General features: G+C 70.9%; 37 protein-coding genes and 4 pseudogenes (2 of these 41 cut by a window edge). 19 read left to right on the plus strand and 22 right to left on the minus strand.

Annotation, left to right across the window (positions count from 1 at the left end; genetic code table 11):
• From H4687_RS32185 to H4687_RS32205, 5 genes are all read right to left on the minus strand, one after another.
• A protein-coding gene (locus H4687_RS32185; protein ID WP_046919770.1) for a carbohydrate ABC transporter permease crosses the window boundary here: on the minus strand, positions 1-435 show its 5' portion. It extends 417 nt beyond the left edge of the window; only the first 435 of its 852 coding nucleotides appear in the window; it begins with the start codon at positions 433-435; its stop codon lies off the left edge, out of view.
• A 5-nt stretch (positions 436-440) separates the two neighbouring features.
• Positions 441-1334 (minus strand): carbohydrate ABC transporter permease, encoded by an 894-nt coding sequence (locus H4687_RS32190; protein WP_046919771.1) that lies wholly within the window; start codon positions 1332-1334, stop codon positions 441-443.
• A gap of 10 nt (positions 1335-1344) precedes the next feature.
• Positions 1345-2757, minus strand: a complete 1413-nt coding sequence (locus tag H4687_RS32195; RefSeq protein WP_373560616.1) for an extracellular solute-binding protein — start codon at positions 2755-2757, stop codon at positions 1345-1347.
• Between the two features lie 126 nt (positions 2758-2883).
• A complete protein-coding gene (locus H4687_RS32200) occupies positions 2884-3567 on the minus strand; it encodes a response regulator (RefSeq protein ID WP_046709879.1) in 684 nt (227 codons plus the stop codon).
• Positions 3564-5282, minus strand: a complete 1719-nt coding sequence (locus H4687_RS32205) for an ATP-binding protein (RefSeq protein WP_046920154.1) — start codon at positions 5280-5282, stop codon at positions 3564-3566. Before H4687_RS32205 ends, H4687_RS32200 begins: the two co-directional genes overlap by 4 nt.
• Positions 5283-5775: 493 nt before the next feature.
• Between H4687_RS32205 and H4687_RS32210 the strand changes: the two genes are divergently transcribed.
• The 5 genes from H4687_RS32210 to H4687_RS32230 all read left to right on the plus strand — a co-directional run bounded on the left by H4687_RS32210 (position 5776) and on the right by H4687_RS32230 (position 12152).
• The gene (locus H4687_RS32210; protein ID WP_046919035.1) at positions 5776-7152 is read left to right on the plus strand and encodes a cation:dicarboxylate symporter family transporter; all 1377 of its coding nucleotides are present in this window, start codon (positions 5776-5778) and stop codon (positions 7150-7152) included.
• A 215-nt stretch (positions 7153-7367) separates the two neighbouring features.
• Positions 7368-7796, plus strand: a complete 429-nt coding sequence (locus H4687_RS32215) for a MerR family transcriptional regulator (RefSeq protein WP_046919036.1) — start codon at positions 7368-7370, stop codon at positions 7794-7796.
• A 14-nt stretch (positions 7797-7810) separates the two neighbouring features.
• Positions 7811-8125, plus strand: a complete 315-nt coding sequence (locus tag H4687_RS32220) for a thioredoxin family protein (protein WP_046919038.1) — start codon at positions 7811-7813, stop codon at positions 8123-8125.
• A 168-nt stretch (positions 8126-8293) separates the two neighbouring features.
• Positions 8294-10537 carry a HelD family protein gene (locus tag H4687_RS32225; protein WP_046919037.1) on the plus strand — a complete coding sequence of 748 codons (2244 nt, stop codon included), beginning with the start codon at positions 8294-8296 and terminating at the stop codon, positions 10535-10537.
• A gap of 145 nt (positions 10538-10682) precedes the next feature.
• The gene (locus H4687_RS32230; RefSeq protein WP_050399651.1) at positions 10683-12152 is read left to right on the plus strand and encodes a cytochrome P450 family protein; all 1470 of its coding nucleotides are present in this window, start codon (positions 10683-10685) and stop codon (positions 12150-12152) included.
• 134 nt (positions 12153-12286) lie between these two features.
• Here H4687_RS32230 and glgB read toward each other — a convergent pair whose 3' ends face one another.
• From glgB to H4687_RS32255, 5 genes are all read right to left on the minus strand, one after another.
• On the minus strand, positions 12287-15613 hold the full coding sequence (glgB, locus tag H4687_RS32235) for a 1,4-alpha-glucan branching enzyme (RefSeq protein WP_078907641.1): 3327 nt from the start codon (positions 15611-15613) through the stop codon (positions 12287-12289).
• Positions 15614-15649: 36 nt separating this feature from the next.
• Positions 15650-17101 carry a maltokinase N-terminal cap-like domain-containing protein gene (locus H4687_RS32240; protein ID WP_050399652.1) on the minus strand — a complete coding sequence of 484 codons (1452 nt, stop codon included), beginning with the start codon at positions 17099-17101 and terminating at the stop codon, positions 15650-15652.
• Between the two features lie 93 nt (positions 17102-17194).
• Positions 17195-18913, minus strand: a complete 1719-nt coding sequence (treS, locus tag H4687_RS32245) for a maltose alpha-D-glucosyltransferase (protein WP_097249339.1) — start codon at positions 18911-18913, stop codon at positions 17195-17197.
• Complete coding sequence (locus H4687_RS32250) at positions 18910-21048, minus strand: alpha-1,4-glucan--maltose-1-phosphate maltosyltransferase (RefSeq protein ID WP_192781744.1); 2139 nt, start codon at positions 21046-21048, stop codon at positions 18910-18912. Before H4687_RS32250 ends, treS begins: the two co-directional genes overlap by 4 nt.
• Before the next feature lie 228 nt (positions 21049-21276).
• Positions 21277-22503, minus strand: a complete 1227-nt coding sequence (locus tag H4687_RS32255) for a S8 family peptidase (protein ID WP_046915598.1) — start codon at positions 22501-22503, stop codon at positions 21277-21279.
• A gap of 351 nt (positions 22504-22854) precedes the next feature.
• Between H4687_RS32255 and H4687_RS32260 the strand changes: the two genes are divergently transcribed.
• From H4687_RS32260 to H4687_RS48735, 4 genes and pseudogenes are all read left to right on the plus strand, one after another.
• Positions 22855-25503 carry a glycosyltransferase family 1 protein gene (locus H4687_RS32260; RefSeq protein WP_046915597.1) on the plus strand — a complete coding sequence of 883 codons (2649 nt, stop codon included), beginning with the start codon at positions 22855-22857 and terminating at the stop codon, positions 25501-25503.
• A gap of 1029 nt (positions 25504-26532) precedes the next feature.
• Positions 26533-29448 (plus strand): RHS repeat domain-containing protein, encoded by a 2916-nt coding sequence (locus tag H4687_RS32265; protein WP_318787718.1) that lies wholly within the window; start codon positions 26533-26535, stop codon positions 29446-29448.
• 50 nt (positions 29449-29498) lie between these two features.
• Complete coding sequence (locus tag H4687_RS32270; protein WP_143685379.1) at positions 29499-29951, plus strand: hypothetical protein; 453 nt, start codon at positions 29499-29501, stop codon at positions 29949-29951.
• Positions 29952-30050: 99 nt separating this feature from the next.
• Positions 30051-30264 (plus strand): annotated as a pseudogene (locus tag H4687_RS48735) (helix-turn-helix domain-containing protein); the annotation flags it as partial.
• Between the two features lie 20 nt (positions 30265-30284).
• Here H4687_RS48735 and H4687_RS48740 read toward each other — a convergent pair.
• The 9 genes and pseudogenes from H4687_RS48740 to H4687_RS32315 all read right to left on the minus strand — a co-directional run.
• Positions 30285-31084, minus strand: a pseudogene (locus H4687_RS48740) (winged helix-turn-helix domain-containing protein); the annotation flags it as partial.
• A 99-nt stretch (positions 31085-31183) separates the two neighbouring features.
• Entirely contained in the window at positions 31184-31717 is a 534-nt protein-coding gene (locus tag H4687_RS32280) for a DUF1990 family protein (protein WP_046915596.1), read from the minus strand.
• Between the two features lie 83 nt (positions 31718-31800).
• Entirely contained in the window at positions 31801-33462 is a 1662-nt protein-coding gene (locus H4687_RS32285; RefSeq protein WP_046915595.1) for a M4 family metallopeptidase, read from the minus strand.
• A gap of 325 nt (positions 33463-33787) precedes the next feature.
• A complete protein-coding gene (locus H4687_RS32290; RefSeq protein ID WP_107082344.1) occupies positions 33788-35872 on the minus strand; it encodes a M4 family metallopeptidase in 2085 nt (694 codons plus the stop codon).
• 259 nt (positions 35873-36131) lie between these two features.
• Positions 36132-36353 (minus strand): hypothetical protein, encoded by a 222-nt coding sequence (locus H4687_RS32295; RefSeq protein WP_046915593.1) that lies wholly within the window; start codon positions 36351-36353, stop codon positions 36132-36134.
• Positions 36354-36418: 65 nt separating this feature from the next.
• Positions 36419-38191: an ABC transporter ATP-binding protein gene (locus H4687_RS32300; RefSeq protein WP_046915592.1), complete on the minus strand. Its 1773-nt coding sequence runs from the start codon at positions 38189-38191 to the stop codon at positions 36419-36421.
• A complete protein-coding gene (locus H4687_RS32305; protein ID WP_046915591.1) occupies positions 38188-39927 on the minus strand; it encodes an ABC transporter transmembrane domain-containing protein in 1740 nt (579 codons plus the stop codon). Before H4687_RS32305 ends, H4687_RS32300 begins: the two co-directional genes overlap by 4 nt.
• Before the next feature lie 54 nt (positions 39928-39981).
• On the minus strand, positions 39982-41916 hold the full coding sequence (locus tag H4687_RS32310) for an ABC transporter ATP-binding protein (protein WP_046915590.1): 1935 nt from the start codon (positions 41914-41916) through the stop codon (positions 39982-39984).
• Complete coding sequence (locus H4687_RS32315) at positions 41913-44069, minus strand: ABC transporter ATP-binding protein (RefSeq protein WP_046915589.1); 2157 nt, start codon at positions 44067-44069, stop codon at positions 41913-41915. Before H4687_RS32315 ends, H4687_RS32310 begins: the two co-directional genes overlap by 4 nt.
• A 212-nt stretch (positions 44070-44281) precedes the next feature.
• Between H4687_RS32315 and H4687_RS32320 the strand changes: the two are divergent.
• A pseudogene (locus H4687_RS32320) lies at positions 44282-44431 on the plus strand (ATP-binding cassette domain-containing protein); the annotation flags it as partial.
• A gap of 59 nt (positions 44432-44490) precedes the next feature.
• Here the strand turns inward: H4687_RS32320 and glgX are convergent.
• Complete coding sequence (gene glgX / locus H4687_RS32325; RefSeq protein ID WP_046915588.1) at positions 44491-46767, minus strand: glycogen debranching protein GlgX; 2277 nt, start codon at positions 46765-46767, stop codon at positions 44491-44493.
• 149 nt (positions 46768-46916) lie between these two features.
• On the opposite strand from glgX, the gene H4687_RS32330 reads away from it, so the two are divergent.
• From H4687_RS32330 to H4687_RS32355, 6 genes are all read left to right on the plus strand, one after another.
• Positions 46917-48143, plus strand: a complete 1227-nt coding sequence (locus tag H4687_RS32330; RefSeq protein ID WP_046915587.1) for a L,D-transpeptidase — start codon at positions 46917-46919, stop codon at positions 48141-48143.
• 171 nt (positions 48144-48314) lie between these two features.
• Positions 48315-49571, plus strand: coding sequence for a L,D-transpeptidase (locus H4687_RS32335; RefSeq protein ID WP_179860009.1), 1257 nt, complete (start codon positions 48315-48317; stop codon positions 49569-49571).
• Positions 49572-49666: 95 nt separating this feature from the next.
• Positions 49667-50434: an enoyl-CoA hydratase/isomerase family protein gene (locus tag H4687_RS32340; RefSeq protein WP_050398013.1), complete on the plus strand. Its 768-nt coding sequence runs from the start codon at positions 49667-49669 to the stop codon at positions 50432-50434.
• Positions 50435-50802: 368 nt separating this feature from the next.
• Positions 50803-51306: an ATP-binding protein gene (locus tag H4687_RS32345; RefSeq protein ID WP_050398014.1), complete on the plus strand. Its 504-nt coding sequence runs from the start codon at positions 50803-50805 to the stop codon at positions 51304-51306.
• A 100-nt stretch (positions 51307-51406) separates the two neighbouring features.
• The gene (locus H4687_RS32350; RefSeq protein ID WP_373560615.1) at positions 51407-52648 is read left to right on the plus strand and encodes a YVTN family beta-propeller repeat protein; all 1242 of its coding nucleotides are present in this window, start codon (positions 51407-51409) and stop codon (positions 52646-52648) included.
• Between the two features lie 126 nt (positions 52649-52774).
• Positions 52775-53398: an ADP-ribosyltransferase gene (locus H4687_RS32355; RefSeq protein ID WP_050398017.1), complete on the plus strand. Its 624-nt coding sequence runs from the start codon at positions 52775-52777 to the stop codon at positions 53396-53398.
• Positions 53399-53436: 38 nt separating this feature from the next.
• Here H4687_RS32355 and H4687_RS32360 read toward each other — a convergent pair whose 3' ends face one another.
• Positions 53437-54072, minus strand: coding sequence for a GNAT family N-acetyltransferase (locus H4687_RS32360; protein WP_050398015.1), 636 nt, complete (start codon positions 54070-54072; stop codon positions 53437-53439).
• 59 nt (positions 54073-54131) lie between these two features.
• On the opposite strand from H4687_RS32360, the pseudogene H4687_RS32365 reads away from it, so the two are divergent.
• The 3 genes and pseudogenes from H4687_RS32365 (at position 54132) to H4687_RS32375 (ending at position 56215) form a co-directional block, all read left to right on the plus strand.
• Positions 54132-55041: pseudogene (locus H4687_RS32365) on the plus strand (helix-turn-helix domain-containing protein).
• A gap of 71 nt (positions 55042-55112) precedes the next feature.
• Positions 55113-55325 carry an EF-hand domain-containing protein gene (locus tag H4687_RS32370; RefSeq protein WP_045563253.1) on the plus strand — a complete coding sequence of 71 codons (213 nt, stop codon included), beginning with the start codon at positions 55113-55115 and terminating at the stop codon, positions 55323-55325.
• Positions 55326-55552: 227 nt separating this feature from the next.
• Positions 55553-56215, plus strand: coding sequence for an NADPH-dependent F420 reductase (locus H4687_RS32375; RefSeq protein ID WP_046916459.1), 663 nt, complete (start codon positions 55553-55555; stop codon positions 56213-56215).
• A gap of 65 nt (positions 56216-56280) precedes the next feature.
• Here the strand turns inward: H4687_RS32375 and H4687_RS32380 are convergent, their stop codons facing one another.
• A protein-coding gene (locus H4687_RS32380) for an NADase-type glycan-binding domain-containing protein (RefSeq protein WP_050398016.1) crosses the window boundary here: on the minus strand, positions 56281-57671 show its 3' portion. It continues 58 nt past the right edge of the window; 1391 of the gene's 1449 nt are visible here — the last part of the coding sequence; its start codon lies off the right edge, out of view; it ends in the stop codon at positions 56281-56283.

Here is a 57671-nt window from a genome sequence, read left to right on the forward strand (position 1 = left end):
GCCCTGCATGGTGTCGATCAGGTTCACCTGGACGAACAGCGCGTACACCGGGACCATGATCGCCGTGATCGGCAGGCTCGTCGCGAAGAGGATCGTCAGAAGGAAGGGGCGGTTCAGACGGGAGCGGAAGCGGGAGAGCGGGTAGGCCGCCAGGGCCGCGCACACCACGGTCAGCGCCGTGCCTCCGCCGCACAGGAGCAGGCTGTTGAGCAGCGGCGTGAAGGTGATGTCCGGGGTCAGGACGGCGTCGAAGTTGTCGAGGGTCACGCCGTCGGGGACCTTCACCGTCAGGTCCGCACGCGGATCCACGGAGGAGAGGACCACCCAGGCCAGCGGGAGCACGAAGGCCGCGGCGACGACGAGGAGGCCGCCGTCGGCGGCCAGCCGGTGGCGGACCGCGCGGCGGGAGAGAGGGGCCCGGGTCTTCGGGGCCACGGGACTCACACCTCCGTCCGCAGCAGGCGCAGATAGAGCACCGAGAACAACGAGCCCACCACCAGCAGCAACAGGGCCACCGCGGTGCCGTAGCCGATCATGCTCTTCTGGAACGCCTCCTCGTACATGAACAGGGGCAGGGTCTGGCTCCGGCCGCCCGGGCCGCCTCGCGTCATCACCCAGATCAGGCCGAACACGGACAGCGTCTGCAGGGTGATGAGCATCAGGTTGGTGCCGATGGAGCGGCGGATCATCGGGAGCGTGATGTGCCACATGCGGCGCATGCCGCTCGCGCCGTCGACCTCCGCCGCCTCCGTGATCTCCTTGGGGATCTCGTTCAGGGCCGCCGAGTACACCAGCATCGAGAACGCAGTGCCCCGCCAGACGTTCGCGAACGACACGGCCAGGATCGGCAGCGTGTAGAGCCAGTTCTGGGACGGGAGGCGGAGCCAGTCCAGGAGCGCGTTCAGCGTCCCCTCGCGGCGGAAGAACGCGTAGAGGAGGAAGCCGGCCACGACCTCCGGCAGGACCCAGGCGGTGACGACGACGCCACCGACCAGCGTGCGCACGGGTTTCGAGGCGCGCCGCATCAGGGCGGCCAGGACCAGGCCGAGGGTGTTCTGGCCGAGCAGCGCCGAGACCACCGTGAAGACCAGGGTGAGCCGGACCGCGTTGAGGAACGCCTCGTCCCCGAACGCCGTACGGAAGTTCTCCAAGCCGACGAAGGAGTCCTCGGCCTGACCGGTGAGCTGGAGGTCGGTGAAGGCGATGTACGCGCAGTAGCCGATGGGGCCGGCGAGGAAGAGGAGCAGGAGGACGGTGGCGGGGGTGAGGGGGAGGGCCCGGGCGAACGCCCGGAACGCGGGGCGGGGCGGTCCCTCCGCGGCCGGCCCCTTCATACGCGGGGGCTCATTCCTCGATCACCTGGTCGTCCGTGGCCGCCCGCAGCTCCTCGTCGTAGTTCTCGGCCGCCTCGGACACGGACGCGTCGCCCGTCGTCACGGATTCCATCGCTTCCTGGATGGCCGTGGAGACCTTGGGATAGGCCGGGTACGCCGGCCGGTAGTGCGTGCTCGACACCAGGTCCGTGAAGAACTCGATGCCGGGCTGGGCCTTGGCGTACGCCGGATCCTCGGCCACGTCCTTGCGGACCGCGATCCCCGAGTTGGCGATGTACCACTTCCGGGCGTTGGCCTTCGACTGCATGGTCTTGACGAACGCGAAGGCGAGATCGGGGTTCCCGGCCTTGTCGGGGATCGCCCAGGTCCAGCCGCCGGACATGCTCACCTTGCCGGGGGACTGGCCGTGCTGGGTGGGCATGGGGGCGAGGCCGAGCCTCTCCGACCACTCGGGCCATGCGTGGCCGCTGCCGGGCAGCCAGTCCTGGGGGAGCCAGGAGCCGTCGAGGTTGATGCCGAGCCTGCCCTCGGGGAGGAGTTCACCGCGCACCCGGGTCGCGATGTTGGGGTCGAGGGCGTCGGAGACCTCCGGTCCGAGCTTCTCCTTGAAGACCGTCTCCACGAAGCCGAGGGCGTCCTCGAAACCCTGGGTGCCGGCCTTCCACTTCTTCGACTTCTCGTCGTACAGCGGGTCACCTGCCCCGGCGGCGGTGGCGCCCTGCGTGCCGTAGAGGAGCATCTCGAAGCCCTGCATGGTCGCCGCCTCGCCCGCCGGCTTCCCCGTGTAGACGTTCAGGGGGATGACGCCGGGGACCTTCCGCTTGATCGTGCGGGCCGCGTCCAGGACGTCGGCCCAGGTCTTCGGCCGCCAGTCCGCCGGCAGGCCCGCCTTGGCGAAGACCGCCTTGTCGAACCACAGCCCGCGGGTGTCCGTGCCGTCCGGGATGCCGTACGTCTTCCCGTCCTCGGCCTTCGCCGCCGCCTTGGCCGTGTCGATGAACTGGTCCCAGTCCTTCCAGTCGGCCAGATAGCCGTCCAGGGGCCGCAGATAACCGCTCGTGATGTCCGAGTTGATGAGGAAGGTGTCCTCGTAGACCAGGTCCGGTGCCGTCTTCGGCGACCGCAGCATCTGCTGGACCTTGGTGTAGTACTCCGAGTCCGGGGCCTTGATCGGGACGAGCTTCACCCTCTTGCCCGGATTCGCCTTCTCGAACTGCTTCTTGACGTCGGCGAGGAAGGTGTCCATCACCCGGACCTGGTTGTCCGTGGACTGTTTGTAGGAGACCTCCACGGTGTCCGGGTCACCGCCGGAACCGCCGCCGCAGGCCGTGAGGACGCCGGGAGCGGTGATCGCCAGAGCGGCGGTGAGGAGGAGACGGAGGGGGGATCGGTGGGGGCGGGGTGCGGTGGGGCGCACGGGCACGACCTCCTGCTGGCTACGTCGTTGTGGCCTTGGGTGGTGCCCGGTGACGGTACGAGGAATGGTCTAGTCAGGTCAATGCGTCTGCACCGATCCCCGGCAGGGTCGCGGAGATCCGCCGGAAGGGCCCTACCCCTTCACCCACCGGTACTGCAGCTCGGGCCGCCCCACCTGCCCGTACTGCGGACTCCGCGCCGCCCGCCCCGCGTCCACCAGGTGTTCCAGGTACCGGCGGGCCGTGATCCGGGAGATGCCGACCGCCTCCGCGACGCCGGCCGCCGTCAGCCCCTCGCCCGCGTCGCGCAGGGTCACCGTCACCCGCTCCAGGGTCGGCGCGCTCAGCCCCTTCGGCAGGGCCGCCGGGCCGGGGGCCCGCAGGGTCGCCAGGGCGCGGTCCACCTCGTCCTGCCCGCTCGCCTCGCCGGCCGCCGCGTGGAACTCGGCGTAGCGGATCAGACGGTCGCGCAGGGTCGCGAACGTGAAGGGTTTGAGGACGTACTGGACCACGCCCAGCGACACGCCCTCGCGCACCACCGTCAGGTCCCGGGCCGACGTCACCGCTATCACGTCCGCGTGATGGCCGGCCGCGCGCAGGGAGCGGGCCAGCTGCAGACCGTGCACGTCCGGGAGATGGAGGTCCAGCAGCAGCAGGTCCACCGGCATACGGTCCAGCGCGCGCCGGGCCTCCGCGCCCGTGTGCGCCTTGCCGACCGCCGTGAAGCCGGGGACACGGCCGACGTACATCATGTGCGCGTCGGCGGCCACGGGGTCGTCCTCGACGACCAGGACTCTGATGGGATCGGCACCGGTCATACGTCGTCGCCTCCAGCCACAGTGGCCCGAGGGGCCTGGACAGCCTTGTCCCGCACGGCCGGGACCGTCCGGTCGCCGCCGCCCGCGCCCAGCGGCAGCCGCACCTCGAACCGGGCCCCGCCCCCGGCCGCCTCCGACACGGTCAGCGTTCCGCCGTGCCGGCGCGCGGTCTGCCGTACGAGGGCCAGACCCAGCCCCCGGCCGCCGGGGCCCGCGGGCTTCGTCGAGAAGCCGCGCTCGAACACCGCCTCCGCGTGGGCCGGGCTGATGCCGCTGCCGGTGTCCGACACCCGCAGCACCAGCACGGGGTCGTCCACCGGTCCGTCCGCGCCGTCCGGCGGGCCCGTCTCGTCCGTGTACGCCGTCACCGTCACCCTCGCCCCCACCGAACCCTGCGCCGCGTCCACCGCGTTGTCGATCAGGTTGCCCAGGACCGTCACCAGGTCACGCGCTGGCAGCGACTGCGGGAGCAGGCCGTCGTCGATGCGGCTGTCCTCGGACACCACCAGCTCCACGCCCCGCTCGTTCGCCTGGGCCGCCTTGCCCAGCAGCAGGGCCGCCAGCACCGGTTCGCTCACCGCCGCGACGACCTTGTCCGTGAGGGCCAGCGCCAGTTCCAGTTCCGCCGTCGCGAAGTCGATCGCCTCGTCCGAGCGGCCCAGTTCGATGAGCGACACGACCGTGTGGAGACGGTTCGCGGCCTCGTGCGCCTGCGAGCGCAGCGCCTCGGTGAAACCGCGCTCGGAGTTCAGCTCGCCCGTGAGGGACTGCAGTTCCGTCACGTCCCGCAGCGTGACCACCGTGCCCCGGCGCTGGCCTCCCGACACCAGGGAGGTGTTCACCACGAGCACCCGTTCGGCGGTGAGGAGCACCTCGTCCACCCGGGGCTCGGAGGACAGCAGGGCGCCCGTCAACGGGGCCGGCAGCTTCAGGTCCGCCACCGAGCGGCCGACCACGTCGTCCGTCACCCCCAGCAGCTCCCGGGCCCCGTCGTTGATGAGCGCCACCCGGTACTGCCCGTCGAGCATCAGCAGGCCCTCGCGCACGGCGTGCAGGGCGGCCTGGTGGTAGTCGTGCATGTTGCTCAGCTCGGCGGCGTTCATGTTGTGCGTGTGGCGGCGCAGGCGGGCGTTGACGACGTAGGTGCCCATGCCGCCGAGGGCCAGCGCGCCGAAGGCGACGCCCATGAGGGCCGTGAGCTGTTCCTGGACCCGGTCGCTGATCGCCTGGACCCGGATACCGGCGCTGACCAGGCCGATGACCTTGCCGTCCTCCATGATCGGGGTGACCGCGCGGACCGACGGGCCGAGGGTGCCCGTATAGGTCTCGGTGATCGAACCGCCCTGCCGCGCCTTCTCTATGTGGCCGAGGAAGTGCTCACCGATCCGGTCGGGGTCCGGGTGCGTCCAGCGGATGCCGTCGGGGGTCATGATCGTCACGAAGTCGACTCCGGCGTGCCGCTGCACCTCGGTGGCGTACGGCTGGAGCCGCGCGGTGGGATCGGCGGTGTGGATCGCGGCCCGGACCGAGGGGGCGTCGGCGACGGTGGCCGCGACGGCGAGGGCCTGGCGGGTTCCCGCCTCCTCCGCCTGCGAGCGGTCGCTGACGTAGGTGAACAGCGCGTATCCGGCCAGGAGGGCGGCGATGAGCACCGCCTGCACGGCGAAGAGCTGGCCGGCCAGGCTGCGGGGGCGGAGGCGGTGCGGGACGCGCATGGCAACAGTCTGCACGCACGGGTTGGCGTGAACTAAATGAACGGAAGGGTGACCGCCCTCACAGGGCGGGGGATAGTCAGCGCATCGGCTCGTCCAGCACATGGACACCGACAGGGAGTACGACTCCCGCACCGGGACCTCTACCCCGAGCCGCCGGGAGCCCGTCTCCCACCCCAGGGAGGCACCTCTCCCACCCCCGGGAGCCCCCCAGCTCCCAACCGCCGGAAGCCCCCCAGCCTCCGGCCCGGAAGCCCGCCGGCTTCCACCGCCGGGAGCCCCGGCTCCCACACCCCCCGGGAGCCCCGCTCCCACCGCCGCCGGAAGTCCCCCAGCTGCCGGCTCCGGGAGCCCGCCGGCTCCCGACCCCGGGAGCCGGTCTCCCACCCGGGAACCCGCCGGTTCCCACCCTGGGAGACCGTCTCCCGAATTCCCCCGGTCGTGAGCCGCACGCCGGAACAGCGAGCCGACGACGTCGTCGACGAGGAGGGCAGCCGTGGCCAGCAGCACCCATACGGCACCTACCGCTCCCGCCAAGCGGGACCGCACCCACTACCTGTACATCGCCGTGATCGTGGCTGTGGCCATCGGCATCGCCGTGGGCCTCATCGCCCCGGACTTCGCCGTCGAGCTGAAGCCCATCGGCACCGGCTTCGTGAACCTGATCAAGATGATGATCTCGCCGATCATCTTCTGCACGATCGTGCTGGGCATCGGCTCCGTACGGAAGGCCGCGAAGGTCGGCGCCGTCGGCGGTATCGCCCTCGCCTACTTCACGGTGATGTCGCTGGTCGCCCTCGGCATCGGCCTGGTCGTCGGCAACATCGTCGAGCCGGGCACCGGCCTCGCGGTCACCGACGCGATCAAGGAGACCGGCCAGGCGCAGGTGTCGGCCGAGGCCAAGGACACCACCGAGTTCCTGCTCGGCATCATCCCGACGACGATCGTCTCCGCCTTCACCGGCGGCGAGGTCCTCCAGACGCTGCTCGTCGCGCTGCTCGCCGGTTTCGCGCTCCAGGCCATGGGTGACTCCGGTCAGCCGGTCCTGCGCGGTGTCGAGCACATCCAGCGCCTGGTCTTCCGCATCCTCGCCATGGTGATGTGGGCCGCCCCGATCGGTGCCTTCGGCGCCATGGCGGCCGTCGTCGGTTCCGCCGGTCTGGACGCGCTCAAGAGCCTCGCCGTCCTGATGCTCGGGTTCTACGCCACCTGCTTCCTCTTCGTCTTCATCGTTCTCGCCGCGCTGCTGCGGATCGTCGCCGGCATGAACATCCTCTCGCTGTTCAAGTACCTGGGCCGTGAGTTCCTGCTGATCCTGTCCACCTCCTCCTCCGAGTCGGCGCTGCCGCGCCTCATCGCGAAGATGGAGCACCTGGGTGTCAGCAAGCCCGTCGTCGGTATCACCGTCCCGACCGGCTACTCCTTCAACCTCGACGGCACCATGATCTACATGACCATGGCGTCCCTGTTCATCGCCGACGCCATGGGTACGCCGATGTCGGTCGGGGAGCAGATCCCGCTGCTGCTCTTCCTGCTGGTGGCCTCCAAGGGCGCGGCCGGTGTCACCGGCGCGGGTCTGGCCACCCTCGCGGGCGGTCTGCAGTCCCACAAGCCGGCCCTGGTGGACGGTATCGGCCTCATCGTCGGCATCGACCGCTTCATGAGCGAGGCCCGCGCCCTCACCAACTTCGCGGGCAACGCGGTCGCCACGGTTCTCATCGGTACCTGGACCAAGGAGATCGACAGGGAGCGCGTGGACCAGGTCCTCGCCGGTCAGCTGCCCTTCGACGAGAAGACGCTGCTGGACGACGGGCACGGTGCCGCGGCGCCCGCGGCCGAGCCCGACGGCGAGAAGGAACTCGCCAAGGCGTGACGCGCCCCGGAGGGGCCCAGGGCCCCCCGAGAACCCCGTACGGCCGGGTCCTCCCCCCGTAGACCCGGCCGTACGGTTCCAGGACACACAACTGAAGAGCTTCCCAGAACACCGAGCGGCCAGGTCCTCCCCCTATAGACCTGGCCGCTCGGCTTTTTGCCGTCGTGGGTGCGCGGGCTTTCCCTGACGTCGGCGTCAAGGAATACCGTCCTCGTATGCGCATCGGGGAGCTGGCGGAACGCGCCGGGACGACGACACGGGCCCTGCGGTACTACGAGGCGCGGGGGCTGTTGCCCGCGCGGCGGGCGGGGAACGGCTACCGGACGTACGACGAGGCGGACCTGAGGCTGCTGCGGCAGATCCGGACGCTGCAGGACTTCGGGTTCGACCTGGAGGAGACGCGGCCGTTCGTGGAGTGTCTGCGGGCGGGACATCCGGAGGGCGACTCGTGCCCGGCGTCGCTGGCGGTGTACCGGCGGAAGCTGGACGAACTCGACGCGCTGATCGGTGAGTTGGCGGCTGTGCGGGCGTCGGTCGGCGAGCAGCTGGCGCGGGCCGAGCGGGCGCGGGAGCGGCTGGCGGCCGAGGCGGAGGTTCCGGGAGGCCCGGAGCCGGAGTGTGAACTGGGAGGCGGACAGCTGTGATCAGGGCGGCCGGCGTGGCAGAGGTGACGGACGCGGACTTCGAGGCGGAGGTGATCGGGGCGGAGCTGCCGGTACTGGTGGAGTTCACGGCCGACTGGTGTCCGCCCTGCCGGCAGATGGGGCCGGTGCTCAGCGCCCTCGCCGCCGAGGAGGGCGGGCGGCTGAAGGTGGTGCAGCTGGACGTGGACACCAGTCCGGAGACCACCAACGCGTACCGGGTGATGTCGATGCCGACGTTCATGGTGTTCAAGGGCGGTGAGCCACTGAAGTCCATGGTCGGCGCGCGGCCGAAGCGGCGGCTGCTGGAGGAAATCGCCGACGTGCTCTGAGACCCTGACGCATACAGAAAATCCCCCGAGCAATTGCGCTCGGGGGATTTTCTTGCGTATATTTGATGGTTCGCGACTTCAATCCTGTTGAGTCGCAAAGAAGTTCAGTGAGCACAGTATATCCGGGCGGGAGTGGAATTGTCAAACACCGGCTATTCGCACGATGAATTGCGGCGCGAGCAGGAATTCATCGACGGGGTGTATGCCCGGGTGGACGCCCTGCGCGGTGAGACCGAGGGCTCGGTCACGGACGCGCTCGCCCAGGGCAACACGCCCATGCAGGCCCGCCTGGAGCGGGACATCCTCGTCGCCGAGCGCTCGGGGCTGCTGGCCGCGCTGAACGCCGTCGACGGTTCGCTCTGCTTCGGCCGGCTCGACCTCGCCGACGGGGGCGTCCACCACATCGGCCGCATCGGGCTGCGGGAGGACGACACCGAGCGCACGCCGATCCTCATCGACTGGCGCGCCGACGTCGCCCGCCCCTTCTACCTCGCCACCGGCCACACCCCGATGGGGCTGCGCCGCCGCCGGCACCTGACCACCGAGGGCCGCCGGGTGACCGCCCTGCACGACGAGATCCTCGACCTCGGCGACGCCACCCGCACCGGCTACGAGGACCCCACCGGCGACGCCGTCCTGCTCGCCGCCCTCGACTCCGCCCGCACCGGCCGCATGGGCGACATCGTGCAGACCATCCAGGCCGAGCAGGATCGCATCATCCGCGCCCCGCACCAGGGCGTGATGGTCGTCGAGGGCGGCCCCGGCACGGGCAAGACCGCCGTCGCCCTGCACCGGGCCGCCTTCCTCCTCTACGAGCAGCGCGAACTCCTCGCCAAGCGCGCCGTCCTCGTCGTCGGCCCCAACCCCGCCTTCCTCGGCTACATCGGCGAGGTGCTCCCCTCGCTGGGCGAGACGGGCGTCCTGCTGTCCACCGTCGGCGAACTGTTCCCCGGCGTGCGGGCGACCGCGGCCGACACCCCCCGGGCGGCCCGGGTGAAGGGGAGCGCCGCCATGGCGGAGGTGCTCGCGGCCGTCGTACGGGACCGGCAGACCCTGCCCGACCCGGTCGTCGCCATCGAGCACGACCGGGAGATCCTCATGCTCGACGACGACCTCGTCCGGGTCGCCCGCGAGCGCACCCGCGAGGCGAAACTCCCGCACAACGCCGCCCGTGAGTACTTCGAGGGCCACATCCTCAACACCCTCACGGAGATGGTCGCCGAACGCATCGGCACCGACCCCTACGACGGCTCCAACCTCCTGGACGCCAGTGACATCACCCAGATCCGCGACGAGCTGGCCGAGAACCCCGAGGTGTGGGCCGCCATCGGCCGGCTGTGGCCCCGGATCACCCCGCGCCGCCTGATCGCCGACTTCCTCGCCGAGCCGGACGCGTACCTCTCCCCGGAGGACGCCGACGCCGTACGCCGTCCCGTCACCCGGGCATGGACCGTCGCCGACGTGCCCCTGCTCGACGAGGCCGCCGAACTGCTCGGCGAGGACGACCGGCTGGCGCGGGCGCGAGCCGAGCGCGAGCGGGAGACACAGATCGCGTACGCGCAGGGCGTGCTGGAGGTGTCGTACGCCTCCCGGACGTACGAGTTCGAGGACAAGGAGGACAGCGACCCCGACGGCTCGGAGGTGCTGTCCGCGCACGACATCATCGACGCCGAGCGGTTCGCCGAGCGGCACGAGGAGGACGACCACCGCAGCGCCGCCGAGCGGGCGGCGGCCGACCGGACCTGGGCGTTCGGGCACATCATCGTCGACGAGGCGCAGGAGTTGTCGCCGATGGCCTGGCGGCTGCTGATGCGGCGCTCCCCGACCCGCTCGATGACCCTCGTCGGCGACCCGGCCCAGACCGCGGAGGCCGCGGGCGTCGGCTCCTGGGCCGACATCCTCGCCCCGTACGTCCAGGACCGCTGGGAGCACACCCGGCTCGGCGTCAACTATCGCACCCCCGCCGAGATCATGGCCGTCGCGGCCGCGGTCGTCCGCGCCGAGCGGCCGGACTTCGAGCCGCCCAGCTCCGTACGGTCCACGGGCGTACGGCCCTGGGCGCGACGTGCGGCGGCGCGGGAGCTGCCCGCCGAGGTGGCCGAGGTGGTGGCCGAACTGACCCCGGCCGAGGGGCGGCTCGCCGTCATCGCGCCACGCGAACTGCACCGGGCGCTCGCGGCCCGGCTGGACGGGGTGACGGCGGGTGCGGAACCCGACCTGACCAATACCGTCGTCCTCCTCGACCCCCGGCAGGCCAAGGGCCTGGAGTTCGACTCCGTCCTCGTCGTCGAGCCGGGGCGCCTCGGCACCAGCGACCTGTACGTCGCGCTGACCCGGGCGACCCAGGCGCTCGCCGTCGTCCACGCGGAGGACCTGCCCCGGGCGCTCGGGGAGGAACTGACGCCGGCGTGAAGCCGACGGCGGGAGCCGTCTGCCTGCTAGCGGGCAGACGGTGTTCCCGTCACCGTCACCACAGGTGCATCGGGGATCACCAACCCGTAACAGTTCTGGTCGTCGTCACTGCGCGTGCACGGTTCATGCGGTATGCGTGTCGGTCATGGAAACACATCCGTTCGCGGCCGCTCCCGCCGGTGGGCCCGGCCTGGAATCGCTGCGCGTGGAGCCGTTGCTGACCTCGGAGTTCGACGCGGACCCGGGCGGCGTCTACGAGCGACTGCGGAGCACGTACGGTCCCGTGGCACCGGTGGGGCTGCTGGGGGTTCCGGCGTGGCTGGTTCTCGACTACCGCGAGGTGCTGGAGGTCCTGCGCAACGACACCGTCTGGCGGCGCGACGTGCGGCACTGGCGGGCGCGGGCGGAGGGGCGGCTGCCGAAGGGCTGGCCGCTCCTCGCCGGGTACGAGGTCCGGCAGACCATGTTCTTCGACGACGAGGAACACCGGCGTGCCCGGCTGAGCCACCACTCGGCGCTGCGGCCCTTCCAGGACGGCCACTCGCCCGAGGGCTGGGAACTGCGGGCGGCCGTCGCACGGTACGCCGACGAGCTGATCGCCGTGCTCGCGGCCGAGTCCGGGACCACCGGGTTCGCCGATCTCGCGGCGCAGTACACCCGGCCGCTGCTCCTCATGGTGACGACCAAGCTGTTCGGGTGCCCCGTCGAACTCGGCGACGAGATGGTCATGGACCTGTGGCGGATGCTGGACGGCGGGCCGGACGCGGGGCCGGCCACCGAACGGTCGCTGGGCGCGATGATCCGGCTGGCGGCTCATCGGCGCTCGCGCCCCGGGGAGGACCTGACCTCCTACATGCTGCTGTCCGACCCCTCGCTGAGCGACGAACAGCTGGGCCGGGAGCTGTTCATGAACGCGGTCTATCTGAACGACATCACCGGGAACATGGTCTGCAACACGCTGCTGGAGGTGCTGCGGGGCAACGCCACGGTCCGCCGCAGCCTGTCCGACGGGCAGCTGGGGGAGACCGTGAACCGGGCGGCGCTGGCGAATCCGCCCACGGCCAATCTCTGCTTCCGCTTCGCGGCGCGTGATGTGCGGCTGGGCAACTACCTGATCCGGGCCGGTGACATCGTGTCGCCGTCGGTGGCGGCCGCGCACCTGGACCTGCTCGCGGTCGGCTCCTCCCACATCGTCGACTCCACGATCAGTACGCGGGCCCATCTGGCGTGGGGGGCGGGACAGCACCAGTGCCCCAGCGCCGCACGGGAGTTGGCGGGGACGATCGTGACGACCGCGGTCGGGCGGATCTTCGACCACTTCGCGCGGGCGGAGCTGACCCTGCCGCCGGACCAGCTGCCGTGGCGGTCGGGGCCGGTGGTGCGGGGACTGCGGTTGCTGCCGGTGCGGTACGAACTCGCGGTGCACAGCGCGGCTCGGGGCGCGGTGGGGCGGCGGGGGCCGGACGCGGGCGGGGGTGTGCCGTCCGTGCCGCCGCCGGTGGCACCGTCGGCGGAGCGGGTGACTCCGTCGGTGGAGCCGGTGGGGGAGCGGGGCGGGAGTGGGTTGCTGGGGGCGTTGCGGCGGATGATGTTCGGGGGGCGAAGGGGTGGGTGACCCGTCGCCCGGGGCATGCGTCTGCCGCTTCGGTGGGGGCTGCTCGCGCAGTTCCCCGCGCCCCTGAAAAGCAGGGGGCTGCGGCCCCACTGCTTTTCAGGCCCGCAGGGCCCCCACCGGCCCGCGGCGGGGGCTCAGGCCGGGCGGAGCCAGACCGTGGACAGGGGCGGCAGGGTGACGCGGATGCTGGCCGGGCGGGCGTGCCAGGGGTGCGGGTCGGGCTTCACCGGCGCGGAGGTCGTGGCGCCGGTCCCCCCGTAGGCCTCCGCGTCCGTGTTGAGGACCTCGCGCCAGGCCGGGACGTCCTCGGGGACACCCAGCCGGTACTCCTGCCGGACGACCGGGCTGAAGTTGGACACGGCCAGCAGGGGCGTGCCGTCCTCGGCGAACCGCAGGAACGCCAGCACGTTGTCGTCCGCGGAGTCACCCGTGATCCAGGAGAACCCGGCGGGCCGGGTGTCCTGCTGCCACAGGGCCGGGGTGTCGCGGTAGGTGGTGTTGAGGTCACGGACCAGATCACGCACCCCCCGGTGGTCGGCCTCGGCGCCGTACGCGGGATCGAGCAGCCACCAGTCGGGACCGTGCGCCTCCGACCACTCCGCGCCCTGGGCGAACTCCTGCCCCATGAAGAGGAGTTGCTTGCCGGGGTGGGCCCACATGAAGCCCAGGTACGCCCGGTGGTTCGCCCGCCGCTGCCACCAGTCGCCCGGCATCTTCGACACCAGTGAGCCCTTGCCGTGCACGACCTCGTCGTGGGAGATCGGCAGGACGTAGTTCTCGCTGTACGCGTACACCATCGAGAAGGTCATCTCGTGGTGGTGGTGCTTGCGGTGGACGGGGTCCTTGGCCATGTAGTCCAGCGAGTCGTGCATCCAGCCCATGTTCCACTTCAGGCCGAAGCCGAGACCGCCGAAGCCACCGGGGCCGGTGTGGTGGGTGGCGCGGGTGACGCCGTCCCAGGCCGTGGACTCCTCCGCGATCGTCACGACGCCCGGCACCCGCCGGTACACCGTCGCGTTCATCTCCTGGAGGAAGGCGACCGCGTCCAGGTTCTCCCGGCCGCCGTGCTCGTTCGGCGTCCACTGGCCCGGCTCGCGCGAGTAGTCGAGGTACAGCATCGACGCGACGGCATCCACCCGCAGCCCGTCGATGTGGTACTCCTCGCACCAGTAGACGGCGTTCGCCACCAGGAAGTTGCGCACCTCGCGGCGGCCGTAGTCGAACTCCAGCGTCCCCCAGTCGGGATGCGCCGCCCGCAGCGGGTCCGCGTGCTCGTACAGCGGACGCCCGTCGAACTCGGCCAAGGCCCAGTCGTCCCGCGGGAAGTGGGCCGGCACCCAGTCCATCAGCACTCCGATCCCGGCCCGGTGCAGGGCGTCGACCAGGTACTTGAAGTCGTCGGGGGTGCCGAGGCGGGCGGTCGGGGCGTAGAAGCCGGTGACCTGGTAGCCCCAGGAGCCGCCGAAGGGGTGCTCGGCGATCGGCAGCAGCTCGACATGGGTGAAGCCGAGGTCGGAGACGTACGCCGGGAGCTGCTCCGCCAGTTGCCGGTACGTCAGGCCCGGTCGCCAGGACGGCAGATGGACCTCGTAGACCGAGAACGGCGCCTCGTGCGCCGGGGTCTGCGTACGCCGCGCCAGCCACTCCTCGTCGTTCCACTCGTACCGCGAGGCGTGGATGACGGACGACGTGTTCGGCGGGACCTCCGTGCGGCGGGCCATCGGGTCGGCCCGGAGCGTCTTCGACCCGTCCGGCCGGGTGATCTCGAACTTGTACAGCTCGCCCTCGCCGATCCCGGGCACGAACAGCTCCCACACGCCCGAGGAGCCCAGCGAACGCATCGGGTACCCCGTGGCGTCCCAGAAGTTGAAGGTCCCGGCCAGGCGCACGCCGAGCGCGTTCGGCGCCCACACGGTGAAGCGGGTGCCGGTCACGCCCTGGTGGGTCATCGGCTCGGCGCCGAGTGCCTTCCACAGCTCCTCGTGCCGGCCCTCGTTGATCAGATGCTGGTCCAGCTCACCGATCGCGGGCAGGAAACGGTACGCGTCCTCCGTCTCCTGCACGGCGCCCTCGTACGACACCAGCAGCCGGTACGCCCCCGGCACCTCCCGCAACGGCAGCAGCGCCGAGAAGAAGCCGCCCCCGTCGTCGTGCAACTCCGCCCGCAGCGAGTCCACCACCACACTCACGCCGAGCGCGTAGGGCCTGAACGCCCGGAACACCACACCCCCGGGCACGGGGTGGGCCCCCAGCACGGAGTGCGGCGCGTGATGGGTCCCGGCCAGCAGCCGCTCGCGATCGGCGCCGTCCATCGCGGGGGAGACGACGGGGTGGGCGAGGGCGGGGTCGTCCTGGGGGATGCCGGGCGCCTCGGGGGTGTCCTGCCGGGGGACCGACGGCTGCGGGGCCGGCGGCTCGGCGGCGCTCTGCTCGGGGACCACCGGCTCGGCGGAGGCCTGCTGGGGCAGCACGGCCTCCGGGGCCGGTGCGTCGGCCGGCACCGGTGGGGGAGGGGCCGCCCCGGCGCCTGGCGGGACGGCCGGGACCAGTACCGGGGTCTGCGCCCTCTCCGCCTGCCGCGGCGTCCGCACGGCCCTCTTCGCGGCGGTGCGCCTGGCGGCGGCCTCGGTCGTGACGGCTTCCCCGGACGCGGGCGTCTCGACGGCTGTCTTCTTGACGGCGGCCTTCTTGACTCCCGTCTTCTTGGCGGCCGTCTTCTTCGAGCCTGTGGCTTTCGCGGCGGCCTTCGTCGACGCGTCGGGTTTCACCACGGCGGTCTTCGCGGCGGTGGCTTTCGCGACGGCGGTCCCGGCGGCGGTGGTGGCGGCGGGCTTCGCGGTGACGGCTTTCTTCCCGACGGTCTTCTTCGCCACGGCCTTGTCCGTGACGGTCTTCTTCGTCACGGCCTTCTTCGCCACGGCCCTGTCCGTCACCGCCTCCTTCGTCACGGTCTTGTTCGTGACGGCCTTCTTCGCCACGGCCTTCTTCGCCACGGCCTCGGCCTTCGTCGCCGTGGATGTCGTCGTGGTGGCCTTCTTCGCCGGTGCCTTCGCGGCCACGCCCTTGCGCGCGGCGGCCTTTCTCGGCGCGGACGTCCCGGCGGCCGGCTCGCCCTCGATCGGCGCCTTCGCCTCCGGTGCCCCCTCGCCGGCCTTCTCGGCCGCCGCCTCGATCTCGGCGGCCTTGACGCCCGCCGTCTTCCTGGGCTTCCGCGTCCCGCCGGCCGTCCGCACCGGCTGCGGTGCCTCCTCGGCGGCGGCGGTGGGCGTGCTGCCGGCAGACGGGGTCGCCGCTTTCTTCGTCGCCGCCTTTTTCGTCGCCGTCTTCTTCGCGGTCGCCTTCTTCGCCACGGCTTTCTTCGCGGCCGTCTTCTTCACGGCCGTCCTCTTCACCGGGGCGGGCCCCTCGTCGGCGGGGCCGGTGGGCTGGGTGCTGTCGTCGGACGGCGGGCGGGGTGTCACAGGTACTGCCTCCTCGGCAGGTCGGGCTGGGGCGTGTCAGGGGGTGTCGGCGTTGGGGTCCGTGGCGAGCCGGCGCACGGCGGCCAGGGGGACCGGGAGCCAGTCGGGGCGATGGCGGGCCTCGTAGAGGACCTCGTACACGGCCTTGTCGGTCTCGTAGGCGCGCAGCAGCACGGGATCCGTACGGGGGTCGGCCCCGGCGACGTCCGCGTAGCCGGAGCAGTACGCGGCCCGGCAGGCGGTCGCCCAGTCGGCGGCCGGGGGCTGGAGGGAGTGCGCGGCGTAGTCGAAGGAGCGGAGCATGCCGGCGACGTCACGGGCGACGGGCTGCGGCATCCGGCGCTCGGCCAGCGGCTTCGACGGCTCGCCCTCGAAATCTATGAGCGACCACTGCCCGGAGGGCGCGCGGAGGCACTGCCCGAGGTGGAGGTCGCCGTGTATGCGCTGGGCGGTCCACGTGCGCCCCTCGGCGGCCAGGTCGGCGAGCGCCTCGAAGGCCGTGTGCAGACCGGGGGCGTACGGCCGCAGCGCGGGTACGGCCTGCGCGGCGGACTCCAGACGGCCGGTCATCCCGTCGACCAGCGACTCCAGCTGCTGTCGGCCCAGGGTGACCGTGGGCAGGGCCCGCGCCAGCGCGGTGTGCACCTCGGCGGTCGCCCGGCCCAGCGCCCGCGCCTCGGCGGTGAAGTCCTCGCCCTTGGCCAGCATGCTCAGCGCCAGTTCCCAGCCGTCGGCCGCGCCGTGCAGGAACGGCTGGAGGACGCCCAGGACGTGGTGGCCCTCGGCGCCGGCGCCCCGGTCCAGCTCCGCCACCATCCAGGCCACCGGCGCGGGTACCCGGGGGCAGCCTTCCAGGGACAGCTCCCTCGGCAGTTCCAGGTCGGGGTTGTCGCCGGGCACGACCCGGCGGAACAGCTTCAGAATGAACGTATCGCCGTAGACGAGCGAGGAGTTGGACTGCTCCGAGGTGATCAGGCGGGGCACCAGGCCCTCGGGGATGTCGTGCCGGGTGTCCCGCCCGCAGCGCAGCTCCCCGACGTGCGCCTCGGTCCGCATCGCCTCCAGGAGGACCTCGGCGAGGCGGGGGTCGTGCAGGGCCTCGTACACCGTGCGTCCGGCCAGGGGCCCCTCGGCCACGTGCCCGATCAGCGCGGGCGCCAGCCGGGGCGGCAGCGTCTCGCGCACGCCGAGCAGCAGCTGGTAGCAGTCGCCGGGGTGGGCCGGGGCCCCCTGGGACGGCACCAGCGGCTGGTGGGCGCGGACGAGCAGGTGGAACAGCCCGGCCTTGGCGGTGCCCACCGGCAGCAGCTCGGTGGCCGCGACCAGACTGAACCCGGCGACCGGCCGGCCCTTCCCCGCGAACCAGCGCTGCCGTGGCAGCCACTCCCGCAGCAGCGGCTCCAGGGAGAGGAGCAGCCCGGGGGCGGGCTCCGTGGCGGGCGGTGGAGCAGGACTTGGCGCGGTGGGGTGCGTGGCGGCTTCCGACATGGCCTCGCGTCCTTTCCCCGGGGGCGGGGTGTTCCTGTCTGCGTGCCCCGGGCGGGCCGGGAGAAACCGGCCCGCCCGGGGTTCGGGTCGGGCTTACACGGTGTCCTTCCGCAGGCGGAACCAGTAGAAGCCGTGGCCCGCGAGGGTGAGGAGATAGGGCAGTTCGCCGATGGCGGGGAAGCGCACTCCGCCGATGAGTTCGACGGGGTGGCGTCCTTCGTAGGCGCGCAGATCGAGTTCGGTGGGCTGCGCGAAACGCGAGAAGTTGTTCACGCACAGCACCAGGTCGTCCCCGTCCCCCTCGGTCGAGGGCGCCTCCCTGAGGAAGGCGAGGACGGCCGGGTTCGACGACTGCAGCTCGGTGTAGCTGCCGAGGCCGAACGCCGGGTTCTGCTTGCGGATCTCGATCATCCGGCGGGTCCAGTGCAGCAGCGACGAGGGTGACGACATCGACGCCTCGACGTTGGTGACCTGGTAGCCGTAGACCGGGTCCATGATCGTCGGCAGCGACAGCCGTCCCGGGTCGCAGGAGGAGAAGCCGGCGTTGCGGTCCGGCGTCCACTGCATGGGGGTGCGCACGGCGTCGCGGTCGCCGAGCCAGATGTTGTCGCCCATGCCGATCTCGTCGCCGTAGTAGAGGATCGGCGAGCCGGGCAGGGAGAGCAGCAGGGCGGTGAAGAGTTCGATCTGGTTGCGGTCGTTGTCCAGGAGGGGGGCGAGGCGGCGCCGGATGCCGATGTTGGCGCGCATGCGCGGGTCCTTGGCGTACTCCGCGTACATGTAGTCGCGCTCTTCGTCGGTGACCATTTCCAGGGTCAGCTCGTCGTGGTTGCGCAGGAAGATGCCCCACTGGCAGCTCGAGGGGATCGCCGGGGTCTTGGCGAGGATCTCCGAGACCGGGTAGCGCGATTCCCTGCGTACCGCCATGAAGATCCTCGGCATCACCGGGAAGTGGAACGCCATGTGGCATTCGTCGCCGCCGCTGGGGAAATCGCCGAAGTAGTCGACGACGTCCTCCGGCCACTGGTTCGCCTCGGCCAGCAGCACGGTGTCCGGGTAGTGCGCGTCGATCTCCTTCCGCACCCGCTTCAGGAAGTGGTGGGTCGCGGGAAGGTTCTCGCAGTTGGTGCCCTCCTGCTGGTACAGGTAGGGCACGGCGTCCAGGCGGAAACCGTCGATGCCCAGGTCCAGCCAGAAGCGCAGCGCCGAGATGATCTCCTCCTGCACGGCCGGGTTCTCGTAGTTGAGGTCCGGTTGGTGGGAGAAGAAGCGGTGCCAGTAGTACTGCTTGCGGACGGGGTCGAAGGTCCAGTTGGAGGCTTCGGTGTCGACGAAGATGATGCGGGCGTCGGGGAACTGTTTGTCGTCGTCGGCCCAGACGTAGTAGTCGCCGTAGGGGCCGTCGGGGTCCTTGCGGGACTCCTGGAACCACGGGTGCTGGTCGCTGGTGTGGTTCATGACGAAGTCGATGATGACGCGCATGCCGCGTTGGTGGGCGGCGTCGACGAATTCCACGAAGTCGGCGAGGTCGCCGAATTCGGGGAGGACGGCGGTGTAGTCGGAGACGTCGTAGCCGCCGTCGCGCAGGGGGGACTTGAAGAAGGGCGGCAGCCAGATGCAGTCGATGCCGAGCCACTGCAGGTAGTCGAGTTTGGCGGTGAGGCCCTTGAGGTCGCCGACGCCGTCGCCGTTGCTGTCCTGGAAGGAGCGGACGAGCACCTCGTAGAAGACGGCGCGTTTGAACCAGTCCGGGTCCCGGTCCTTCTGCGGCGTGTCCTCGAAGGTGTCAGGAACGGGTTCGTTGACGATCATTGTGTGGGTGACCCCCCGATCTGCGGGTTGGACGGTCGCAGGACGGTCAGTACGTGGGCGGGCGAGCGTCCCGGTTCCAGTCGTACGTAGTTGTTCCTGCCCCAGGTGTAGACCTCACCGGTGAGCTCGTCTCGTACCAGCACGGACTCGTGCCAGTCGAGGCCGAGTTGCGGCATGTCCAACGAGACCGTGGCCTCCTGGGTGTGGTGGGGGTCGAGGTTGACGACCACCAGAACCGTGTTCGAGCCCGCCTGCTTCGAGTAGACGATCACCGCGTCCTGGTCGGCGTGGTGGAAGTGCAGATTGCGCAACTGGCGCAGCGCCGGGCTCCGACGCCTGATCTCGTTGAGCTTGCCGAGCAGTGGGGCGATGGTGTGTCCGTCGCGTGCGGCTGTGTCCCAGTCGCGGGGGCGGAGCTGGTACTTCTCGGAGTCGAGGTATTCCTCGCTGCCGGGTTTGAGGGGGGTGTTCTCGCAGAGTTCGTAGCCGGAGTAGATGCCCCAGGTGGGGGAGAGGGTGGCGGCGAGGACGGCGCGGAGTTCGAAGGCGGGGCGGCCGCCCTCCTGGAGGAAGGCGTGGAGGATGTCGGGGGTGTTGACGAAGAAGTTGGGCCGCATGTAGGCGGCGGCCTCACCGGCGAGTTCGGTGGCGTAGTCGGTGAGTTCGGCTTTGGTGGTGCGCCAGGTGAAGTAGGTGTAGGACTGCTGGAAGCCGGTGGCGGCCAGGGTGTGCATCATCGCGGGGCGGGTGAAGGCCTCGGCGAGGAAGATGACGTCGGGGTCGGTGGCGTTGATGTCGGCGATGACCTGTTCCCAGAACACGACCGGTTTGGTGTGGGGGTTGTCGACGCGGAAGATGCGGACCCCGTGGTCCATCCAGTGCCGCAGGATGCGGGTGGTCTCGGCGATGAGGCCGGGCATGTCCGCGTCGAAGGCGATGGGGTAGATGTCCTGGTACTTCTTCGGCGGGTTCTCCGCGTAGGCGATGGTTCCGTCGGGGCGGTGGTGGAACCACTCGGGGTGCTTGTCGACCCAGGGGTGGTCGGGGGAGCACTGCAGGGCGAAGTCCAGGGCGATCTCCAGGCCCTGGGCGCGGGCCTGGGCGACGAAGAAGTCGAAGTCCTCCAGGGTGCCGAGGTCGGGGTGGACCGCGTCGTGGCCACCTTCGGGGGAGCCGATGGCCCAGGGCACGCCGACGTCGTCGGGGGTGGGGGAGAGGGTGTTGTTGTGGCCCTTGCGGAAGGTCGTGCCGATGGGGTGGATCGGGGGGAGGTAGACGACGTCGAAGCCCATCGCGGCGATCGCGGGCAGGCGGCGGGCGGCGGTGCGGAAGGTTCCGTGGGGCTGGGCGGGGGTGCCCTCGGAGCGGGGGAAGAACTCGTACCAGGAGCCGAACAGGGCCCGTTCCCGCTCCACCAGCAGCGGCAGCGGCTCGCTGGAGGTGACCAGCTCCCGCAGGGGATGACGGGTCAGGACCTCGTCCACCTCCGGCGCCAACGCCGCCGCCAGCCGGGAGGACGCGGGCCTGGCGGTGTCCCGCAGCGCGTCCACGGCGGCACGGAGGGTGGCCCGTCCGCTCCCGCCCTCGGGGATGTCGTCGGCGGCGCGTTCGTACAGCCGCGCGCCCTCCTCCAGGACCAGCTCGGTGTCCATGCCGGCCGGGATCTTGATGCGGGCATGATGGCGCCAGGTGGTGACCGGGTCGCCCCAGCCCTCCACGGCGTACGACCAGACGCCCTCGCTCGGTACGGAGACGGTGGCGCCCCAGCGGTCCGTGCCGGGGGCGAGTTCGCGCATCGGGGTCCAGCCGGCCGGGCGGCCGTCCGGGTCCGTCAGCACGACGTTGGCGGCGACCGCGTCATGGCCCTCCCGGATGACGACGGCCGAGATCTCGAAGGCCTCGCCCACGACCGCCTTCGCCGGGCGGCGGCCGTGGTGGACGGCCGGCCGTACGTCGATGACCGGTATGCGCCCGATGGTGGGGGCGCCCGGTGTCCCGGGGGTCTTGGGAGGTGGCGTGGCCGGCGCGGGCGGACCCGTGCGCGCCGGGCGTGCGGGGCGTGCGGCGGTGCTCTGTGGTGTGGCGCTGGTGGTACTGGTCGTCGGGGGTGGTGACGAATGGTGCGTGGCGGGCATGACCGCTCCTGTCCGCGTCAACGTGGGTGGGCGGATAAGGGTGTGGGGAGGTGGGGCCAGCGGGACTACCGGTGGAGCCTTCCCACACAGTGCGGGTGGGCATTCCGGCACTTTGTTAACTACTCACGCGTATGTCTACACACAAGACCGGCCTCGTCCGAAAGGGTCGAGGCCGGTCACTGTAGTCGCTCTCGGTAAAGAGACCTTCACCTCCGGTGTTACGGACTCCTACGAACGGTCGACCTGGAGAAGCCTGTTCGGGGAGCCCGCCTTCCTGTCCTTCACTTTGCCCGAAACCGCGCGCTCAACCAGGGCTCTGCCCACCTCGGCCGGTGACGCCCCCGGACGGTCGGCCAGATACAGGGCCGCCGCGCCCGCCGCGTGCGGGGCGGCCATGGACGTACCGGAGTGGGTGGCCGTGCCGGTGTCGCTCCGGTGGGACGCGGACGGCACGGACACACCGGGGGCGAACAGGTCCAGGCGCGGGCCCCAGTTCGAGAACGCGGCGCGGACGTCCTTCCTGTCGGTGGCGCCGACGGTGATCGCCTGTTTCACACGGGCGGGTGAGGACAGGCTCGCGGCGAGCCCGTCGTTGCCCGCCGCGACCGTGTAGGTGACCCCGGACGCGATGGAGTTGCGTACGGCCGCGTCGAGCTGGGCGTTGCCCCGGCCGCCGAGACTCATGTTGGCCACGGCCGGCTTCACGGCGTGCCCGGTGACCCAGTCGATGCCCGCGATGACCTGGGCCGTCGTCCCCCCGCCCGCGTCGTCGAGCACCCGTACGGCTACGATCCGGGCCTTCTTGGCGACGCCGTGGACGGTGCCGGCGACGGTGCCCGCGACATGGGTGCCGTGGCCGTTGCCGTCCTGCGCGGTCCGGTCGTTCTGGACGAAGTCCCAGCCGTTCACGGCCCGGCCGCCGAAGTCCTTGTGCGTGACCCGTACGCCGGTGTCGATCACGTACACGGTGACGCCCTCGCCCGCCGACCGCGGCCAGGCGTAGCTCCTGTCGAGGGGCAGGTCCGGCTGGTCGACGCGGTCCAGGCCCCACGCGGACGGGTTCGGCTGCCGGTGCCCGCTCGGGGCTCGGTCGTAGGTCACCTTCGTGTCCTGGACGACCGAGGCGACGCGGGAGTCCGCCGCCAGACGCCTGGCCTCCGTCTCGCCGGCCGTCACGGCGTAACCGTTCAGCGCGGTGCCGTACATATGGCGTATTTCCGCCCCGTACTGCGCCGCTACGCCCTTTCCGGCCGTCGACGGGGCCCGGACGCCCGCCTTCAGGGTCACGATCCAACTGCCCTTGACGGAACCGGGATCACCGACCCCCTGGACGAGCCCCTCCGGGGCGGCCTGCGCGGGCAGGGTGAGGGCCGAAAGCACCACGGCGGTCAGGACCGCCGTGAGCCCTCCCGCCCGGCGGGCACGCCTGATTCTCGCCTCTCCCGGATGACCCATGTGTGAGAACCCCCTCCTCGAACCGGCACCGCCACGGGGCAGCCTCTCGTGCGGCGTGAAGTGCCACAAGGCCGCACAGAGGGGTGGAATCGGCCATATCGGCTGTGGGGCCCACGGGTGGTGCGGCCGGGTTGCCGCTGCTCACGGTCGCCCTGCGGCGAATTCAGGACTGAACGCCCGGGAAGGGACTGCCCGGCGGGGCGGCCGGGGTACGGATGCGCCGTAATCGCATACCGGGGGACGCCCCGTGGTTACCGGGCCCCCGCGCCGCTACCGTCGGGGGTGACGAACGGCGCACAGCGGAGTGCGTCCCCCCGGCCCGTACGTCCTGGCGCGAAGGTGGAACCCTCTGTGAAGGCCATCCGCAGATTCACCGTCCGACCCGTCCTCCCCCAAGTCCTGCACCCGCTCAGCGAACTGGCGCGCAATCTGCGCTGGTCCTGGCACGCGGAGACCCGCGACCTCTTCCAGTCGGTCGACCCCGAGCGCTGGGCCTCCTCCGGCGGCGACCCCGTGCGCCTGCTCGGCTCCGTCTCCACCCGGCGCCTCGCCGAACTCGCCGAGGACCGGCGTTTCCTGCGCCGGCTGACCGCCGCCGCCGACGACCTGCGTGACTACGTCACCGGGGACCGCTGGTACCAGGCGCAGACGCAGGGACAGGGGCAGGCGTCCGAACTCCCGGCCGCCATCGCGTACTTCTCGCCCGAGTTCGGCATCACGGCCGCGCTGCCCCAGTACTCCGGCGGTCTCGGCATCCTCGCCGGCGACCATCTGAAGGCGGCCAGCGACCTCGGTGTCCCGCTGATCGGCGTCGGCCTGCTCTACCGGCACGGCTACTTCCGGCAGTCCCTGTCCCGCGACGGATGGCAGCAGGAGCACTACCCGGTGCTCGACCCGCACGAACTGCCCCTGGTGCCGCTCCAGGAGGCCGACGGCTCGGCGGCCCAGGTCGGCCTGGCACTGCCCGGCGGACGCCGGCTGCACGCCCGGATCTGGCAGGCCCAGGTGGGCCGGGTGCCGCTGCTGCTCCTCGACTCGGACGTCGAGGAGAACGACCCCGGCGAACGCGGCGTGACCGACCGGCTGTACGGCGGCGGCAGCGAACACCGGCTCCTCCAGGAGATGCTGCTCGGCATAGGGGGTGTCCGGGCCGTACGCACGTACTGCCGCCTCACCGGCCACCCCGGCCCCGAGGTCTTCCACACCAACGAGGGCCACGCGGGTTTCCTCGGCCTGGAACGCATCGCCGAACTCCACGACGAGGGACTGGACTTCGACGCCGGTCTGGAGGCGGTCCGCTCCGGCACGGTCTTCACCACCCACACCCCCGTCCCCGCCGGCATCGACCGCTTCGACCGTGAGCTTCTCGCCCGCCACTTCGGCCCCGACGCGGAGCTGCCGCGCATCGACGTCGGCCGCATCCTGGGGCTCGGCATGGAGACGTACACGGGCGGCGACCCGAACGTCTTCAACATGGCGGTGATGGGGCTGCGGCTCGCCCAGCGCGCCAACGGCGTCTCCCTGCTGCACGGGCAGGTCAGCCGGCAGATGTTCTCCGGACTGTGGCCGGGCTTCGACCCGGACGAGGTGCCCATCACCTCCGTCACCAACGGCGTGCACGCCCCCACCTGGGTGGCCCCGGAGGTGTTCCGCCTCGGCGCCCGGCAGATCGGCGCCGAGCGCACCGAGGACGCCATGAGCGTCGGCGGCTCGGAGCGCTGGGACGCCGTCGGCGACATCCCCGACCAGGACATCTGGGAACTGCGCCGCGACCTGCGCGAACAACTGGTCGTCGAGGTGCGCGAGCGCCTGTCCGCCTCCTGGCGGCAGCGCGGCGCGGGCACCGCCGAACTCGGCTGGATCGACGGCGTCCTGGACCCGGACGTCCTGACCATCGGCTTCGCCCGCCGCGTCCCCTCCTACAAACGCCTCACCCTGATGCTGCGCGACCAGGACCGCCTGATGGATCTGCTGCTCCACCCGGAGCGGCCGGTGCAGATCGTGATCGCGGGCAAGGCGCATCCGGCGGACGACGGCGGAAAGCGCCTGATCCAGGAGCTGGTGCGATTCGCGGACGACCCGCGCGTGCGCCACCGGATCGTGTTCCTTCCCGACTACGGCATGGCGATGGCGCAGAAGCTGTACCCCGGCTGCGACGTCTGGTTGAACAACCCGCTGCGCCCGCTGGAGGCGTGCGGCACGTCCGGCATGAAGGCCGCGCTGAACGGCTGTCTCAATCTGTCCGTCCTGGACGGCTGGTGGGACGAATGGTTCCGGCCGGACTTCGGCTGGGCGATCCCCACGGCGGACGGCACGGCGACGAACGAGGACCAGGACCGCCGGGACGACGTGGAGGCGGCGGCCCTGTACGAGCTGCTGGAACAGCGGGTCGCCCCCCGCTTCTACGAGCGCGGGCAGGCCGGTCTGCCCGACCGCTGGATCGCGATGGTCCGCGAGACCCTGACGCATCTGGGTCCGAAGGTGCTGGCGGGCCGCATGGTCCGGGAGTACGTCGAGCGCCTGTACGCCCCGGCCGCCCGCGCGCACCGCTCGCTGGTCCCGGACGTGGCCCGGGAGCTGTCCGAGTGGAAGGCACGGGTGCGGGGGGCCTGGCACCGGGTGAGCGTGGACCATGTGGAGACCTCGGCGGCACCCGCCGGTACGGCCGCCGAGCTGGGCGCGACGCTGGTGCTGCGCGTCCGGGTGGCGCTCGGCGACCTGGGCCCGGACGACGTCGAGGTCCAGGCGGTCTCCGGCCGCGTCGACACCGACGACCGCATCACGGACGCGACGTACGTCCCGCTGAAGCCGGTGAGCGGACCCGACGAGGAGGGCCGCTGGGTCTACGAGGGCCCGCTGTCCCTCGACCGCACCGGCTCCTTCGGCTACACGGTCCGCATCCTGCCGTCCCACCGCCTGCTGGCCTCCACCGCCGAACTGGGCCTGGTGACGGTGCCTTCGCAGGAGCTGGGGGAGGGGGCGGGGGTGTTGCTGCGGTAGGGGTGGCTTCGTGGCTGCGCCCCGTACAGGAATGGCCTGTGCGGGGCGTCCGCGTATCTGCGGATCTGGCCAGCCGCTTGACCGGAACGGTGCCCTGACCCCCGCGCGTCCGATCACGACGCGTAACGGCTCGCCGAGCGCTATTGCTGCTACTTGGCCTGTTCTTGTCGTGCAGTCATCTCGCTGTGTGGAGGTGACGCCTGAAGGTTGCCGAGTTCAACGAGATGATGATTGAGCTGTCGGCTGGGCGGGCGTCTTTGCTGACGCGGATAGTGCGGATGGCGTGTTTTGCATGTTCAACGCTGAATCACATACGTAGCGTGGTCATGCCATGAATGTGCGGCATGTAGGTGGTGGCTGGCATTCGCCCACTGTCGTCGCAGGTCAGAGGCCCTCCGTCATTTTGTATTGTGATGCAGTTCACATTGACGACGGGAACTGAGGTGGCGTTAGCTCGCGGGACCTATGAAGGTTCTGTGACTGTGTGACTACGGGGTGGGGTCGTGGTGTTGAGGCGGGGGCATCGCCATGTTCGGATGCGAAGAGACCGTTGCCTCTGCCCGAGGACGCCACGTCCACGACGGCGGACTTCGGACCGACCGTCCCATCGGGACGTTCTTCCAGCGTGACGTCGATGTCCTGCCAGGTGCCGTTCTCGTCCCGCGCTCGCTGAGGCTGCGTCGACTGGGTGAGGGTGAAGGTGCCATCAGCGTTCGCGACGGTCGTCGTGTACTCGGTCCGCTCGGACGGCACTTCTACGGGTTCACCGGTCGCCGCGGCCCGCGCCGACGCCGAAGCTGACCGATCGGTCAGTGCCCCGTTCGGAGCGGCCGTAGCGTCACCGGCGGTCACAAGCGAGACAACAGGCAACAGGGACAGCAACGTCGCCGCCGCTGAGATCCCACCGACCACACGACGACACCGGTCGGCGGACGCCTGCTCTCGCTGACCCGCTACGACAGCCGCGGGCTGGCGGTCAGTGCGCAGGGCGACATCTGGGACGACACCTCCGCCCCTTCGGGCACTCCGGTGCAGACGGAGGGCGGCCAGGCGCCGATCCAGACCGACACGACGTACGACGGCGTCGGCCGTGCCATCAAGACGGTCACGAAGGCACACGGCGTGACCCGCTGGACCACCGAGGCGACGTACACAGGCGACACGGTCACGACGTCCGCCCCGCCCGGCGGCCAGGCCACCGCAGTGATCAGCAACACCCTCGGCCAGACGACCGAACGCCGCGAATACGCGGGCCCGACGCCGACAGGCACGGACTACACAACGACCACCTACACGTACACGGACGCGGGCCAACAGGAGAAGATCACCGGCCCGGACAAGAGCGTGTGGTCGTACACGTACGACCTGTTCGGCCGTCAGCTCACCGCGACGGACCCCGACAAGGGCACGGCGAAGTCGGTCTACGACAGCCTCGACCGGGTCGAGTCGTCCTTCAACATCGAGGAGGAGGGAAAGAAGCTCCTCTACGGATACGACGAGCTGAACCGCAAGACGGGCCTGTGGCAGGGCACGAAGACGGACGCGAACAAGCTCGCGGCCTGGACCTACGACTCGCTGGCCAAGGGGCAGCTGGACACCGCGGTCCGCTATGACGGCGGCTCGGCCTCCACGGGCAAGGCCTACACGAAGCAGGTCACGTCGTACGACCCCCTGTACCAGGTCAAGGAGAGCCAGCTTCTGCTCCCCGAGACGGATGCGCTGGTGGCTGCGGGTGTGCCGAAGACGTTGTCCTTCGCGACGGGTTACCGCCTGGACGGGACGATCAGTATGACGTCCCATCCGGCGGCGGGTGGCCTCCCTGCGGAGCAGGTCGGCTACGAGTACAACGCGACGGGACAGCAGATCAAGTCGGCCGGCGCGACCGGCTATCTGCAGGGCGCGGTGTTCTCCCCACAGGGTGACCTGCGTCAGCTGGCCCTGGGCAAGGACGGGGCGGACACCGCGAAGAAGGCGTACCTCAACTGGGTGTACGAGAAGGGCACGCGCCGCCTGACCCGCTCCTTCGTCACCGATGACGTGCATGGCTACATGCCGCAGGAGCTGCAGTTCACCCAGGACGACGCGGGCAACGTCACGTCGATCTTCGACGCCTCCACGCAGGGCGGCACGACCAAGCCCGATTACCAGTGCTTCACGTACGACGGCCACCGCCGCATGACCGAGTCCTGGACCCCGAAGACGGCCGACTGCGCGGCTTCGGGCCGCACGACGTCCAACCTCGACGGCGCGGCCCCGTACTGGACGTCGTACACCTACACCGGTGCCGGTCAGCGCAAGACGGAGACCAAGCACTCGGGCACGGGCGACAGCACCGCGACATACACCTACGACGACACCAGCGCGGCCGGCGACAAGAAGCCGCACACCCTGGACAACACGACGGGCGCCACGGCGGCTGCCTACGACTACGACGTGAACGGCAACACCACGTCCCGCCCTGGTCCGAAGACCACCCAGTCCCTCCTCTGGAACGGCGAGGGCAAGCTGGCCAAGACGAGTGAGGGCACGGCGGAGACGAGCTACCTCTATGACGCCGACGGGGAGTTGCTGATCCGTCGCGCCAAGGGTGACGGCGACACGATTCTGTACCTGGGCGGTACGGAGGTCCGCCTGACGGTCAAGGGCACGACGAAGACCCTGTCCGGGACGCGTTACTACACGGCCAACGGCCAGACGATCGCGGTCCGCACGGCCGTTGCCGGCGCCTCGGGCACAAAGCTGAGTTTCCTGGCATCCGACCATCACGGCACGTCCAGCCTCGCGCTCGACGCGACGACGTACGCGGTGACGAAGAGGTACACATCGCCGTTCGGGGCCTCACGGGATCTGAAGCCGGGTGTCAGCTGGCCGGACGACAAGGGGTTCTTGGGCAAGCCGGCGGATGTCGGAACGGGGCTGACGCACATCGGGGCCCGTGAGTACGACCCGAAGAACGGCCAGTTCATCAGCGTCGACCCATTGCTGGAACTCGACAAGCACGAGACCCTCAACGGCTACACGTACAGCGTCAACAACCCCGTCACCTTCTCCGATCCGACGGGACTCGGCCTGAAGTGCGGCGGTAAGAACGATCCAGCCTGCCCGAGGCGCCCTGACGGCACGCCTGGAAACGGGCGCCCCAGTGAGGCGGTCGACTACAGCAAAAGTGGTGGGACCGGAACTGCGAGCACCAATAGCTCCGGAGTTACAGGAAATTCTGGGGGTGGCGTCAGCGTCAATGGTGTTCCCATCCCGACCGAAGAAGAGCTCACCGCGCGCGGTGTGATGATTTTCGGTAAGACGTACGATCAGGCAGTCCATGAGTGGATGGTGGGAACCTGCCAGAACGTCAACGCTGGTGATACCAACTACGGGGCTTTCTGCTCTACGGCACATAAGGCTGGATTGCTTGATCCTTCGCAGAATGACCCTTTTGGTGTGCAGGCCAATATCAACTGCGCTACGGGCAAGGGGGACTGTGTTGAGGCGATCGTCTCGGACGTTCTTTGGCTCATCAGTTGGGGATTGGGTAGACTCACTGCTCAGGCAGTCGCTGCAGAAGCCGCTGCCGCAGGAAAATCAGCTAGTCGGAGTTTCAGTGTCTGGGATGATATAAAGCCTACGCAGCCGAATTATCTCGGAAGTGATCTTCCCAGGTCCTTTGAAATGCAGGCAGGGAATACGAGGGTCTGGGTGCACGGAAACGTGACTGAACATATGGCTGAGTATCTCCAAGGGAGAGCAGTCAAGGACCTAGCCGGAGCCGAACAGCTCGGCTTGGCTGCTCAGGTTCAATTGCTTAGTCTGCAGTCTGCGGTCACACAGGCCACGCGCTCTGGGGTTCCGCTCGGGCGTATGGTGAATGTGGGGGGATGGGAATTGAAGTTCAGCCAACGATCGGCGGATCCTTTGCCTGCGCTCGTGCACGGTCTGTATACCGGATAGGGGAGAAAATGCCGAACGTCAGCGGAATGATTCCCTGTCCAGGGGCTACCGTGGAGAAGGATCCCTGGATCCCCCTCAAAATTATTTGGCATGTGGATAGAGGAGTGCAGCCACTCTATCTTTTGGTCGAGGGTTCCGATGGTGGATACGTGGAACTCAAGCTGCATCCGGATACAGGTGCCTTGATGTCGCTAATTATCGTAGATCTTCCGGCTGAGAAGGGATACGACAGGAAGGATGCTGCAGATCAGGTTTTTGAATCTTTCACACCTACTTTTGATGTCATCCCTTGGGGTCCTGCAAGTGGTGTGGCGACTGAAAGGAGAGTGGTCAGAGTTGTGCGTGATCTGAGTTACTCGCAAGTGCGGGGTAGGTTTTCTATCGTTTTCCTGGAGGACTCGGCTGAATCGGTGATTAAATGCGGCCCTGTATCAATTGAAATATCGAAGGATGGCGCATTCGTGCGCTTGGTATCCAAGATTGATACTTCATCCACCGTCTGATTCCCAGTCGCGATCCTGGCATGGTTTGAGCCTCGGGGCGTTTTTGGTTGGAGTGGATCTGATGGTCCACCGGTGTGATGACCGGACGTCAGGGGCTCCTTGCTGCACCGGCACGGGTTCAGCCTCAGGTCCCGGCCCGCCGTGCGCTGGAGCGTGACGAGGAGGCCGTGACGGGCTGGGTGAAGGAGACCTGGCGCCAGGTGGAAGCACCGTGGCGGCGCTCGGAGACTGGCTGTGCTTCGAAGACGAGGCCGGGTTCTCGATGACGCCACCCACCTCACGGACCTGGGTCAGGCGCGGACACACACCCGTTGCGCCGACACCCTCGTGCCACAGATTGTCCCAGACCAGCGCCGCGGGGCCGTCGAGCTGGTCGTGAGCGGTCTGGATCAGGTCGCGGTAGTCCTTCCAGGAGAAGCTCTTGCGTCCGTCGGGACGCGCGTCGGGACAGGGCCGGTAGATCAGCCGGGAGCGTTCGCGAGGCTTGTAGCAGACCAGCGCGGCGACGGATAAGCGGCGGCGGGATCGGCCCCCGACACAGATGACGTGGGTGTGTCCGTGGCGGGACCAGGTGCGGGTGGTCGGCGGCGTCCATCGAGAATCCGGCTTCGTCCTCGATCGAAGACGAGCCAGGCGAGCGCCGCCACGATCCTTCCACCTGCGGCCGGACCTCCTTCACTCAGCCGGCCACGGCCGCCTCGTCTCGCTCGATGGCACGGCGAGCGGGGACCTGGCAGGTCCAGCCATGCCGTCTGAGCAGCGCGGCGACACCCTGGACGGTGTAGCTCTTGTGGAACCGGCGCCCGATCAGGGGCCTTGATCCGCGACAGGGTCCAGGTCTGGTCCGGCCAGCTGTGCGCGACCGGGCCCTTGAACAGTTCTGGCTTGAGCACGGCGAAGAGTTCGTCGCTTAGCCGCGGCAGCGACGCCGGCCCCTTCGAGGCCAGGGCTCTCGGCCCGCCGTGTGACCAGGCCTTGCGTCAGCGCTGTACCGACCGGACACTGACGCGCAGGTCATGCGCGATGTCCGCGTTCTCTCCGCCCTGCTGGAAACGCTCGGCCGCCTCCATCCGCAACTTCTCGCGAAAGGCACGCCGCTCGTCGGTCAGCCCGCCCCCTTGCGCGTATCCCAAACACCCGGCATACCGCAGGGATCATGGGCCGTCAGCCCACCGACATCACGCTTTGAAGGTCAGTAGACATAATCTGTCGCAGCCCAGTACTGCGTGGGTTCAGTCTTTCGGGTCCTCCACCAGCCGCCGCAGCACCACCCCGCACCGCCGCGCATAAGCGTGCTGCAACCCCCGCGTCGCCGCCCCGCCCGCCCGTGCGTACCACTTGGCGCCGCGGCTGAAGGCGGTGACCGTGAGCCAGACCGTGCCGTCTCCCGTGCGGTCGACCACGAAGGACTCCTCACCGGATTCCGGGTGGCCCGGCAGCGTGCCGTAGGCCCAGCCCTTGCGGCGGGGCTCGTCCAGTGTGTAGACGACGCGGCAGGGGGCCTTGATGACGCCGCCGAGGGTGACCGTCACGTCGACGCCGGGGGCCGCCTCGGGTGCGGAGGCGTGGATGCCGACGCCCAGGGCGCGGTGCATCTCCCAGGTGCGGACGGCGTGCGCGGCCCGCTCGAACACGTCCGTGCCCTCGCCTATGCGGGAGCGGACGTGGAGGGGGCTGAAGTCGGGCGGGCAGTGACCCTCGAGGGTCGCGCCGACCGCTTCGTAGGTGAAGGGGCCCTCGGGGAGCGGGCCGGTGGTTGCGGGCATGGCGCAAAGCCTAGGGCGGTACCCGGCGTCGCCTTCTCGCCGGGTACCGCCCCAGTCACCTATCCCTGCACCACCACGTCAGGTCAGGCGTTGACGTTGACCGCCGCCCAGGCCGCGTTCACCGCCGCGTACTCGGCGCTGGAGGCGCCGTACAGGGAGGACGCCGCGTTCAGGGTCGCCGTGCGGGCGCCCTTGTAGTTGGTCGTCGAGGTCATGTACGTGCTCAGCGCCTTGTACCAGATCTGGATGGCCTTGGCGCGGCCGATGCCGGTGATCGTGGCACCGTTGGAGGTGGGCGAGTTGTACGAGACGCCGTTGATGGTCTTGGCGCCGCTGCCCTCGCTCAGCAGGTAGAAGAAGTGGTTGGCGGGGCCCGACGAGTAGTGGACGTCCAGGCTGCCGAGGGACGAGGACCAGTAGTTGGCCGAGTCGCCGTCCTTGCTCGGCTGGTCCATGTAGCGCAGCGGGGTGCCGTTGCCGTTGATGTCGATCTTCTCGCCGATGAGGTAGTCACCGGGGTCGCTGGCGTTGGCCGCGTAGAACTCGACCGCCGTGCCGAAGATGTCGGAGGTGGCCTCGTTCAGGCCGCCGGACTCGCCCGAGTAGTTCAGGCGGGCGGTGTTGGCGGTCAGGCCGTGGCTCATCTCGTGCCCGGCCACGTCCAGCGAGGTGAGCGGCTTGGTGTTGCTCGTGCCGTCGCCGTACGTCATGCAGAAGCAGCTGTCGTCCCAGAAGGCGTTGACGTACGCGTTGCCGTAGTGGACGCGGGAGTACGCGGCGACGCCGTTGTTCTTGATGCCGTTGCGGCCGAGGACGTTCTTGTAGAAGTCCCAGGTGACCTGGGCGCCGTACTGGGCGTCCACGGCGGCGTTCTGGTCGGTCGAGGAGCTGGAGATGCTGCCGGTTCCCCAGACGTCGTCGGCGTCGGTGAAGAGCGTGCCGGTCGACGACGAGGTGGCGCGGGCCTTGTTGTACGTCTTGTGGCCGCCGCGGCCGGCGTCCGTCAGGTTGTACGTCGAGCCCGACAGGGTCGTGCCGAGGGTGACCGAGCCGTTGTACTTGCTCTTGCCGGAGCCGGTCTGGACGGCCTCCCACTCGTACAGCTTCTTGCCGGTCTCCGCGTCGGTGACCACGTGGAGCTGCTGCGGGGTGCCGTCGTGCTGGAAGCCGCCGACGACCGTCTCGTAGGCGAGCGCGGGCTTGCCGCTCGCCGCCCAGACGACCTTGCGCGGGGCCTTGTCGGCCTCGGTCTTGGTGGAGCCCTCGGCCTTGGCGGCCTTCAGGGCCTGCTTCTCGGCGGTGGCCTTGGTGACGTCCGCGGTGAGGTCGGCGACCTTCACGGTGGCCTTGGTCGCTCTGGTGACGCTCTTGATCGCGCCGGCCTTGGACTCGTGGACGACCAGGTCGCCGCCGAGGACCGGGAGGCCGCCGAAGGTGCGCTCGTAGCGCGTGTGGACCGTGCCGTCGGCGTCCTTGAGGACGTCACGGACGACCAGTTCCTCCTTGGCGCCGAGACCTATCTCGTCGGCGGTCTCGGTGGTGGCCGCGTCCGCCTTCTTGATCAGGGCCGTGCGCGCGGCGGGGGTGAGTGCGACCTGGGCACCGGCCGGCTTGGCCTTGTCCGCGACGGGCGCGGGCTGGGCGGTGGCGCCGGTGGTCAGGGCGGTGGTCAGCAGCGCACCGGCGGCGACGGCGGTCGCGATGGCCAGCGTGGTCCGCTGATGACGCGCGTAGAACGGAGTCACTCATGCTCCTTGGTGGGGGAGGCCGGACGACCTGGGGAGTCGTCCGGGTATCTGGGTTACGAGTGCGGCGGGTGGGTGAAGCGTGACACCACGGACGCGTACATGTCAGGAGGGCAAGGTGATGTTGGCCGAAAATCAACAGTCTGGAAATATTGCGGCCATGTAAAATCGCTCCGACCACGGCAAAGGCCCGTCCAAGGCGAGGCAAAGCGGCCCCCGGAGAACGGCAAAGAAGGCGCCGCCCCGGGGAGTTGGATCCCCCGGGGCGGCGCCCTCTCACGTCGTGCTCACAGCGGGCCCCGTCTGCGAAGGGCCGTGCCGAGCCTTACGGGAACGTCAGCTTCCAGCTGTTGATGTAGCCGGTGTCCTGGGCCGCGTTGTCCTGGACCCTCAACTGCCAGACACCGTTGGCGACTTCGGACGAGGCGTTCACGGTGTAGGTGGTGTTGATGTTGTCCGTGCTGCCGCCGGTGCCGTACGCCTTCAGCGTGTAGGCCGTGCCGTCGGGGGCGACCAGCTGGACCTGGAGGTCACCGATGTAGGTGTGGACGATGTCCACGGCGACCGCGAGGTTCGAGGGCGCGTTGCCGGTCCGGCCGGAGACGGTGATCGGCGAGGTGACCGCCGCGCCGTTGTCCGGAATCGATACGTCGGTCGTGCTCTCGAACGACGTACCGCCGCCCCCGCCACCGCCGGGACGCGAGCCCACGTTGATGCCGGCCCACGCGTTCTGCACCGCCGTGTACTCGGCGGACGTGGTGCCGTACAGCTCACCGGCGACCGCGAGCGTGCCGGTGCGGGCCGCCGCGTAGTTGGTCGTCGACGTGAACTTCGTGGTCAGCGCCTTGAACCAGATCTGCTCCGCCTTGGCGCGGCCGATGCCCGTCACGGGGAGGCCGTCCGAGGTGGGCGAGTCGTAGTTGACGCCGTTGATGGTCTTGGCGCCGCTGCCCTCGGAGAGGAGGTAGAAGAAGTGGTTCGCGGGGCCCGACGAGTAGTGCACGTCGATCGAGCCGATGCCCGAGTACCAGGCGTCCTTGGACGAGCCGTCCTTGCTCGGCTTGTCCATGTAACGCAACGGCGTGCCGTTGCCGTTGATGTTGATCTCCTCGCCGATGAGGTAGTCACCGACGTCGGAGGAGTTCGCCGCGTAGAACTCCACCGTGGAGCCGAAGATGTCCGAGGTGGCCTCGTTCAGACCGCCGGACTCACCGGAGTAGTTCAGCCCGGCCGTGTTGGACGTGAGGCCGTGGGTCATCTCGTGCGCGGCCACGTCGATCGACGTCAGCGGGTTGGCGTTGCCCGAGCCGTCGCCGTACGTCATGCAGAAGCAGGCGTCCTGCCAGAACGCGTTGACGTAGTTGTTGCCGTAGTGCACACGCGAGTAGGCGCCGGCGCCGTCACCGCGGATGCCGTTGCGGCCGTGCACGTTCTTGTAGTAGTCCCAGGTCAGTGCCGCGCCGTAGTGGGCGTCGGCGCCGGCCGACTCCAGGTTCGACGGCGAGCCGTTGCCCCAGACGTCGTCGGGGCCGGAGAACAGGGTCCCGGTGCCGGAGGTGCCGCGGTTGAGGTTGTACGTCTTGTGGCCGCCGCGCGCGCCGTCGGTGAGGTTGAACGTCGAACCCGACTGCGTGGTGCCGAGGGTGACCGAGCCGCTGTACACCGTGTTGCCGGTGCCGGTCTCGACCGCCTCCCACTCGTACAGCTTCGCGCCGCTGGTGGCGTCGGTGACGACGTGCAGCTCCTGCGGGGTGCCGTCGTGCTGGAAGCCGCCGACGACCGTCTCGTAGGCGAGGACGGGCTTGCCGCTCGCGGCCCAGACGACCTTGCGGGGCGCGCGGTTGACCTCGGGGCTCTTGGCCTTCTCCGCCTTCGCGGCACCGAGTGCCTGCTTCTCGGCCCTGGCCTTGGTCACGGTGGGCGTCAGCGACGACACCGCGATCTTCGCCTTGGTGGCCTTGACGATGCCCTGCGTGGCGCCGGCCTTCGAGGTCTTGACGACGAGGTCGCCGCCGAGGACCGGGAGGCCGCCGTACGTCCGCTCGTAACGCGTGTGCACGGTGCCGTCGCGGTCCTTGACCACGTCGCGGACGACGAGCTTCTCCTTGGCGCCGAGGTTCAGCTTCTCGGCCGTGGCCGCCTTCGTCGCGTTGGCCTCGCGTATCAGCTCGGCCCGCTGGGCGGGGGTGAGCTTCATGGAGAGCGCGCCCGGGTTGGCCTTGCCCGCCGCCGACGGTGCCTTCTCCGGGGCGGCGGAGGCGGCGCCCGACTGGACGGCCGCGGCCAGCAGGGCGGTGACGGCGACGAGCGCGCCGGCGGCCGCGCGCCGACGGGCACTGTGGCCGAAAGTGTTACCGGTGTGGGAGGTGCGTCTGTGGGACTGGCGTCTCAACACTGACTCCTTCTGCATGGCCGCGGTTCGCGCGGCCAGGGGAGACCGGACGGCTGGTGACCGACCGGGCAGAACAAGGTGAGAACTGGTGAACGCTTAAACCACATGCGTGGGGGGTGCCGCGCGGCACGGCGGACCTGCTTGTGAGGTTGCTGTGTCGCGGTTGTGGGCAGAGTGGCAGGAGACCGAGGGTCCTGTCAGGAGCGCGTCAAGAAGTTGGCCGGAAATCGTCCGTTGCCCGGTTGGTCATGTTCGCTATACGGATGTTCGCGGTGTGTTATCCGAGACGCTCCAGCGCCTCGGTGGCCGTGAACTCTTTCAGCCGCTCGGCGAGGGGCGCGTGTGCGTCGCAGAACCAGACCGCGTTCTCCGGGTGCCCGACCCAGCCCTCGTCGTACGCGGGGGCCGCCCGGGTCGCGCGGAAGTACACCAGGGTGAACCTCCCGAACGGAGCGGTGCCGTGCGGGTCGGGAGGGCAGACGGCACACATCGGCGGCATCACGGGACGGGAACTCCAAGTCGTCGTAGGGGTGTTCGGCATTCTCGTACGGGTCCCCCGGCCGGTCAGGACTCCCCCTCCCCGTGCCACCGCCGCCACAGCGCCGCGTACGCGCCGTTCGCCGCCACCAGCTCCTCGTGCGTGCCGAGTTCGGTGAGCAGACCGTTCTCCATGACGGCCACGCGGTCCGCGTCGTGGGCGGTGTGGAGGCGGTGGGCGATGGCGATGACGGTGCGGCCGAGCAGGACGGCGGCGAGCGCCCGTTCGGTGTGGCGGGCCGCGGTGGGGTCCAGGAGGGCGGTGGCCTCGTCGAGGATGAGGGTGTGGGGGTCGGCGAGGACCACCCGGGCGAGCGCCAGCTGCTGCGCCTGGGGGCCGTCCGTACGTCGGCCGCCCTCGCCGAGGCGGGTGCCGAGGCCGTCGGGGAGCGCGCGCACCCAGGCGTCCGCGCCCACGGCCGACAGCGCGGCCCACAACTCCGCGTCCGTGGCCGCCGGTTCGGCGATCAGGAGGTTGTCGCGGACCGTGCCCATGAAGACATGGTGCTCCTGGGTGACCAGGACGACCTGGCGGCGCAGGCGTTCGGGGCCGAGGTCCACGACGGGCACCCCGCCGACCGTCACCGTGCCCCTGGTCGGCGCGTCGATGCCCGCCAGCAGGCGGCTCAGGGTCGTCTTGCCGGCGCCGGACGGGCCGACCACCGCGAGCCGTTCGCCGGGGCGGACCGTCAGGTCGACGCCCCGCAGCACCTCACCGCCCCGGTCGTAGGCGTACCGCACGCCCGTCACGTCGATGCGGTCGTCCGCCGGTTCCGGGGTGCCCGCGCGAGCGGCGCGCGGGGCGCCGGCCAGCCCCTCCACCCGGGCGAACGAGGCCCCGCTGCTCTGCAGCAGCTCCACCCGCATCAGGATCTCGTCGAGCGGACCGCTCAGCTGCTGCAGGTACAGCGCCGCCGACACCACCACGCCCAGACTGACCGAACCCCGCGCGAGCAGCGCCCCGCCGAGGAGAAGGACGAGCACCTGGGGCACGAAGTACGAGACCTCCACACCGGGGAAGAACACCGTGCGCAGGAACAGCGTGTGCAGCCGGCGCCGCCGCGACACCTCCAGCGCGTCCCGGCTCGCGGTGATCCGGCGGCGCTCCAGCCGCAGCGCCTCGACCGTACGGGCCCCGGACGCGGTCGACGCGACGATCTCCGCGACCTCGGACTGGGCCGCGCCCTCCGCGAGATACCCGGTGCGCGCCCGGCGCAGATACCAGCGCAGCACCACCGCGATCCCGGCCAGCCCGGACAACGCGCACAGCCCCAGCAGCGGATCCAGCGCGAACACCGCGCCGATCAGGAACAACGCCTGCACCGAGCTGATCAGCAGCTCGGGCCCCACGTCCCGCAACGTCCTGCCGACCGCGTCCACGTCCGCCGTGCCGCGCGCCGTCAGATCACCGGTTCCCGCCCGCTCCACGACCGACGCCGGCAGCGCCAGCGTCCGGTCCACGAACTCCTCGCGCACCCGCGCCAGCGTCCGCTCCCCGAACCGGTGCCCCACGTACCGGGCCCAGCGCGCCAGCAGCAACTGCAGGCCCGCGCACAACAGGATCGCCGCCGCCAGCCGGTCCACCGCCGCGACACCGCCCCCGCCGCGCACCTCGTCGATGATCCGGCCCAGCAGCCACGGCCCGGCCAGCCCCAGCGCGGCCGCCGCCCCGTTCAGGCCCAGCACGGCGAGGAACGCCCGGCCGTCCGCCCGCACCAGCCGTACGGTGGCCCGCCGCACGGCGGCCCGGCCGGCGATCGGCAGCCGGTCCGAGGTGGGGGGTGTGATGTCCGTGGTCACCGTACGACCTCCTCGACCGCGCTCTCGTCGGCGTCCCCTTCTTCCCCCGCGTCCCGCGCCACCAGCGCCCGGTATCCCGGCTCGCCCGCGAGGAGTTCGCGGTGGGTGCCGCGGGCCGCGACCTTGCCGTCGACCAGGTGCAGGACGGTGTCCGCGTGGTCGAGGACGAGGGGCGAGGTGGTGGTGACCAGCGTCGTACGGCCCGCACGGGCGCCCCGCAGCCGCTGGGCGACCCGCGCCTCGGTGTGGGCGTCGAGCGCCGACGTCGGCTCGACGGCCAGCAGGATCTCGGGATCGGCCACCAGCGCCCGCGCCAGCCGCACCCGCTGGCGCTGACCGCCGGAGAGGTTGCGGCCCCGCGCGTCGACCGCCGCGTCCAGACCGTCCGCCAGACCCTGCACGATGTCCTCGGCCACGGCCGCGCGCAGCGCCCGCGCCGCCGTCGCGTCGTCGAGGTCGCCGTGCCCGCCGAGCAGCTCGCGCAGCCGGCCCGCGAACAGGTCCGCCTCGTGGTCGGCCACCAGGATCCGCGCGCGGACCTGCGCCAGCGGGATCGCGTCGAGCGGCGTGCCGCCCCAGGTCACCGCCGTCGGCCCGTACCGGCCGAGCCGGTCCACCACGGCCGCCGCGTCGGCCGGCCGGTCGGCGGCCAGCGCGACGAGCCGCCCCGGCGGCACCCGTACCCCCGACACGGGGTCGTGCAGCGCCGAGGGCTCGGCGGGCGCGTCCGTGGTGCCGTGGTCCGGCAGCGGCTCCAGGGCCAGGAACCGGATGACGCGCCGCGCGGCCACCACCCCGCGGCTCACCTCGTACCCCCAGTCGACGAAGTACGACACCGGCCGCACCAGCACGGTCACGTACCCGTAGACCGCCACCAACTCGCCGACCGTGATGGCTCCCTGCGCGGCGAGCCGGGCCGCGAGCCAGGTCACCACCGCGAGGAAGACCGTCGGCAGCCCCACCCCGAGCGCCTGCATCCAGCTGGTCACCGCGCCCACCCGGTAGCCCTGCGCCCGCAGTCGCTGCGAGTCACGGTGGAACGCGTCGGCGACCAGCCCCTTGCCACCGAGCCCGCCCAGGACACGCAGCCCGCCCGCGAGGTCCGCGATCCGCGCGGTCAGCACGCCCTGCCGCTCCCGGTACTCCGTCTCGGTGCCCTGCAGCCGCCGCATCATCGGGCCCACGATCACGGCGATCAGCGGCATCCCCAGCAGCACCACCCCGGCGATCGGCAGGGAGACCGACACCAGCAGCCCCGCGACCACCAGATACGCGGCGAAGGCGCCGGCCCCCGGCCCGATGACCGTCAGCGAGGAGGAGATCGTCTGGACGTCTCCCACGCCGATCGTGACGACCTCCCCGGCGCCGACCCGGCGCGGCAGCGCCGCCCCCAGCCGGACCGCGTGCGCCATCACGACCTTCACCGTGCGGAAGTTGGCGTCCATCCGGACCCGGGTCATCGTGCGGTGGCGCATGATGCTCAGCCAGGCGTTGAAGGCCCCCACGCCGAACAGCGCGGCCGTCCAGCCGGCCAGGGCCGCGCGGTCACCGGGCTCCAGCCCCTCGTCGATCGCGCGGGAGAGCAGATACGGCGTGGCCGCGAGCAGCACCATCCACACGCAGGAGATGAGCGAGCCGAGCGCGGACCGGCCGGCCTGCTGCCGGACCAGCCACCACAGATACCGGGCGCCGCTTCGGCAGTCGGGCGTGCCGGGGTCCTCGTACGCGTTGATCATCGGCCCCCGATTCCGTGTGTGGTTCTGCTGGCTGGGTGAGCTGTCCCGGCTCCGCTACGCGAGGCTGTCGCGCCACGCCCGGTGCAGGTCCGCGAACCTGCCCGTGCCCGCGATCAGGTCCGCCGGGGTGCCGTCCTCCACGATCCTGCCGTGCTCCATCACCAGGACGCGGTCGGCGATCTCGACCGTGGACAGACGGTGGGCGATCACCACGGCGGTACGGCCGCGCAGGACCGTGGACATCGCCCGCTGGACCGCCCGCTCGCCCGGGACGTCCAGCGAGCTGGTCGCCTCGTCCAGGATGAGGACGGCCGGATCGGCCAGCAACGCCCGTGCGAACGCCACGAGTTGGCGCTGGCCGGCGGAGATACGGCCACCGCGCTTGCGTACGTCGGTGTCGTAGCCGTCGGGCAGGGCGGCGATGAAGTCATGGGCGCCGATGGCCTTGGCGGCCCGCTCGATGTCCTCGCGGGTGGCGTCGGGGCGGCCGAGGGAGATGTTCTCGGCGACCGTGCCGGAGAACAGGAACGACTCCTGCGTCACCATGATCACCCCGCGCCGCAGCTCGTGAACCGGGAGGTCGCGCAGGTCGACGCCGTCGAGGAGGACCCGCCCGGACGAGGGGTCGTAGAACCGGGCCACCAGCTTGGCGAGGGTCGACTTGCCGGCGCCGGTGGACCCGACCACCGCCACCGTGCTGCCCGCCGCGAGCGTGAGGTCGAAGCGGGGCAGGATCTCGCCGCCGGTGCGGTAGGCGAACCGCACGTCGTCGAACACGACCTCGCGGCCCGGCAGTTCGGAGGCCGCCGCCGGCAGCTCCTTCGGCTCGGCGGGCTCGGGCACCGACGGGACCTGGGCCAGCAGACCGGCGATCTTCTCCAGCGAGGCCGCCGCCGACTGGTACGAGTTGAGGAACATGCCGAGCCGGTCGATCGGGTCGTACAGCCGACGCAGATACAGCACGGCCGCCGCCAGCACACCCAGCGCCAGCGTCTGCGAGGCCACCCGGTAGGCGCCCCAGAGCACGATCGCCGCGACCGTGACGTTGGCGACGACACGGGAGCAGACCACATAGCGGGCCATCTCCAGGATCGCGTCGCCGTTCCTGCGCTCGTGGCTCCGGTTCAGGGCACCGAACTCCGCGTCGTTCGCCGCCTCGCGGCGGAACGCCCGCACCGGCCGGATGCCGTTCATGGTCTCGGCGAACTTCACGATCACCGCGGCGATCGCGGTGGACCGGGCCGTGTACACGCTCGCCGCGCGCCGCCGGTACATCCGCACGAACCCGTACAGCGGCACGAACGACGCCAGCGCCGCCGCGCCCAGCCCCAGGTCCAGCCAGAGCAGCATCGCCGAGATGTAGACGAAGGCGAGGATCACGCCGATGAGTTCCTGCAGACCCTCGTCGAGCAGCTCGCGCAGCGACTCCACGTCCGTGGTGGAGCGGGAGATGAGCCGGCCAGAGGTGTACCGCTCGTGGAAGTCGATGCTCAGGGCCTGCGCATGGCGGAAGATCCGGCCGCGCAGATCGAGCAGCACGTCCTGGTTGACCCGCGCGGACGCCCCGATGAACGCGAACTGCAGCCCGCCGGCCGCCAGCGCGCACGCCAGATACCCGGCCGCCACCGCGATCAGCGGCCCGTGCCGGCCGTCCCTGAGCGCCGGTACGGCACCGTCGATGGCGTACGCCACCAGCAGCGGGCCCGCCTGCACCGCCGCCTGCTGGAGCAGGAGCAGCACGCTCGCCATGACCACGCGGGTCCGCATCGGCGCGAGCAGGGAGCGCAGCAGGGCCAGGGTGGCGCCCGGGGGAGTGGGCAGGTCGTCGTGGTCGAACGGGTCACCGGCGGACGCCTCGCGGGGGCCGGTGGGCGGGTCGCCGCCGGCCGGCTTCTCCAGGGGCTTCTCCAGGGAGGTGGCCGTGACGGCCGTGCCCCCCGGCTCCTCGTTCGGCTCCTTGCCCGGCGCGGTGGTCGTGGGCGCCGTCATCGCTCGTCCTCCTCGGTCCCGGACATCAGATGGGCGTACTCCGCGTTCGTGCGCAGCAGTTCCTGGTGGGTGCCCACGGCGGCGACCCGGCCGCCGGAGAGCAGGGCCACGCGGTCGGCGAGCAGCACCGTCGAGGGACGGTGCGCCACGATCAGCGCGGTCGTCTCCGCGAGCACGCGGCGCAGGGCGGCCTCCACCGCGGCCTCCGTGTGCACGTCGAGCGCCGACAGCGGGTCGTCCAGCACGAGGAAGCGGGGGCGGCCGACCACCGCCCGCGCCAGCGCGAGGCGCTGCCGCTGGCCGCCCGAGAGACTGAGGCCCTGCTCGCCGACCTGGGTGGCGGTGCCCTGGGGGAGCGCGTGCGCGAACTCCGCCTGGGCGATGGCCAGGGCGCGGTCCAGCTCGGCCTCGCCCGCGTCCGGCGGGGCGCCCATCAGGACGTTCTCGCCGACGGTCGCCGAGAAGAGGGTGGGCTCCTCGAAGGCGACGGCGACCTTCGTGCGCAGTTCCTCGCGCGGCATCCCGGTGATGTCCTCGCCGTCCAGCGTGATGCGACCGGAGGTGACCTCGTGGAGGCGTGGGACGAGCGCGGTGAGCGTGGTCTTGCCGGAGCCGGTGGCGCCGACCAGGGCCATCGACTCGCCGGGGCGGATGTGGAGGTCGACGCGGTCGAGGGTGGGGGTGGTGCCGGGCGCGGCGTCGGGGTACCGGAAGGTGACCTGGTGGAACCGCAACCCGCGGTGCGAGGATCCGGCGGAGCCGTGGCCCACGGTGGGGGTGGTGGTGTCGACGGCGCCGGGGGCGGCCGAGGTGGCAGCCGTAGCGGCGGTGGCTGTGGCGCCCGCGACGGCAGCCGTTCCGGCGGTGGCCGCGAGGCCCGCCGAGTCAGCAGCCCCCGCCGCGCCGGCCGTCCCGGCACCCACGGCCGCGCCGACGGCGGCAGCCGTCCTGGGGGTGACAGCGATGTCGGCCTCCGCGGAAGCCGACATCGCGGCCTTGGCCTTGGCCTGGGTCTCGGCCTCCGCCTCGGCCTTGGCCTCCGCCTCGGTCCCGGCCGAAGACTCCGGCCCGGCCGAAGACTCCGGCTCCTCGTCCATCACCTCGAAGTACCGCTCCGTCGCCGTCGCCGCCTCCTGGCTCATCGCCAGCAGGAAGCCGATCGAGTCGACGGGCCAGCGCAGGGCGAGGGCGGTCGACAGGAAGGCCACCAGCGTGCCCGCCGACAGGACGCCGTCCGCGACCTGGACGACACCGAGGACGAGGGCCGCCCCGATCGCCAGCTCGGGGAGCGTGATGATGACGCCCCAGATCACCGACAGCAGACGGGCCTTGCGCAGCTCGGTGCCGCGCAGGGTGCGGGACAGGTCCCGGAAGGCGTGGGCCTGGCTGCGATGGCGCCCGAACCCCTTGATGATGCGGATGCCGAGGACGCTCTCCTCGACGACCGTGGTGAGGTCGCCCACCTGGTCCTGGGCCAGGCGCGCGACCTTGGCGTACTTCCTCTCGAAGACCACGCAGGTGACCATCACGGGGATGGCCGGCCCCAGGATGACCAGCCCCAGCGTCCAGTCCTGGATCAGCATGATGATGACGCCGACGACGATGGTCACCGCGTTGACCAGCAGGAACGTCAGCGGGAAGGCGAGGAACATCCGCAGCAGCATCAGATCGGTCGTGCCGCGCGAGAGCAGCTGACCGGAGGCCCAGCGGTCGTGGAAGGCGACCGGCAGGCGCTGCAGACGACGGTAGAGATCCGCGCGCATCGACGCCTCGACCCCGGCGAGGGGCCGCGCCACCAGCCAGCGCCGCAGCCCGAACAGCAGCGCCTCGGTGAGACCGAGCAGCAGCAGGTACAGCGCCCCGAGCCACACGCCCGCCGGATCCCGGTGCGCGACCGGCCCGTCGACCATCCACTTCAGCACGAGCGGGATGAACAGGCCCACACAGGAGGCGACGACCGCGACGAACGCGGCGAACGACAGCCGCGCGCGCACGGGCCGGACGTACGGCCACAACCGCAGCAGCGTGCGCACGGCGGACCGCCCGTCGGCCTTCCCGGGCGCCCCGGCCCGCTCGTGGTCCTCGCGCTCGGTGGCCGTCTCGGGTTCCAGGGTTCGGTCGGGTTCCTCGGGGGTTGCACGTGTCGTGGCCATCAGCAGCGAGCCTACGGATCGCCACTGACAACGCCCACCGAGTTTTGGCCGGACCGCCCTCGGTCGTGAGTCCTACGACCCGCACGGCCGGGGACGCGTACGGGGAGATCAGCGAGGTCGTACCGGCGCATCGACCGATCGGCCGATGCCCGTTCGAGCGCGATGGCCGATGCGCGCCCGCGTGCGGCCGGGATTCTCGACACATGCCACACATGTCGGCCACATCCGTCATCGAGGTCACCGGCCTGTGCAAGGCCTACGGCGGCCGCAACGTCGTCGACGGTGTCTCCTTCAGCGTCGCGGAGGGCGAGATCTTCGGGATCCTCGGCCCCAGCGGCGCCGGCAAGACCACCACCGTCGAGTGGCGGTCGCCAAGGCATACGAACGGGGCATCCTCGGCTGACCCGGGGCACCGGACCGCTCACCCCAGCACCCGCAGCAGCAGCACACACCGCGCCGGGACGACCACCTCCGCCCCCGCCTCGTGCACCACGCCCACCGGCTCGTCCTGCTCCTCCCGCGACGTGTCGACCACCACCTCGTACCGAGCCGCCCACGGCGTCCCCGGCAGGACGAAGTCCACCGGCCGGTCACCGGCGTGCAGGACGGCGAGGAAGCTGTCGTCGAGGATCGGGGCCCCCCGGGCGTCGCGGCCGGGGATGTCGCGGCCGGAGAGGTACATGCCGAGCGTCGCGGCCGGCGCGTACCAGTCCCGTTCGGTCATCTCCGTGCCGCGGGCCGTGAACCACGCCAGGTCCCGCAGCCCGTCCGCCGAGTGGGCGCGGCCGGAGAAGAACGCCCGGCGGCGCAGCACCGGATGCGCGTGCCGCAACGCGATCAGCCGGGCCGTCAGGTCGAAGAGGCCCTTCCAGGCCGGGTCCTCCAGCAGCCCCCAGTCGACCCAGCTGATCTCGTTGTCCTGGCAGTACGCGTTGTTGTTGCCCCCCTGCGTGCGGCCCAGTTCGTCACCGGCGACCAGCATCGGCACGCCCGTGGACAGCAGCAGCGTCGTCAGCAGGTTGCGCAACTGCCGCCGCCTGAGCGTCCGTACGCCCTCGTCGTCCGTCTCGCCCTCGGTGCCGCAGTTCCAGGACCGGTTGTCGTCGGAGCCGTCCCGGTTGCCCTCCCCGTTCGCCTCGTTGTGCTTGCGCTCGTACGACACCAGGTCGCGCAGCGTGAAACCGTCGTGCGCGGTGATGAAGTTGACCGAGGCGTAGGGCCGGCGGCCGCCCCACGCGTACAGGTCGCTCGACCCCGACAGGCGGTAGCCGAGGTCGCGTACGTCCGGCAGCGCGCCCCGCCAGAAGTCCCGTACCGCGCCCCGGTAGCGGTCGTTCCACTCCGTCCACAGAGGAGGGAAGGCGCCGACCTGGTAGCCGCCCGAGCCCACGTCCCACGGCTCGGCGATCAGCTTCACCCGCCGCAGGACCGGGTCCTGGGCGATGACGGCGAGGAACGGGGAGAGCATGTCGACGTCGTGCATGGAGCGGGCGAGGGCCGCCGCCAGATCGAAACGGAAGCCGTCCACCCCCATCTCCGTCACCCAGTACCGCAGCGAGTCGGTGATCAGACGCAGGACGTGCGGCTGGACCACGTGCAGCGTGTTCCCGCAGCCCGTGTAGTCGGCGTAGCGGCGCGCGTCGCTCTGCAGGCGGTAGTAGCCCCGGTTGTCGATGCCGCGCAGCGACAGGCTCGGGCCGCGCTCGTCGGCCTCGGCCGTGTGGTTGTAGACCACGTCGAGGACGACCTCGATGCCGGCGGCGTGCAGCGCCCGCACCATCCGCCGGAACTCCCCGACCTGCTGCCCGGCCGTGCCCGACGAGGCGTACGCCGCGTGCGGGGCGAAGTAGCCCACCGAGTTGTAGCCCCAGTAGTTGCGCATCCCCCGGCGCAGCAGATGGTCCTCGTGGGCGAACTGGTGCACGGGCAGCAGCTCCACCGCCGTCACCCCCAGCTTCACCAGGTGCTCGATCGCGGCGGGGTGCGCGAGACCCGCGTACGTGCCGCGCAGCTCCTCGGGGATGTCCGGGTGGGTCATGGTGAAGCCGCGTACGTGCAGCTCGTAGATGACGGAGTCCGCCCACGGGGTCTTCGGACGGCGGTCGTCGACCCATTCGTCGTCGGGGGCGTCGTCGTGGACGACGACGCCCTTCGGGACGTGCGGCGCCGAGTCCCGCTCGTCGCGCACGGTGTCGGCGACATGCTGCTCGGGCCAGTCCCGGACGTGCGCGTACACCTCCGGCGGCAGGCCGAACTCGCCGTCCACCGCACGCGCGTACGGGTCGAGGAGGAGCTTCGCCGGATTCCAGCGGGCGCCGGTCCACGGGTCCCAGCGGCCGTGCACGCGGTAGCCGTACCGCTGTCCGGGCAGGACACCGGGCACGAAGCCGTGCCAGATCTCGTGGGTCAGCTCCGTCAGCCGCAGCCGGGTCTCCTCGCCCGCCGCGGAGAACAGACACAGCTCGACGGCCTCCGCCCCGCCGGCCCACAACGCGAAGTTGGTGCCCGCGACCCCGTCGGGGCCCACCCGGAACCGCGCGCCGAGCGGCGTCGAGGCCCCCGGCCACACGGGCCTCGTCCCGGGCGGGGGCTCCTCGCGCCGACCTCCGTTCAGCACCACGGCGGGACGCGCGGCCGGCACGGCGCGCGTCCCCCGTACGTCCTCCCGCACTTCCTCCTGCTCGGCTGCGCTCGACACCTCAGGCCTCCCGCGGCTCGGTGGGCGACGGGAAAGGGGAGCCGGCTGTCCCCGCACCGCTCCCCATCACGTCGTCCTCCCAAGTGTTCTGCCCAGAGCACGCCTCGCACTCACGTTTCCCGGGGGCGTGCGCCGTCGTTGGGCCGCACGTGAACCACGCACAGACGCACGCGCGCCGCGCCGCGGCCGCCCTGGCCGCCGCGCTCACCTGGGCGGCCCTGCTGGCCGGGGCCGCCGGATGCACCACCGGAACGCCGCTGACCAGCGGAAAGGCACCCGACGACACGATCCGGGTCACTCCGGAGGACGGCAGCAAGGGCGTGCGCCCGGAGCAACGCTTCGAAGTACGGGTGCCCAGCGGGCGCCTGGAGTCCGTCAAGGTGGTGAAGTCGCAGGACGCGCAGGAGTCACCCGTGCCGGGCCGAATGTCCGCCGACGGACTGACCTGGCGCCCCACCGGCTCACCGAAGCTCGCGCTGGCCGCCCGGTACGCCGTCGACGCGGTCGCCCTCGACGGCCACGGCCGCCGCTCGGCCCGGCACGTCACCTTCACGACGTACGTCCCCGACGAGCGCTTCATCGCCTACGTCACGCCCGAGAACCGGGCCACCGTCGGCACCGGGATGATCGTCTCCCTGGAGTTCAACCGGGAGATCGAGGACCGCGCGGCCGTCGAACGCGCCGTCGAGGTGACCGCCGAACCACCCGTCGAGGTCCGCCCGCACTGGTTCGGCGCCGGGCGCCTCGACTTCCGTCCCGAGACGTACTGGAAGCCCGGCACCCGCGTCACCGTCGGCCTGCGGCTGCGGGACGTCGAGGGCGCGCCCGGCGTCTACGGCCAGCAGCACAGGACGTTCTCCTTCACCGTCGGCCGGCACCAGGCGAGCGTGGTCGACGCGGCACGGCACACCATGCGCGTGGAACGCGGCGGCGGCGTGCTCGCCACCCTCCCCATCACCGCCGGGGCGCCGAGGACGACGACGTACAACGGGAAGATGGTCGTCACCGAGATGCTGGAGGTGACCCGGATGAACGGCGCCACCGTCGGCTTCCGCAAGGCGAACGGCAAGGGCGAGTACGACATCCCGGACGTCCCGCACGCCATGCGCCTCACCACCTCGGGCACCTTCCTGCACGGCAACTACTGGGCCCCGGACGCCTTCGGCAGGGCCAACGTCAGCCACGGCTGTGTGGGCCTGCGCGATGTGAAGGGCGGCGATTCCGGCACGCCGGCGGGCTGGTTCTTCGACCGCAGCCTCGTCGGGGACGTCGTCGAAGTCGTCAACAGCACTGACAAAAAGGTCTCTCCGGACAATGGCCTCGGGGGATGGAACATGGGATGGAAGGAATGGAAAGCGGGTGCCGCGGTGAAGTAGACGGACAAAGCACGGACATGGGGGTACGCGCGTGATCATTGAAGTTGGGACTGAACGGTGACATACGCCGAGGCCAAATCATCCCGATCATCTGGTTAATGTACGAGCGTACGCGCGCTCTGCGCGTAGGGGTGCGGGCCTGATCAGGCCGTGCGAGGGGAGAACAGAGAGTTGAACGGGCGACCGATATCGGGGGCGTCGGTTGGCGCGCGGACGCGGCGGCGCAAGGGGGCCCTGGCCATGCTGCCGGTCCTGATGCTGCTCGCGGTCACCGCGTGCGGCGGGGGCGGGGGTTCGGACACGGGCTCCGACGGCGACCAGGGGAAGGGCTCCGACCGGACCACTTCCGACAAGGCGGCCACCAAGGCCTCGCAGGCCGTGGTCTCCATCGCGCCGAAGAACGGCGCCGACTCCGTGGCCACCAGCGGCGCGCTCAAGGTGAACGCCACCAAGGGCAAGCTGTCCGAGGTCACGGTCGAGAACGACAAGGGTGACAAGATCGCCGGTGAGATATCCGGCGACGGCGCCAGCTGGACGCCGTCGACCCACCTCAACTCGGCCACCGAGTACAAGGTGCACGCCGTCGCCAAGGACTCCGAGGGGCGTGAGGCGGCCGAGGACTCGTCCTTCACCACGCTGACCCCGAAGAACACCTTCGTCGGCATCTTCACCCCCGAGGACGGCTCGAAGGTCGGCGTCGGCATGCCGTTCTCGGTCCGCTTCACGCGGGGCATCACGGCCCCCGAGGACGTCGAGAAGGCCATCACCATCAAGACCGAGCCGGCCGTCGACGTCGAGGGCCACTGGTTCGGCAACGACCGCCTCGACTTCCGCCCGGAGAAGTACTGGAAGGCCGGCACGAAGGTCACCGTCGACCTCAACCTCGACGGTGTCGAGGGCCGCGAGGGCGTCTACGGCGAGCAGAGCAAGAAGGTCTCCTTCACGATCGGCCGCAGCCAGGTCTCCGTGGTCGACGTCAAGAAGCTCACCATGAAGGTGAAGCGCGACGGCAAGGTCGTCAAGACCATCCCCGTCACCACCGGCCAGCCGGGCATGGAGACCTGGAACGGTCAGATGGTCATCAGCGAGCGCCTGCGCGTGACCCGGATGAACGGCGAGACCGTCGGCTACGGCGGCGAGTACGACATCAAGGACGTGCCGGACGCGATGCGCCTGACCAACTCGGGCACCTTCATCCACGGCAACTACTGGGGCGGCGGCGCCTTCGGCAACTACAACGCCAGCCACGGCTGCATCGGTCTGCGCGACACCCGCGGCGGCTACGACCGCAAGGCGCCGGGCGCCTGGTTCTTCGACCACTCCATGGTCGGCGACGTCGTGGTCGTGAAGAACTCCAACGACCGGACCGTGGACCCGGACAACGGCTACAACGGCTGGAACATGGACTGGGACAAGTGGAAGGCGTAGGCGCCCGCGCCTGAAAGCCCCGACCCCCTCCGCACGGCCCCGGTGTGATGCACGGCACCGGGGCCGTTGCCGTTAGTCGCCGTTAACCTGCCCTCATGACTGTGCATCTCGAAGTCGCCGAGGGCGTCGGCACCATCCGCCTCGACCGGCCGCCCATGAACGCCCTGGACGTCGCCACCCAGGACCGCCTCAAGGAACTCGCCGAGGAGGCCACGCGCCGCGACGACGTCCGCGCGGTGGTGATCTACGGCGGGGAGAAGGTCTTCGCGGCCGGTGCCGACATCAAGGAGATGCAGGACATGGACCACGCGGCGATGGTCGCGCGGTCCCGTGACCTGCAGGACTCCTTCAGCGCCGTGGCCCGCATCCCCAAGCCGGTCGTCGCGGCCGTCACCGGCTACGCGCTGGGCGGCGGTTGCGAGCTGGCGCTGTGCGCGGACTACCGGATCGCCGGGGAGAACGCGAAGCTCGGCCAGCCGGAGATCCTGCTCGGCGTGATCCCGGGAGCGGGCGGCACCCAGCGGCTCGCCCGGCTCATCGGCCCCTCCAAGGCCAAGGACCTCATCTTCACCGGCCGGATGGTCAAGGCGGACGAGGCCCTCACGCTCGGCCTGGTCGACCGTGTCGTCCCGGCCGACGAGGTGTACACCGCCGCGCACGAGTGGGCCGCCCGGCTGGCGAAGGGTCCGGCCATCGCGCTGCGGGCCGCCAAGGAGTCGATCGACGCGGGTCTGGAGACCGACCTGGAGACCGGGCTCGCCATCGAGCGGAACTGGTTCGCGGGGCTGTTCGCCACGGAGGACCGTGAGCGTGGGATGCGGAGCTTCGTGGAGGAAGGGCCGGGCAAGGCGAAGTTCGTCTGAGCGCGCGGGGGCGGGGCCGGGCAAGGCGAAGTTCGTCTGAGCGCGCGGGGGCGGGGCGGGGCGAGGGGCCGGGGGACGTGTCGGAATCCGGCCCACAAGTTCCGCCGACGGGCTCGCGGTTCGCGATGCGTGACCCGCGTCCCCCGAAGGGGCGGTCTGTCCGAGCCTTAAGGCAGCCTTAACAGAGCCTTGCCCAAGGCTCGTGTCGTTGACCGAAGTTCAGAGTGTTCACGCAGGTCGGACGGGCTCTCGTGGGCGACTTGCTGCCTCTGGCATATGTCACCCGAAAGTCCCGGAATGGTTGGTTCCGGGGGTTGTATTCCTGCGGAACGGCCCCGGAAGGGGTCCGGGGCGGCCATGATGGGGGCATGGCGGGGCTGGAGGGTATCGAACAGCCGCGGCGGCACGGGAGTGCGACCGCGGCGCGTTGGTCACCTGCGATCGAGGACGAACGGGCGCAGAAGGCACTGGAGTTGTTCGGCAACCCGACCGAGGCGGAGGTCCCGCTGCCGTCCCGTCCCGAGTCCGCCGCCACGGCCCGCAGGCTCGCCCAGGTCGTCGTCCTGCGCCAGTGGCGGCTCTCGCCGAAGATGACCGAGGACGCGGTCCTGCTCGTCTCCGAACTCGTCGGCAACGCCGTACGGCACACCGGCGCCCGTGTCTTCGGGCTCCGCATGCGCCGCCGGCCGGGCTGGATCCGTATCGAGGTCCGCGACCCCTCGCGCGGACTGCCCTGTCTGATGCCGGTGCAGGAGACGGACCTCAGCGGGCGGGGCCTGTTCCTGGTGGACAAGCTCTCGGACCGCTGGGGGGTCGACCTGCTGCCGCGCGGGAAGACGACGTGGTTCGAGATGCGCGTCGCCGACCGGTGACGACGCGGACGGTCAGGGCACCCGACGGCACCCGCCACGCGCATCTCCGTCGATCGGGCCAATCGCCGGAATTCCCACCGAACCTCCCTATAAAGGTCGCGTGACCACGCCCCGCACCTCCCTCATGCAGCGCAATCTCATGCAGCGCAATCTCGTGCAGCGCGCCCTTCTCGCGGCCGTCGTTCTCGCCGCCGTGGCCGCGTGCGGCGCCGGGGCCGGGCCCACCGGGCACGAGCAGCGGATCCGGGCCGACCGGGCCGCCGCCGAAGCCGAGGCGGCCGAGCGGAAGAAGAGACAGCGGACGGTGGTCCGGGGCCTGCGCGGCATGCCGCCCGTGCTGGACCCCAAGGACGTCTACGCCGCCGACCGCCCGAACCGGCTCTCCCCGGTGGTCGAGGACTTCCCGTCCCGGGTGTACGTCCCCAACAGCGAGTCCGACACCGTCACCGTGATCGACCCGGAGACGTACGAGATCACCGAGACGATCCCGGTGGGCCGCCAGCCCCAGCACGTGGTGCCCTCCTGGGACCTGAAGACCCTGTGGGTCAACAACAACCGGGGTCACACCCTCACCCCCATCGACCCGGCGACGGGGAAGGCGGGCGAGCCGGTCGAGGTGCACGACCCCTACAACCTGTACTTCACGCCCGACGGGAAGTACGCCGTCGTCATGGCCTCCCTCGACCGCGAACTCGTCTTCCGCGACCCGCACACCATGAAGCGGGTCAGGACCGAGCCGGTCAGCTGTTACGGCGTCAACCACGCCGACTTCTCCCTCGACGGCACGTACTTCATCGTGTCGTGCGAGTTCAGCGGCGAGCTGCTGAAGGTCGACACCGCGCGGATGAAGGTCGTCGGGCAGCAGAAACTGCCGTTCGAGGGGGCCATGCCGCAGGACGTGAAGCTCTCCCCGGACGGCAAGCGCTTCTACATCGCCGACATGATGGCCGACGGCATGTGGGTCCTGGACGGCGACACCTTCGACGAACCGAAGCTCCTGCCCACGGGAAAGGGCACCCACGGCCTGTACATCGGCCGCGACTCCCGCGAGATGTACGTCTCCAACCGGGGCGAGGGCACGGTCTCCGTCTTCGACTTCACCGAGGACAAGCTCACGAAGAAGTGGCACCTCCCCGACGGCGGCAGCCCCGACATGGGCGGCGTCTCCGCCGACGGCAAGGTCCTGTGGCTCTCAGGCCGCTACGACTCCGAGGTGTACGCCCTCGACACCCGCACCGGGGAGCAGCTCGCCCGCATCCCCGTCGGCAGCGGCCCGCACGGCCTCGCGGTGTACCCGCAGCCCGGCCGCTACTCGCTCGGCCACACGGGCATCTTCCGGTGACGGCCCCGCATCTTCCGGTGGCGGCCCGGCACCTCCCGGCGACACCTGACAACCGGGCGGTCTGACACGCCTCCGTACGAGTGAGGGTCCACGGCCCGGCACCGCGCGGCCGAGATCGTGCTGGGCATGATCACCACCAGTCTGCGGCGCCGGGCCGCCGCCGTCGTCCTGTCCCTCTCCGCCGTCTTCGCGACCTCCGCCGCGACCGCTCCGGCACAGACCCCCGCCGCGAACCCCGCCGCGGCCCCGGCCGGGGCCGCCGCCCCCGCCTGCCCCCGGTTCGCCGACCCGGTCCACGCCGCCGCCGACCGCCGCGTGGACGTCGACCGCATCACCCCCGAGCCGGTCTGGCGCACCACCTGCGCCACCCTGTACCGCAGCGACAGCCGGGGCCCGGCGATCGTCTTCGCGCAGGGCTTCCTGCCGAGGGACGTCATCGACGGGCAGTACGACATCGAGCAGTACGTCCTGGTCAACCAGCCCTCGCCGTACGTCTCCACGACCTACGACCACGACCTGTACAAGACCTGGTACAAGTCCGGCTACAACTACTACATCGACGCCCCCGGCGGCGTGGACGTCAACCGGACCATCGGGGACCAGCACAAGTGGGCCGACCAGGTGGAGGTCGCCTTCCCCGGCGGCATCCGGACGGAGTTCGTCATCGGTGTCTGTCCGGTCGACAAGAAGACCAGGACGGAGAAGATGAGCGAGTGCGAGAGCAACCCGCACTACGTGCCCTGGCACTGACCCCGCCCCCTCCCCCCCCGCCCGCTGGGCCGGTGGTCCTAGCGGGCGCTGAGCAGCAGCTCCGAGCCCACCGGTACGTACCCGGCCGACTGGAACGCCCGCACGCTGCGGGCGTTCCCCGGCGCGATCTGCGCCCACAGCGGCTCGGCGACGAGATGCCGCGCCGCCCTCACCAGCGACCGGCCGAGCCCTTGGTGCCGTACGCCCTCGTCCACCTCCACCGACACCTCCAGCCGGCCGGCGATCCCGCGCCCCGTCGTCAGGACACCGCCGTCCGTCGCGAAGACCCGTACGCCGTCACGGCGCCGTCGCGCGTACGCGACACGGGGGTGTCCGGCGTCCTCGATCTCCTTCAGCCGCAGCGGCGGCTCGCCCGGCAGGGGCGCGGCGACCAGCATCATGTCGATGGTCTCGGTCGTGCGGCCCGTGCGTTCCATGAGGGCCGCCAGGAACCGTGGGTTCAGGCTCGCGGACATCGGGTCGCACTCCGTGGCCGCCAGCCTCTCGTGCACCCACCGGGGGTCCTCGTCCGTGAAGACCACGGAGTGCCCCGTGAAGCACAGGACACCCGCGTCCCGGGGGGAGACCTGCGCGACGACGGTCGTACGACCGTCCGCCGGAGGGAAGTCCCCCCGGGCCACCCCGTCCAGCACGTCCCGCAAGCTCTCCGCCACCGGACTCCTCCGCCCCGCTCCTTGAGTCTCCACCCACTGGAGGGCCCACACTCGCAGACATGATCGAAAACGGCACCGGCCTTTTCACCGTCGGGCAGCTCGCCCGGGGCTCCGGCCCTGTCCGTCCGCACGATCCGCTACTGGTCGGACGAGGGCGTCCTCAGCCCGGTCGCCCGCGGCACGGGAGGCTACCGGCCGTACGACGCGGCCTGTGTGGCCCGGCTCGAACTCATCCGCTGCGGGAGCCGGGCCTCGGCCTCGACCACGTACGGCGGGTGCGCGCGGGCGAGACGACCGTCGCGGAGGTGGCGGCCACGCACGTGGCCGCGCTGGACGCGCAGATCAGGGCCCTGAAGGTGGCCCGGGCGGTGCTGTCGACCGTGGCGCGACGCGGCTCGACCGCGCAGGAGGCGACACTGATGAACAGACTGGCCCGGCTGTCCGCCGCCGAACGGGGGCGGATCATCGACGACTTCATGGAGGAGAGCGTCGGAGGGCTCGACACGGCCGACCCCGACATCCGTACGCGGCTCAGGTTCAGCCTCGCGGATCTGCCGGAGGACCCGACGCCCGAGCAGGTGGACGCCTGGGTGGAGCCGGCCGAGATGCTCCAGGACCCGGGGTTCCGGGCGCGGATGCGCGAGACGGTCGAGTTCAACGCGGCGGACCGGGGCCGGAGGTGCCGTCGGGTACCTCCCTGTGGTTCATGAGCCGCCTGGTGCAGCTCGCCGGGGAGGCGCTGCGCGGCGGTGTCGACCCCGCCTCGCCCGCCGCCGAGGGGGTGCTGGCCGGGCTGCTCGGCGACACCGACCGGGCCGCCATGCTGCAGCGGGTCACCTCGGCGGCCCACGCCGATCCGGCCCGGTTCCGGGAGCTGGCCTCGCTGGTACGGGGCGTCGAGCCGCTGTCGGCACCCAGGAGGAGTTCGCGTGGGTGGTCGCCGCACTCCGGGCTCGCACGGCCGGTTAATCTGACCTGCGTCAGTAGGACCGTAGGCAGGACTGCCCGCAACGGGCAGGGCACCAAGAAGGGGCGGATCGGTGGCGGACATCGAGGCAGCGCGCAAGGAGTTCCAGCGGATCGACGCGGACGGGGACGGGTTCATCACCGCCGCGGAGTTCAAGACCGCCCTGGCCCAGGAGGGCGACTGGAACGTCACCGAGTCCGTGGCGGAGGTCATCATCCGCACCCGTGACCTCAACGGGGACAAGCTCCTGTCGTTCGACGAGTTCTGGGCCCACCTGAACAAGTGAGCCCGGGGGCCGAGGGGCGCCTTCCGTCGCGTACGACGGGGGTGCCCCTTCGTCGTATCGAGTGCTGAGGGCTGGGGCCGTCGGCCGGAGGGGGCGGAGCGCCGGAATAGCGCGGGACACTCCGAGGTTGCCGAGTAGTGCATGCACGTGCATGCATATGTGGAACCCTCGGGACACTCGAACGTCTCGACTCCCCGGAACACCCCGAACGCGAAGGGCGGCCTGACATGAAGATCGGCATCATCGGCGCGGGCAACATCGGCGGCAACCTCACCCGGCGGCTCACCGCCCTCGGCCACGAGGTCTCCGTCGCCAACTCCCGCGGCCCCCAGACCCTCACCGAACTGGCCGAGGAGACGGGCGCGACCCCGGTCACGGTGGAGGAGGCGGCCCGCGGCGCCGAGGTCGTGGTGATCACGATCCCGCTGAAGGCGGTGCCGGATCTGCCCTCCGGCCTCCTCGACGCGGCGGCGGACGGCGTCGCCGTCATCGACACCGGCAACTACTACCCGCGCCAGCGCGACGGCAGGATCGCCGCGATCGAGGACGACGGCCTCACCGAGAGCCGCTGGACCGAACAGCACCTGGGCCACCCCGTGGTCAAGGCCTTCAACGGCACCTACGCCCAGGACATCCTCGACCGCCACCGTCCCGCCGGCGCCCCCGACCGCGTCGCCCTCCCCGTCGCCGGCGACGACGAGACGGCCAAGGCGAAGATCCGCGCCCTCATCGACGAACTCGGCTTCGACACGGTGGACGCCGGCGGCCTCGACGACTCCTGGCGCCAGCAGCCGGACACCCCCGTCTACGGCCTCCGGGGCGACACCGAGGCCGTGACCAAGGCCCTGGCCGAGGCTTCGCCGGAACGTACGCCGGACTTCCGGGGCTAGGACGAGCGGGCCGGCGGGTCGGCCGCCGGCCCGGTCCCCGCCCGCCCCTCGCGTCCCCTTCCCCGCTAGCTGTTGCCGTTCGAGCGGCCGAAGAACTCGATCTCCGCTATCGCGACCTGCTTCTTGTCGTCGGCCCCGTAGGAGGAGCGGATGGTGAAGCGGACGGACTTGGCGTCACCCACGCGGAACTTGCGGCTCTGGCCGCCGGCGGCCTGGTCGAGGGTGAGGATCTTGGTGGACGTGGAGCCGTCGGCGGCGGTGATGGTCGCCTCGATGCGGTGCGGGCGGGCCGACTCCGCGCGCTGGTCCGCCTGCTTGGAGACACCCGGCGTGATGACCACGTCCAGCAGCCGGGTGGGCTCCTCGAATTCGGCCTCCAGCCACTCTCCCTCGCCGGACTGGGTGACACCCGGGCCCCACCACGTGTTGCTGTACGTGTCGAAGGCCAGGGCCGGCTTGTGCCCGGGGAACGAGCGGGACGCCTTGAAGCTGTCCGGGACGACCGACGCGCGCTTGGCGAAGTGGTCGCGGGCCGCCCGGTAGCCGTCGTCGGCCTGGAAGGCCAGGGTGACGATCAGGGTGAGGACGAGGGCGGCGACCACCCAGTTGAGGATGCGGCCGAAGCCGCGGCGCAGACGGGGGCGGTCACCGGCCCACGGGGTCTGCGTGTCGCGGCCGTTCAGCATCCGGCGCCACCACGGGAGCCGTCCCGGTGTCTGCGCACGGCCGGCCATGGGCATCGCGCAGCGCGCGCAGAAGTGCCGGTCCGGCCGGGTGGGGGTCCCGCACCACGGGCAGGGCACACCACCCTCCATGCCGAACTCCGGGCCAGGGGTGCGCACTTGAGGTCGCTGCACGTCCGGTCGGCCCGGCAGCACGGGCGCGACGGCCGGCTCCGCGGGGGCACGGGGCTCGGGGTCGGCGACGGGGACGAGGAGTGACCTGGCCCGGTCGGCGTCGGAGGGGGAGGGAGCCGGGGGTGGTGAGGCCGGGGTGGGGAGGGGGGTGGTGGGGGCTTCGTCGTCGGGGTGCGGGGCCGGGTGGGGCGTGGCGGTCACCGCCGGGGCGTGGGTGGTGTCCCCCGGGGCAGGGGCAGGGGCAGGGGCAGGGGCAGGGGCGGTGGCGGCGGGGGGCGCGTCCGTGCGGACCGCCGTGCCGGTGTCGGGGGTGGCCGCGGTCGTCGCCGTCTGGGCCGGGTCGTGACCGGTGCGGGCCGTGCCCGTGCCGGCGCCCGGCAGAGCGAAGGCGTCCCAGCCGCGCTCGTCGTCGGCCGGTGCGCTCCCGGCGGGAACCGGGGCCGGGGCACTCGTACGTGCCGCGTCAGCGTCCGCGGGGGCGGCGGCCGGGCGGTCGTCGGCCTCGCTCCTGGCGCTGCCCGTGGTCGCTCGGGCCGGGGTTCCGGACCAGCCGAGCACCGCGCCGCAGGCGTCGCAGAAGGACTGGCCGGGCTCCCCGC

This window comes from Streptomyces stelliscabiei, assembly GCF_014873495.1.
Classification (GTDB): Bacteria; Actinomycetota; Actinomycetes; order Streptomycetales; family Streptomycetaceae; genus Streptomyces; species Streptomyces bottropensis.

Bases quoted from the DNA above. Each gene is read 5' to 3' on its own strand.
- H4687_RS32190 (WP_046919771.1), bottom strand. From the start codon at position 1,334: ATGAAGGGGCCGGCCGCGGAGGGACCGCCCCGCCCCGCGTTCCGGGCG.
- H4687_RS32200 (WP_046709879.1), bottom strand. From the start codon at position 3,567: ATGACCGGTGCCGATCCCATCAGAGTCCTGGTCGTCGAGGACGACCCC.
- H4687_RS32205 (WP_046920154.1), bottom strand. From the start codon at position 5,282: ATGCGCGTCCCGCACCGCCTCCGCCCCCGCAGCCTGGCCGGCCAGCTC.
- H4687_RS32215 (WP_046919036.1), top strand. From the start codon at position 7,368: ATGCGCATCGGGGAGCTGGCGGAACGCGCCGGGACGACGACACGGGCC.
- H4687_RS32230 (WP_050399651.1), top strand. From the start codon at position 10,683: ATGGAAACACATCCGTTCGCGGCCGCTCCCGCCGGTGGGCCCGGCCTG.
- H4687_RS32240 (WP_050399652.1), bottom strand. From the start codon at position 17,101: ATGTCGGAAGCCGCCACGCACCCCACCGCGCCAAGTCCTGCTCCACCG.
- treS (WP_097249339.1), bottom strand. From the start codon at position 18,913: ATGATCGTCAACGAACCCGTTCCTGACACCTTCGAGGACACGCCGCAG.
- H4687_RS32250 (WP_192781744.1), bottom strand. From the start codon at position 21,048: ATGCCCGCCACGCACCATTCGTCACCACCCCCGACGACCAGTACCACC.
- H4687_RS32255 (WP_046915598.1), bottom strand. From the start codon at position 22,503: ATGGGTCATCCGGGAGAGGCGAGAATCAGGCGTGCCCGCCGGGCGGGA.
- H4687_RS32280 (WP_046915596.1), bottom strand. From the start codon at position 31,717: ATGCCCGCAACCACCGGCCCGCTCCCCGAGGGCCCCTTCACCTACGAA.
- H4687_RS32290 (WP_107082344.1), bottom strand. From the start codon at position 35,872: ATGCAGAAGGAGTCAGTGTTGAGACGCCAGTCCCACAGACGCACCTCC.
- H4687_RS32295 (WP_046915593.1), bottom strand. From the start codon at position 36,353: ATGCCGCCGATGTGTGCCGTCTGCCCTCCCGACCCGCACGGCACCGCT.
- H4687_RS32305 (WP_046915591.1), bottom strand. From the start codon at position 39,927: ATGATCAACGCGTACGAGGACCCCGGCACGCCCGACTGCCGAAGCGGC.
- H4687_RS32310 (WP_046915590.1), bottom strand. From the start codon at position 41,916: ATGACGGCGCCCACGACCACCGCGCCGGGCAAGGAGCCGAACGAGGAG.
- H4687_RS32315 (WP_046915589.1), bottom strand. From the start codon at position 44,069: ATGGCCACGACACGTGCAACCCCCGAGGAACCCGACCGAACCCTGGAA.
- H4687_RS32340 (WP_050398013.1), top strand. From the start codon at position 49,667: ATGACTGTGCATCTCGAAGTCGCCGAGGGCGTCGGCACCATCCGCCTC.
- H4687_RS32345 (WP_050398014.1), top strand. From the start codon at position 50,803: ATGGCGGGGCTGGAGGGTATCGAACAGCCGCGGCGGCACGGGAGTGCG.
- H4687_RS32355 (WP_050398017.1), top strand. From the start codon at position 52,775: ATGATCACCACCAGTCTGCGGCGCCGGGCCGCCGCCGTCGTCCTGTCC.
- H4687_RS32375 (WP_046916459.1), top strand. From the start codon at position 55,553: ATGAAGATCGGCATCATCGGCGCGGGCAACATCGGCGGCAACCTCACC.